The 46,344-nt window shown below is 42.8% G+C and carries 55 protein-coding genes and 4 tRNA genes; 52 read left to right on the forward strand and 7 right to left on the reverse strand.

The genetic code is table 11. The features are described 5' to 3' along the window. Positions 1–523: 523 nt before the first annotated feature. Complete coding sequence (gene murB, locus AAEY99_RS18575) at positions 524–1,540, forward strand: UDP-N-acetylmuramate dehydrogenase (protein ID WP_351011556.1); 1,017 nt, start codon at positions 524–526, stop codon at positions 1,538–1,540. Continuing rightward, on the forward strand, positions 1,537–2,499 hold the full coding sequence (gene birA, locus AAEY99_RS18580) for a bifunctional biotin--[acetyl-CoA-carboxylase] ligase/biotin operon repressor BirA (protein ID WP_182745435.1): 963 nt from the start codon (positions 1,537–1,539) through the stop codon (positions 2,497–2,499). Before murB ends, birA begins: the two co-directional genes overlap by 4 nt. A 37-nt stretch (positions 2,500–2,536) precedes the next feature. Here the strand turns inward: birA and coaA are convergent, their stop codons facing one another. Beyond that, the gene (gene coaA / locus AAEY99_RS18585) at positions 2,537–3,487 is read right to left on the reverse strand and encodes a type I pantothenate kinase (protein ID WP_101084798.1); all 951 of its coding nucleotides are present in this window, start codon (positions 3,485–3,487) and stop codon (positions 2,537–2,539) included. 223 nt (positions 3,488–3,710) lie between these two features. On the opposite strand from coaA, the gene AAEY99_RS18590 reads away from it, so the two are divergent. From AAEY99_RS18590 to rplQ, 45 genes are all read left to right on the forward strand, one after another. Then, positions 3,711–3,786: transfer RNA gene (locus AAEY99_RS18590), tRNA-Thr, on the forward strand. Between the two features lie 7 nt (positions 3,787–3,793). Then, positions 3,794–3,878: transfer RNA gene (locus AAEY99_RS18595), tRNA-Tyr, on the forward strand. Positions 3,879–3,913: 35 nt separating this feature from the next. Further along, a tRNA-Gly gene (locus tag AAEY99_RS18600) sits at positions 3,914–3,987 on the forward strand. 9 nt (positions 3,988–3,996) lie between these two features. Beyond that, positions 3,997–4,069: transfer RNA gene (locus AAEY99_RS18605), tRNA-Ile, on the forward strand. A 116-nt stretch (positions 4,070–4,185) separates the two neighbouring features. After that, positions 4,186–5,370, forward strand: a complete 1,185-nt coding sequence (gene tuf / locus AAEY99_RS18610) for an elongation factor Tu (protein ID WP_101084799.1) — start codon at positions 4,186–4,188, stop codon at positions 5,368–5,370. Between the two features lie 267 nt (positions 5,371–5,637). Beyond that, positions 5,638–6,009, forward strand: coding sequence for a preprotein translocase subunit SecE (gene secE, locus AAEY99_RS18615; RefSeq protein ID WP_011635627.1), 372 nt, complete (start codon positions 5,638–5,640; stop codon positions 6,007–6,009). 10 nt (positions 6,010–6,019) lie between these two features. Next, the gene (gene nusG, locus AAEY99_RS18620) at positions 6,020–6,571 is read left to right on the forward strand and encodes a transcription termination/antitermination protein NusG (protein ID WP_011635628.1); all 552 of its coding nucleotides are present in this window, start codon (positions 6,020–6,022) and stop codon (positions 6,569–6,571) included. Positions 6,572–6,700: 129 nt separating this feature from the next. Then, the gene (gene rplK / locus AAEY99_RS18625; protein ID WP_011635629.1) at positions 6,701–7,129 is read left to right on the forward strand and encodes a 50S ribosomal protein L11; all 429 of its coding nucleotides are present in this window, start codon (positions 6,701–6,703) and stop codon (positions 7,127–7,129) included. A 4-nt stretch (positions 7,130–7,133) separates the two neighbouring features. Continuing rightward, on the forward strand, positions 7,134–7,835 hold the full coding sequence (rplA, locus tag AAEY99_RS18630; protein ID WP_059746618.1) for a 50S ribosomal protein L1: 702 nt from the start codon (positions 7,134–7,136) through the stop codon (positions 7,833–7,835). Positions 7,836–8,111: 276 nt separating this feature from the next. Beyond that, complete coding sequence (rplJ, locus tag AAEY99_RS18635) at positions 8,112–8,612, forward strand: 50S ribosomal protein L10 (RefSeq protein ID WP_011635631.1); 501 nt, start codon at positions 8,112–8,114, stop codon at positions 8,610–8,612. A 54-nt stretch (positions 8,613–8,666) separates the two neighbouring features. After that, on the forward strand, positions 8,667–9,032 hold the full coding sequence (gene rplL, locus AAEY99_RS18640) for a 50S ribosomal protein L7/L12 (RefSeq protein ID WP_101084800.1): 366 nt from the start codon (positions 8,667–8,669) through the stop codon (positions 9,030–9,032). Positions 9,033–9,267: 235 nt separating this feature from the next. Further along, a complete protein-coding gene (rpoB, locus tag AAEY99_RS18645) occupies positions 9,268–13,299 on the forward strand; it encodes a DNA-directed RNA polymerase subunit beta (protein ID WP_101084801.1) in 4,032 nt (1,343 codons plus the stop codon). A gap of 82 nt (positions 13,300–13,381) precedes the next feature. After that, positions 13,382–17,608 (forward strand): DNA-directed RNA polymerase subunit beta', encoded by a 4,227-nt coding sequence (gene rpoC / locus AAEY99_RS18650; protein ID WP_101084802.1) that lies wholly within the window; start codon positions 13,382–13,384, stop codon positions 17,606–17,608. A 177-nt stretch (positions 17,609–17,785) separates the two neighbouring features. After that, positions 17,786–18,160 carry a 30S ribosomal protein S12 gene (rpsL, locus tag AAEY99_RS18655; RefSeq protein WP_059746616.1) on the forward strand — a complete coding sequence of 125 codons (375 nt, stop codon included), beginning with the start codon at positions 17,786–17,788 and terminating at the stop codon, positions 18,158–18,160. An 82-nt stretch (positions 18,161–18,242) separates the two neighbouring features. Further along, on the forward strand, positions 18,243–18,713 hold the full coding sequence (gene rpsG / locus AAEY99_RS18660) for a 30S ribosomal protein S7 (protein WP_011635636.1): 471 nt from the start codon (positions 18,243–18,245) through the stop codon (positions 18,711–18,713). Between the two features lie 79 nt (positions 18,714–18,792). Next, positions 18,793–20,889, forward strand: a complete 2,097-nt coding sequence (fusA, locus tag AAEY99_RS18665) for an elongation factor G (protein ID WP_101084803.1) — start codon at positions 18,793–18,795, stop codon at positions 20,887–20,889. A gap of 69 nt (positions 20,890–20,958) precedes the next feature. Further along, entirely contained in the window at positions 20,959–22,143 is a 1,185-nt protein-coding gene (gene tuf, locus AAEY99_RS18670; RefSeq protein WP_011635638.1) for an elongation factor Tu, read from the forward strand. 320 nt (positions 22,144–22,463) lie between these two features. Continuing rightward, on the forward strand, positions 22,464–22,775 hold the full coding sequence (gene rpsJ / locus AAEY99_RS18675; RefSeq protein WP_011635639.1) for a 30S ribosomal protein S10: 312 nt from the start codon (positions 22,464–22,466) through the stop codon (positions 22,773–22,775). A gap of 27 nt (positions 22,776–22,802) precedes the next feature. Then, complete coding sequence (gene rplC, locus AAEY99_RS18680) at positions 22,803–23,441, forward strand: 50S ribosomal protein L3 (protein WP_101033710.1); 639 nt, start codon at positions 22,803–22,805, stop codon at positions 23,439–23,441. A gap of 17 nt (positions 23,442–23,458) precedes the next feature. Next, positions 23,459–24,064: a 50S ribosomal protein L4 gene (rplD, locus tag AAEY99_RS18685; RefSeq protein ID WP_011635641.1), complete on the forward strand. Its 606-nt coding sequence runs from the start codon at positions 23,459–23,461 to the stop codon at positions 24,062–24,064. Beyond that, positions 24,061–24,363, forward strand: a complete 303-nt coding sequence (gene rplW / locus AAEY99_RS18690; RefSeq protein WP_011635642.1) for a 50S ribosomal protein L23 — start codon at positions 24,061–24,063, stop codon at positions 24,361–24,363. The genes rplD and rplW overlap by 4 nt, the downstream gene beginning before the upstream one ends. A gap of 16 nt (positions 24,364–24,379) precedes the next feature. Then, on the forward strand, positions 24,380–25,204 hold the full coding sequence (gene rplB / locus AAEY99_RS18695; RefSeq protein ID WP_011635643.1) for a 50S ribosomal protein L2: 825 nt from the start codon (positions 24,380–24,382) through the stop codon (positions 25,202–25,204). 14 nt (positions 25,205–25,218) lie between these two features. Further along, positions 25,219–25,497, forward strand: coding sequence for a 30S ribosomal protein S19 (gene rpsS / locus AAEY99_RS18700; RefSeq protein WP_006083596.1), 279 nt, complete (start codon positions 25,219–25,221; stop codon positions 25,495–25,497). Positions 25,498–25,512: 15 nt separating this feature from the next. Next, positions 25,513–25,845: a 50S ribosomal protein L22 gene (gene rplV / locus AAEY99_RS18705; RefSeq protein WP_011635644.1), complete on the forward strand. Its 333-nt coding sequence runs from the start codon at positions 25,513–25,515 to the stop codon at positions 25,843–25,845. A gap of 12 nt (positions 25,846–25,857) precedes the next feature. Further along, positions 25,858–26,547 (forward strand): 30S ribosomal protein S3, encoded by a 690-nt coding sequence (gene rpsC / locus AAEY99_RS18710; RefSeq protein WP_011635645.1) that lies wholly within the window; start codon positions 25,858–25,860, stop codon positions 26,545–26,547. 11 nt (positions 26,548–26,558) lie between these two features. Next, entirely contained in the window at positions 26,559–26,969 is a 411-nt protein-coding gene (gene rplP, locus AAEY99_RS18715) for a 50S ribosomal protein L16 (protein WP_011635646.1), read from the forward strand. Beyond that, positions 26,969–27,160 (forward strand): 50S ribosomal protein L29, encoded by a 192-nt coding sequence (gene rpmC / locus AAEY99_RS18720; RefSeq protein WP_011635647.1) that lies wholly within the window; start codon positions 26,969–26,971, stop codon positions 27,158–27,160. The genes rplP and rpmC overlap by 1 nt, the downstream gene beginning before the upstream one ends. Beyond that, entirely contained in the window at positions 27,160–27,408 is a 249-nt protein-coding gene (gene rpsQ, locus AAEY99_RS18725; RefSeq protein ID WP_011635648.1) for a 30S ribosomal protein S17, read from the forward strand. The genes rpmC and rpsQ overlap by 1 nt, the downstream gene beginning before the upstream one ends. A 176-nt stretch (positions 27,409–27,584) precedes the next feature. Then, positions 27,585–27,953: a 50S ribosomal protein L14 gene (gene rplN / locus AAEY99_RS18730; RefSeq protein ID WP_011635649.1), complete on the forward strand. Its 369-nt coding sequence runs from the start codon at positions 27,585–27,587 to the stop codon at positions 27,951–27,953. Between the two features lie 10 nt (positions 27,954–27,963). After that, positions 27,964–28,278, forward strand: coding sequence for a 50S ribosomal protein L24 (gene rplX / locus AAEY99_RS18735; RefSeq protein WP_101084804.1), 315 nt, complete (start codon positions 27,964–27,966; stop codon positions 28,276–28,278). 13 nt (positions 28,279–28,291) lie between these two features. Continuing rightward, entirely contained in the window at positions 28,292–28,831 is a 540-nt protein-coding gene (gene rplE, locus AAEY99_RS18740; protein WP_011635651.1) for a 50S ribosomal protein L5, read from the forward strand. Positions 28,832–28,841: 10 nt separating this feature from the next. Continuing rightward, entirely contained in the window at positions 28,842–29,147 is a 306-nt protein-coding gene (rpsN, locus tag AAEY99_RS18745) for a 30S ribosomal protein S14 (RefSeq protein WP_011635652.1), read from the forward strand. 24 nt (positions 29,148–29,171) lie between these two features. Further along, positions 29,172–29,564, forward strand: coding sequence for a 30S ribosomal protein S8 (gene rpsH / locus AAEY99_RS18750; RefSeq protein ID WP_011635653.1), 393 nt, complete (start codon positions 29,172–29,174; stop codon positions 29,562–29,564). A 10-nt stretch (positions 29,565–29,574) separates the two neighbouring features. Then, positions 29,575–30,108, forward strand: a complete 534-nt coding sequence (rplF, locus tag AAEY99_RS18755; protein WP_011635654.1) for a 50S ribosomal protein L6 — start codon at positions 29,575–29,577, stop codon at positions 30,106–30,108. Positions 30,109–30,118: 10 nt separating this feature from the next. Continuing rightward, complete coding sequence (rplR, locus tag AAEY99_RS18760; RefSeq protein ID WP_011635655.1) at positions 30,119–30,469, forward strand: 50S ribosomal protein L18; 351 nt, start codon at positions 30,119–30,121, stop codon at positions 30,467–30,469. A gap of 12 nt (positions 30,470–30,481) precedes the next feature. After that, positions 30,482–30,985 (forward strand): 30S ribosomal protein S5, encoded by a 504-nt coding sequence (gene rpsE / locus AAEY99_RS18765; RefSeq protein WP_011494651.1) that lies wholly within the window; start codon positions 30,482–30,484, stop codon positions 30,983–30,985. A 6-nt stretch (positions 30,986–30,991) separates the two neighbouring features. Further along, positions 30,992–31,180 carry a 50S ribosomal protein L30 gene (rpmD, locus tag AAEY99_RS18770; RefSeq protein WP_011635656.1) on the forward strand — a complete coding sequence of 63 codons (189 nt, stop codon included), beginning with the start codon at positions 30,992–30,994 and terminating at the stop codon, positions 31,178–31,180. Next, complete coding sequence (gene rplO, locus AAEY99_RS18775) at positions 31,180–31,614, forward strand: 50S ribosomal protein L15 (protein WP_011635657.1); 435 nt, start codon at positions 31,180–31,182, stop codon at positions 31,612–31,614. The genes rpmD and rplO overlap by 1 nt, the downstream gene beginning before the upstream one ends. A 7-nt stretch (positions 31,615–31,621) precedes the next feature. After that, on the forward strand, positions 31,622–32,962 hold the full coding sequence (gene secY, locus AAEY99_RS18780; RefSeq protein ID WP_101084805.1) for a preprotein translocase subunit SecY: 1,341 nt from the start codon (positions 31,622–31,624) through the stop codon (positions 32,960–32,962). Between the two features lie 23 nt (positions 32,963–32,985). Further along, the gene (rpmJ, locus tag AAEY99_RS18785) at positions 32,986–33,099 is read left to right on the forward strand and encodes a 50S ribosomal protein L36 (RefSeq protein ID WP_006083579.1); all 114 of its coding nucleotides are present in this window, start codon (positions 32,986–32,988) and stop codon (positions 33,097–33,099) included. A 117-nt stretch (positions 33,100–33,216) separates the two neighbouring features. Then, on the forward strand, positions 33,217–33,573 hold the full coding sequence (gene rpsM, locus AAEY99_RS18790; RefSeq protein WP_011635660.1) for a 30S ribosomal protein S13: 357 nt from the start codon (positions 33,217–33,219) through the stop codon (positions 33,571–33,573). A 17-nt stretch (positions 33,574–33,590) separates the two neighbouring features. Then, complete coding sequence (gene rpsK, locus AAEY99_RS18795; protein ID WP_011635661.1) at positions 33,591–33,983, forward strand: 30S ribosomal protein S11; 393 nt, start codon at positions 33,591–33,593, stop codon at positions 33,981–33,983. Between the two features lie 32 nt (positions 33,984–34,015). Next, the gene (rpsD, locus tag AAEY99_RS18800; protein ID WP_011635662.1) at positions 34,016–34,636 is read left to right on the forward strand and encodes a 30S ribosomal protein S4; all 621 of its coding nucleotides are present in this window, start codon (positions 34,016–34,018) and stop codon (positions 34,634–34,636) included. A 24-nt stretch (positions 34,637–34,660) separates the two neighbouring features. Then, the gene (locus AAEY99_RS18805; RefSeq protein WP_011635663.1) at positions 34,661–35,650 is read left to right on the forward strand and encodes a DNA-directed RNA polymerase subunit alpha; all 990 of its coding nucleotides are present in this window, start codon (positions 34,661–34,663) and stop codon (positions 35,648–35,650) included. Positions 35,651–35,690: 40 nt separating this feature from the next. After that, a complete protein-coding gene (rplQ, locus tag AAEY99_RS18810; protein WP_011635664.1) occupies positions 35,691–36,086 on the forward strand; it encodes a 50S ribosomal protein L17 in 396 nt (131 codons plus the stop codon). A gap of 1,325 nt (positions 36,087–37,411) precedes the next feature. Here rplQ and ccmE read toward each other — a convergent pair. From ccmE to ccmA, 5 genes are read right to left on the reverse strand one after another with little or no spacing between them, the layout of a single operon-like run. Further along, positions 37,412–37,897 carry a cytochrome c maturation protein CcmE gene (gene ccmE, locus AAEY99_RS18815; RefSeq protein WP_162022029.1) on the reverse strand — a complete coding sequence of 162 codons (486 nt, stop codon included), beginning with the start codon at positions 37,895–37,897 and terminating at the stop codon, positions 37,412–37,414. Then, complete coding sequence (gene ccmD / locus AAEY99_RS18820) at positions 37,881–38,093, reverse strand: heme exporter protein CcmD (RefSeq protein ID WP_011635666.1); 213 nt, start codon at positions 38,091–38,093, stop codon at positions 37,881–37,883. The genes ccmE and ccmD overlap by 17 nt, the downstream gene beginning before the upstream one ends. After that, entirely contained in the window at positions 38,093–38,839 is a 747-nt protein-coding gene (locus AAEY99_RS18825; protein ID WP_101084807.1) for a heme ABC transporter permease, read from the reverse strand. Before AAEY99_RS18825 ends, ccmD begins: the two co-directional genes overlap by 1 nt. Further along, positions 38,839–39,525, reverse strand: a complete 687-nt coding sequence (ccmB, locus tag AAEY99_RS18830) for a heme exporter protein CcmB (RefSeq protein WP_011635668.1) — start codon at positions 39,523–39,525, stop codon at positions 38,839–38,841. Before ccmB ends, AAEY99_RS18825 begins: the two co-directional genes overlap by 1 nt. 9 nt (positions 39,526–39,534) lie before the next feature. Next, positions 39,535–40,185: a cytochrome c biogenesis heme-transporting ATPase CcmA gene (ccmA, locus tag AAEY99_RS18835; protein ID WP_182745078.1), complete on the reverse strand. Its 651-nt coding sequence runs from the start codon at positions 40,183–40,185 to the stop codon at positions 39,535–39,537. 324 nt (positions 40,186–40,509) lie between these two features. On the opposite strand from ccmA, the gene AAEY99_RS18840 reads away from it, so the two are divergent. Continuing rightward, the gene (locus tag AAEY99_RS18840; protein ID WP_101084809.1) at positions 40,510–40,803 is read left to right on the forward strand and encodes a c-type cytochrome; all 294 of its coding nucleotides are present in this window, start codon (positions 40,510–40,512) and stop codon (positions 40,801–40,803) included. 95 nt (positions 40,804–40,898) lie between these two features. On the opposite strand, the gene ccmI is transcribed toward AAEY99_RS18840, so the two are convergent. Further along, on the reverse strand, positions 40,899–42,152 hold the full coding sequence (ccmI, locus tag AAEY99_RS18845) for a c-type cytochrome biogenesis protein CcmI (protein ID WP_101084810.1): 1,254 nt from the start codon (positions 42,150–42,152) through the stop codon (positions 40,899–40,901). A 418-nt stretch (positions 42,153–42,570) separates the two neighbouring features. On the opposite strand from ccmI, the gene AAEY99_RS18850 reads away from it, so the two are divergent. Genes AAEY99_RS18850 through AAEY99_RS18865 form a run of 4 tightly spaced genes read left to right on the forward strand, consistent with a single transcriptional unit; the run spans position 42,571 to position 46,194 of the window. Then, entirely contained in the window at positions 42,571–44,541 is a 1,971-nt protein-coding gene (locus AAEY99_RS18850) for a heme lyase CcmF/NrfE family subunit (RefSeq protein WP_351011560.1), read from the forward strand. 16 nt (positions 44,542–44,557) lie between these two features. Further along, entirely contained in the window at positions 44,558–45,112 is a 555-nt protein-coding gene (locus tag AAEY99_RS18855) for a DsbE family thiol:disulfide interchange protein (RefSeq protein WP_011635673.1), read from the forward strand. Further along, positions 45,112–45,594 (forward strand): heme lyase NrfEFG subunit NrfF, encoded by a 483-nt coding sequence (gene nrfF / locus AAEY99_RS18860; RefSeq protein WP_101084812.1) that lies wholly within the window; start codon positions 45,112–45,114, stop codon positions 45,592–45,594. Before AAEY99_RS18855 ends, nrfF begins: the two co-directional genes overlap by 1 nt. A gap of 60 nt (positions 45,595–45,654) precedes the next feature. Continuing rightward, positions 45,655–46,194, forward strand: a complete 540-nt coding sequence (locus AAEY99_RS18865; protein ID WP_182745079.1) for a TlpA family protein disulfide reductase — start codon at positions 45,655–45,657, stop codon at positions 46,192–46,194. The last annotated feature ends 150 nt before the right edge of the window (positions 46,195–46,344 follow it).

Consider the following 46,344-nt stretch of genomic DNA (forward strand, 5'->3'; position numbering starts at 1 on the left):
ATCGCCGATGGTAGTTTGGGGTCTCCCCATGCGAGAGTAGGTCATTTCCAGGCGCCTAATTGACTCGAAAGAGTAGTAAAAAAGCCCGTTACTAACGTAACGGGCTTTTTTGCGTCTGCAATTTATAGTGTAGAGTTTGTTATTGGCCAAAACATAACAGCAGTTTGTTGAATATGCCCATGCGTCCCCTTCGGGGATAAAAGAGTAGGTCATTTCCAGACGCCTAATTGACTCGAAAGAATAGTGATAAGCCCGTTACTAACGTAACGGTTTTTTTTACGTCTATAATTTGTGGCCAAATTGGTCGAATCAGTCGAGCGAGGCTTGATAAAATAAGCTGGATTTTTACGTAAGCAATTAGCACTGTATCAGTTAATTTCGACTGATGTATCTCAGAGTATGTAGCGCCATTAATCGATACAACGTTTTAGATTGTGATCTTTTTTAGCGGTAATCATGCTAATTTGTTAGCTATTCCCTGCTACAATAACAATATATTTCTGAATACGATACCTTTCTATCTATGCCTATTTTGCTTACTTCATTAAACACATTTGGCCTTAATCAGTATTGCGACTCTTTAGTTGAAGTGACTAGCAAAGAGGAGTTAATAAAGATAAGTTTTGAGTTGTATCAACAACAGAAGAACATGCTTATTCTCGGAGGAGGCAGTAACGTCGTATTTACTGACAATTTTCAGGGAACTGTGATTAAAGTGAGTACCAAGGGCATTACGATTAATGAAGATGATGATTTTTATTATCTCACGGTTCAAGCCGGTGAAAATTGGCATCAATTAGTTAAATATTGCTTAACTAAACATATTTATGGTTTAGAAAATATGGCTCTGATCCCTGGAACTGTCGGAGCAGCGCCAATACAAAATATCGGTGCTTATGGTGTTGAGTTTAATCGTTATTGTCACAAGATTGAATTTTTACAACTCGATACTGGTAACTTGGTACATTATAATAACGAACAATGTCACTTTGGTTATCGTGAATCCATTTTTAAACAACAACTTAAAAACTTAGTTGTTATTACTGAGGTGACCCTAAAATTGCCTAAAAAGTGGGTGCCGGTGATAAGTTATGGACCTCTTCAACACTTAGACGCTATAGATGTATCGGCGCAACAAATATTTGATTGTGTTTGTATGGTTCGTCAATCTAAGCTGCCTGATCCTAAAATATTGGGTAATGTAGGAAGTTTCTTTAAGAACCCAGTTGTATCAATAGATGACTATGACTCACTTAAAAGTCGTTATGGATCATTAGTGGGTTATCGACAGGTTGATAACCATTACAAACTTGCTGCAGGTTGGCTAATTGAACATGCTGGCTTGAAGGGCGTTAATATCGGTGGTGCAGCAGTCCATCAAGATCAAGCTTTGGTTTTAGTTAACCTAGGTTATGCAACTGGCAATGAAGTATGCCAATTAGCGAAACACATTATTCAGATGGTTTTTGATAAATTTGCGGTTACATTACAACCTGAGCCTAGGATTATTGGCTCTGTTGGGGAGATTGAAATAAAATGAATGAGCATTGGTCACGTAAACGCCAAATTTTAGCGTGTTTACATCATGAACGTTTTGTTTCTGGTGAGGTAATTGCGCAATCTTTATCGCTTACTCGCGCGGCAATTAATCAGCATATAGATGCACTAAAAGATTATGGTATCGAAATTTATAGTGTGAAAGGAAGAGGCTACAAATTAGCAAATCCAGTGTCGTTGGTAAATGAGTCTCATCTTGTTAATGGAATTGATGGCCGTTGTTTTTATTTTGATGAAACGACCAGCACTAATGCTTTTATGCTTGGGCATGCCTCTGAATTAAAATCAGGGGATATTTGCATTGCTGAATATCAATCCGCTGGTCGAGGTCGAAGAGGGCGTCAGTGGTTGTCTCCTTATGCTCATCATATTTATGCTTCAATGTTTTGGCGTTTAAATAATGATATTAGTCATGCCAGTGGTTTAAGTTTAGTTGTTGGTTGTTCCATTGTTAAATCTCTAGCTGACTTTGGGGTTGAGGGGTTAGGGCTTAAATGGCCAAATGATATCTACCTTGATCATAAAAAATTGGCTGGAATTTTAGTTGAGGTTTGTAATTCATCTGCTAATAAAACAGAATTAGTCATTGGTTTTGGTATCAATATGAGCATGTCTGTAGAGCAGGGGGAGCTAATAGACCAGCCATGGAACGATCTGTCTAGTTTGGTGAATATGCCTGATAAAACTGAGCTATTAATTAAATTACATCAAACCCTTAAGGCTGATTTACAGCTGTTTGAGCAAAAAGGGTTGGGTGCATTCTTAGAACGTTGGAATGAATTTGATTTATTTATTGGCCGTGAAGTATCACTACTAATGGCACCTAATTCAGTTAACGGTACTTGTCGAGGTATTGATGAACAAGGGGCTTTGTTGCTTGAAAACGAACAAGGGCTTACACGTTATCTTGGCGGTGAAATTAGCCTTAGAGCAGTAATGTAGATGCCAGAAATGAGCCTAGGAATAGGCTCATATGTTTTTATTTTCTAAGTAAAACTCGGTCCATTAAATGGTTGGGACCTTTTTGCAAAATGAGGTGGGCCCGCTCTCGTGTTGGTTGAATGTTTAATGATAAATTTGGGCCATTAATGGTATCCCAAATATTAGCAGCAATCACATTCGCCTCATCATCGGTTAAAGATGAATAGTGATGAAAAAATGAGTTTGGATCACTAAATGCACCAGTTCTAAATTGCAAAAACCGCTGTTTATACCAATCTTTTAACAACGACTCATCAGCATCGACGTAAATTGAAAAATCAACAAAATCTGATACAAATGGCCTTCTTGTGTCTATTGGGGTATCTAAACCCGTTTGCAGCACATTTAGCCCTTCTAAAATTAAAATATCAGGCTGACGGATGGCTTGATGCTCGTCGTGACATCTATCGTATGTAACATGTGAATAAAGCGGTGCAAGAATCTCTTTCTGTCCCGCTTTAACTGCCGAAATGAATTCTACCAACATTTTCATGTCGTAACTTTCAGGAAAACCTTTGCGTTGGAGTAACCCTTTACGTTTTAGGTCTGCCAAGGGATATAAAAAACCATCTGTGGTGACTAAATCAACTTTAGGATGCTCAGGCCAACGTTGCAATAACGTTTGTAATATACGCGCTGTGGTACTCTTACCAACGGCGACACTTCCTGCGATACTAATGATATAAGGACCAGGGGAAGCTTTTTGCTCCAGAAACTTATCAAGAACAAGTCCACGCTGTTGTTTTGAGCCGACAAATAAATTCAGTAAACGGCTGAGAGGAAGGTAAATGTCAGTGACTTCGTCTAAAGACAGCTTTTCATTCATACCACGCAGGTTTTCTAATTCAGCCTGACTCAATGTGAGCGGCACTGATTTACGTAATTCAGCCCAATGCTCGCGCTGAAAAGCAAAGTAGAGTGCATCTTGTATTGAGTTAATTGGATTCATAACCATTCCTCTAGGTTGGTCAGGCACATTACACTATCGAATAAATGGCGACAATAGTTTGCTCCTCATTTGTCTTCATCGCCCATTACATTTGCTTATAAATCACACTTTCTAAGTGAAACGAGTGTAAAAAAACGTCATTTGAAACTTTTTTTTGGTTTTTTATCATTTTCCTATTGCACTCCGAGGCACATTTACCTAATATCCGAACCCGAAATGACACGCCGGCATAGCTCAGTTGGTAGAGCAACTGACTTGTAATCAGTAGGTCCCGAGTTCGACTCTTGGTGCCGGCACCATTTTTCTGGAGGGGTTCCCGAGTGGCCAAAGGGATCAGACTGTAAATCTGACGGCTCAGCCTTCGAAGGTTCGAATCCTTCTCCCTCCACCACTTTCTAGGTAGTTAGGTAGCCTAAAATAGGTTGCGCGGATGTCGTATAATGGTATTACTCCAGCCTTCCAAGCTGATAACGCGGGTTCGATTCCCGCCATCCGCTCCAAATTTGTTCGCTGATATGGCTCAGTTGGTAGAGCGCACCCTTAATGAGGGTGAGGTCGGCAGTACGAATCTGCCTATCAACATCCCATGTCATGAATAAACTTCCTAACCCTAAATAATCGATTCGATGTCATTTTTATGCATCGGATTTTTACTATATGTGTTTTCATCACCAAGATAATTGGACTGAGGCAATACCATGGCAAAAGCTAAATTTGAACGTAAAAAGCCCCATGTAAACGTGGGCACCATCGGTCACGTTGACCATGGTAAAACAACTTTAACAGCAGCAATCTCTGCCGTTTTGTCTAAAACTTATGGTGGTGAAGTTAAAAACTTCGCTCAAATCGATAACGCTCCAGAAGAGCGTGAGCGCGGTATTACAATTAATACTTCTCACATCGAATATGACACACCAATTCGTCACTACGCACACGTAGATTGTCCAGGTCACGCGGATTATGTTAAAAACATGATTACCGGTGCTGCACAGATGGACGGCGCAATCTTAGTAGTTGCTGCTACAGACGGCCCAATGCCACAGACACGTGAGCACATCTTGCTTTCACGTCAAGTAGGCGTACCTTTCATCATCGTATTCATGAACAAATGTGACATGGTAGATGACGAAGAATTACTAGAATTAGTAGAAATGGAAGTGCGTGAGCTTCTTTCAGAATACGACTTCCCAGGTGATGATTTACCAGTAATTCAAGGTTCAGCTCTTAAGGCACTAGAAGGCCAGCCAGAGTGGGAAGCAAAAATTCTTGAGCTTGCAGAAGCCCTAGATACTTATATTCCAGAACCAGCTCGTGACATCGATAAGCCATTCCTACTACCAATCGAAGATGTATTCTCGATTTCAGGTCGTGGTACAGTGGTAACAGGTCGTGTTGAACGTGGTATCGTTCGCGTATCAGACGAAGTTGAAATTGTTGGTGTTCGTCCAACAACTAAAACAACGTGTACTGGTGTAGAAATGTTCCGCAAGCTACTTGACGAAGGTCGTGCTGGCGAAAACTGTGGTGTGTTATTACGTGGTACTAAGCGTGATGACGTAGAACGTGGTCAAGTACTAGCTAAGCCTGGTTCAATTAACCCACACACAACTTTCGAATCAGAAGTTTACGTGTTGTCAAAAGAAGAAGGCGGACGTCATACTCCATTCTTCAAAGGCTACCGTCCACAATTCTTCTTCCGTACAACAGACGTAACAGGCACAATTGAGTTACCAGAAGGCGTAGAAATGGTTATGCCTGGTGATAACATCAAGATGGTCGTTACTCTGATTTACCCAATCGCGATGGACGACGGTTTACGTTTCGCTATCCGTGAAGGTGGCCGTACAGTTGGTGCAGGTGTTGTAGCTAAAATTATCGCGTAATAGCGAGTTTAGTGAACACTTAAAAAGGAAGCTTAGGCTTCCTTTTTTATTTTTAGGGTGAGGTTAGTAACAAAAATCGATTTTTGATTGATTTATTGCTCTTACTTTGCCTGTATTGTTGCGAATAAAGCTGAATAAGAATACAATCTATGGCCGATTTTTGACCCTGTGCTTATGCATTTTCTGGGAAAGTTCGGAAATGCGGATTTGGTAAATATGTTGTTTACCAAGCTAAGCCCAGGTCGTAGTGAGTAACGGAATTAACCGATGACAACAAATACTGAAAACCAGAGTAATTCTTTGGATATCGTTAAGTGGGGCATAGCTGCATTGCTAATTGCTACTGCTGTTATAGGCAATCAATTTTATGCAGACGCTAATGTTGTAGCTCGTGTTGCTGGGGTAATTATTGCCTTCGCTATTGCAGGCATCATTGCACTGCAGACAAGCAAGGGTAAGCAGGCACAATCTTTTGCTAGAGAAGCCCATATTGAAGTGCGTAAAGTCGTTTGGCCAACTCGCCAAGAGGCGCTAAACACTACCTTTATAGTACTTGCAGCTACTGCAGTAATGGCATTAATCCTTTGGGGATTAGATGCTATATTGTTACGAGTAGTCAATTTAATTACTGGCGTATAGGCATCTGAAAATGACTGAAGTTACAGAAGCGAAAAAAAGATGGTATGTGATCCAAGCCTTTTCGGGCTATGAAGGCCGTGTACTTAAAACACTGCTTGAACATATCAAAATGCACAATATGGAAGAATACTTCGGTGAGATTTTAGTTCCTACCGAAGAAGTTGTTGAAATGCGTGCAGGTCAACGTCGTAAGAGTGAGCGTAAGTTTTTCCCTGGTTATGTATTAGTCCAGATGGAAATGAACGACGATAGCTGGCACTTAGTCAAAAGTATTCCACGTGTAATGGGCTTTATTGGTGGTACATCAGATCGCCCTGCACCGATTTCTGACAAGGAAGCTGACGCTATTCTTCAACGTCTTCAAGACACTGTTGAATCACCAACTCATCGTATTATGTACGAGCCAGGTGAAGTTGTCCGTGTTTGTGACGGTCCATTTGCTGACTTTAACGGTACTATTGAAGAAGTCGATTATGAAAAGAACCGTATTAAAGTTTCGGTGATGATTTTCGGTCGTTCAACACCAGTAGAATTAGATTTTAATCAAGTTGAAAAAAGCTGATTAAAATAACTACAAAATAAACATTGTTTGCGGGTGCGTATTTTTATATAATTCGCACCCGTTGTTTTCAGGGGAGCGTATTGGCATGTCGCCAACATGCGTTTGAACCCAAATTGAGGAAATGTCGACATGGCAAAGAAAATTGAAGCTTATATTAAGCTACAAGTAGCAGCTGGCGCTGCAAACCCGTCTCCACCAGTTGGACCTGCTTTAGGTCAAAAAGGTGTGAACATCATGGAATTCTGTAAAGCATTCAACGCTCGTACTGAAAAGTTCGAAAAAGGTATGCCAATTCCTGTTGTTATCACTGTATATAATGACCGTTCTTTCACTTTTGAAACTAAGACTCCACCTGCATCTTTCTTACTGCTTAAAGCAGTTGGTCTGAAATCAGGTTCTGGCCGTCCTAATACTCAAAAAGTAGGTACTATCAAGCGTAGCGCAGTTCAGGAAATTGCTGAAACTAAAGCTGCTGATATGACTGGTGCTGATATTGAAGCGATGACTCGCTCAATTGAAGGTACTGCACGTTCAATGGGTTTGGTAGTAGAGGATTAATATAATGGCAAAGCTAACTAAGCGTGCTCGCGTTATCCGCGAAAAAGTTGATGCAACAAAATTGTATGACATCAACGAAGCCGTAGTACTTTTACAAGAATTAGCGACTGCTAAATTTGTTGAGAGTGTTGACGTAGCTGTTAATCTAGGTATCGATCCTCGTAAATCAGATCAAAACGTGCGTGGTGCTACTGTACTTCCACATGGTACTGGTCGTGATGTTCGTGTTGCTGTATTCACACAAGGTGCAAACGCTGAAGCTGCTATCGCTGCTGGCGCTGAACTAGTGGGTATGGAAGATTTAGCTGAAAAAGTTAAAGCTGGCGAAATGAACTTTGACGTTGTTATCGCATCTCCAGATGCAATGCGCGTTGTTGGTATGTTAGGTCAAATCTTAGGCCCACGTGGTTTAATGCCTAACCCTAAAACTGGTACAGTAACGCCAAACGTTGCTGAAGCAGTTAAGAATGCCAAAGCGGGTCAAGTTCGTTACAGAAACGACAAAAACGGTATTATTCATACAACTATCGGTAAAGTAACTTTTACAACTGAGCAGTTGAGAGAAAACTTAGAATCGTTAGTGTCAGCACTGAAAAAGGCTAAGCCTGCAGTTGCTAAAGGCATTTACGTGAAAAAGATTAGCATCTCTACCACTATGGGTGCAGGTGTTGCTATCGACCAGAGTTCTCTGGAAGAAGCGAAGTAATATACAAAGCGCGCGTATTAGTCTATAATGCGCGCACTTTGTGGGTTGAAGCCGCTTTTATGCATTAGTTTTTAAATTTTTGCATATTAGAGTCGGTTTCCGTCCAAGACCGCAGGTGTTAATCGTAAGATTAACTTAATTTCCAGCGTAGACGGTGTCAGGCCCCAGCTAAATTTTTTTACTGGAAAATCTGCACCGTAAGTAATTAAACACATAAGTGTTTAATTTGGTAAATACTAGGGAAAATTCCCTAGGTAGAATCCAGGAGTAAAGCCAATGGCATTAAGACTCGAAGACAAACAGGCAATTGTTGCTGAAGTCAACGAAGCTGCCAAAGGTGCACTTTCTGCAGTTGTTGCCGATTCACGTGGCGTAACTGTAGGTGCTATGACCGGTCTGCGTAAAGCTGCTCGCGAAAATGGTGTGTTTGTACGTGTAGTACGTAACACCCTTGCTCGTCGTGCAGTTCAAGGTACAGCTTTTGAGTGCCTAGCAGAAACGTTCACTGGCCCAACTTTAATAGCTTTCTCTAACGAGCATCCAGGTGCTGCAGCGCGTCTTTTAAAAGACTTCGCTAAGGGTCAAGCAAAATTTGAAGTTAAAGGTGCAGCTTTCGAAGGGATGTTTATCCCTGCAGCTGATATTGATCGTTTAGCGAAACTACCAACATACGAAGAAGCACTAGCTCAGTTGATGATGACTATGAAAGAAGCATCTGCTGGCAAGTTCGTTCGTACATTGGCCGCCCTTCGCGATCAAAAACAAGACGCCGCTTAATTTTAGGCTGGCAGCTTAATAAAATTGAATTCAGAACAATAGGAAATATTTCTAATGTCTATCACTAAAGACCAAATGTTAGAAGCTTTTGCAGCAATGTCTGTAATGGAAGTAGTTGAACTAATCGAAGCTATGGAAGAGAAATTCGGCGTTTCTGCTGCTGCTGCAGTAGTTTCAGGCGGCGGCGATGCTGTTGTTGCTGAAGAGCAAACAGAATTTGACGTAGTACTTACTTCATTCGGCGAAAACAAAGTAGCTGTTATTAAAGCTCTTCGTAGCGCTACAGGTTTAGGCCTGAAAGAAGCTAAGACTATGGCTGAATCTTCTCCAATCGCAGTTAAAGAAGCTGTGTCTAAAGAAGAAGCTGCAACTCTTAAAGCTGATCTAGAAGCCGCTGGTGCTTCTGTTGAAGTTAAGTAAGCTATAATTTAGCTTGCATCACCCAAGTGATTGGGTGAAGGCTGACGGTTTTTTAACCGTTGGCCTTTTTTGCGCTTTATGCGCAGGCGATTTTTTTCACCTTTTGTCGCCAGTTTTAACAGTCCCTAGCAGAGATTACTGGTTAGGTTCTTGTCAACAAGGGTGATAGGCAAACGTGCTGATTTAATTAATATTAATTTCAGTCTTGGTCACATCTCGTAAGCAGAGGAAACCCATGGTTTACTCCTATTCTGAAAAGAAGCGTATTCGCAAAGACTTTGGTAAGCGTCCAAAAGTTTTGGACATCCCTTATTTATTGTCTATCCAGTTAGACTCTTTTAAGAAGTTCACCGATCATGACCCTACGGGTGAGCGTGGCTTAGAAGCCGCATTCCGTAGCGTTTTTCCTATCAAGAGCTTTTCTGGCTATTCTGAGCTGCAATATGTCAGCTACAAGCTAGGTGAGCCAGTTTTTGATGTGAAAGAATGTCAGATCCGCGGTGTAACTTATTCGGCACCACTACGCGTTAAATTACGCATGGTGTTGTTTGACCGTGAAGCTGCTGCTGGCACTGTTAAAGACATTAAAGAGCAAGAAGTCTACATGGGTGATATTCCTATGATGACGAATAACGGTACTTTCGTTATTAACGGTACTGAGCGTGTAATCGTGTCTCAGTTACACCGTTCTCCAGGTGTGTTCTTTGATCATGACCGTGGTAAAACCCACTCTTCTGGTAAGGTGCTGTATAACGCACGTATTATTCCTTACCGTGGTTCATGGCTTGACTTTGAATTTGATCCTAAAGATGCTCTATTCGTTCGTATCGACCGTCGTCGTAAATTACCGGCAACGATCATTTTACGTGCGCTTGAATATTCTACTCAAGATATCCTCGATTTATTCTTCGAGCGTATTGAGTTTAAGATTAAAAAAGAATCATTAGTCATGGCACTTGTGCCTGACCGCCTACGTGGTGAAACTGCTGGCTATGACATTAAAGATGCTGAAGGCGCTTTATTGGTTGAAGCTGGTCGTCGCATTACTGCACGTCACATTAAGCAACTTGAAAAAACCAACACTACTGAACTAGAAGTGCCAGTAGATTATATTGTTGGTAAGTATGCTGCTCAAGACTACATCGATGAAGATACCGGTGAAGTGTTAGTGACTGCAAACAGCGAGATTACCTTAGAAGATTTAGCTAAGCTATCACTTGCTGGTATTAAGAATATTGATACATTATTTATCAATGATCTTGATCACGGTGCTTACATTGCTGACACATTACGAATTGATTCAACAACTAACCGCTTAGAAGCGCTAGTTGAAATCTATCGTATGATGCGTCCTGGTGAGCCACCAACCAAAGATGCAGCTGAAGGTTTATTTCAAAACCTATTCTTTAGTGAAGAACGTTATGACTTATCTAAAGTAGGTCGTATGAAGTTCAACCGTCGTCTTGAGATTGCTGAAGACGAAGGTAACGGTGTGTTGTCTAAAGAAGACATCGTATCTGTTATGAAGAAAATCATCGAAATCCGTAACGGTTATGATGAAGTCGACGATATTGACCACTTAGGTAACCGTCGTATTCGTAGCGTTGGTGAAATGGCTGAAAACCAGTTCCGTGTTGGTTTAGTCCGTGTTGAGCGTGCTGTTCGTGAACGTCTATCTTTAGGCGATTTAAACGAGCTTATGCCACAAGACTTAATTAACGCTAAGCCAATTTCTGCGGCAGTGAAAGAATTCTTTGGTTCTTCACAGTTGTCACAGTTTATGGATCAAAACAACCCGCTATCAGAAGTAACGCATAAGCGTCGTATTTCTGCGCTTGGCCCAGGTGGTTTGACTCGTGAGCGTGCTGGTTTCGAAGTTCGTGACGTACATCCAACTCACTACGGTCGTTTATGTCCAATTGAGACCCCTGAAGGTCCAAACATTGGTCTAATCAACTCGTTAGCAAGTTTTGCGCGTACTAACTCTTACGGCTTCTTAGAAACACCTTACCGCAAAGTGGTTGATGGTGTGATTACTGATGATGTTGAATACTTATCAGCAATCGAAGAAGGTCGTTACGTTATTGCTCAGGCTAACATCGAAGTTGATGCTGATGGCCGTATGGCAGAAGAACAAATTGCTTGTCGTCACAAAGGTGAATCTACCTTTATGCGTGCAGCTGATGTTCAGTATATGGACGTATCTCCACAACAGATTATTTCTGTTGCAGCATCATTAATTCCGTTCTTAGAACACGATGATGCTAACCGCGCATTGATGGGTGCAAACATGCAACGTCAAGCAGTACCAACTTTACGTGCTGATAAGCCGTTAGTCGGAACGGGTATTGAACGTACTCTTGCTGTTGACTCTGGTGTGGTTGTAGCTGCTAAACGTGGCGGTGTGGTTGATTATGTTGATGCTAGCCGTATCGTAGTTAAAGTAAATGAAGATGAGCTACACGCAGGTGAAGCCGGTATCGACATTTATAACCTAACTAAATATACCCGTTCAAACCAAAACACTTGTATTAACCAACGTCCTTGTTGTTCTGTTGGTGAGCCAGTGGTTCGTGGTGACGTATTGGCAGATGGTCCATCTACCGATTTAGGTGATTTGGCTCTTGGTCAGAACATGCGTATCGCGTTCATGCCTTGGAACGGTTATAACTTCGAAGATTCGATCTTAATTTCTGAGCGCGTAGCGCAAGAAGATCGTTTCACTACTATCCATATCCAAGAGCTTTCTTGTATTGCTCGTGATACTAAATTGGGTAGCGAAGAAATCACTGCTGATATTCCAAACGTAGGTGAGTCTGCTTTATCAAAACTAGATGAATCAGGTATCGTTTATATTGGTGCAGAAGTGAAGGGTGGCGACATTCTAGTGGGTAAAGTGACACCTAAGGGTGAAACACAGTTAACCCCTGAAGAGAAACTACTCCGAGCTATTTTTGGTGAAAAAGCTTCTGACGTTAAGGACAGCTCATTACGTGTTCCTAACTCAGTTAAAGGCACCATCATCGACGTACAGGTATTTACCCGTGACGGCGTTGAGAAAGACAAACGTGCGCTTGAAATTGAAGACATGCATGTTCGCCAAGCTCGTAAAGACTTAGGCGAAGAGTTCAAGATCCTTGAAGAAGGCGTATTGGGCCGTGCACGTAACTTGTTACTGTCTGTGGGTTATTCTGAAGCTAAGTTAGCTGAGATACCACGTAAAGACGTATTGATTCAAGTTATCGACGATGAAACCAAACAAACTGAATTAGAGCAGTTAGCTGAACAGCACGAAGAGCTAAAAGCTGACTTTGATAAGACATTTGAAATCAAGCGTCGTAAGATCACCCAAGGTGATGACTTGGCTCCTGGTGTATTGAAGATTGTTAAGGTTTACCTTGCAGTTAAACGTACTATCCAGCCTGGTGACAAGATGGCAGGTCGTCATGGTAACAAAGGTGTTATCTCGAAGATTTGTCCTGTTGAAGACATGCCATACGATGAAGAAGGTAACCCTGTAGACATCGTACTTAACCCATTGGGCGTACCATCGCGTATGAACATTGGTCAGGTACTTGAAGTCCATATGGGCGCAGCAGCTAAGGGTATCGGTAATAAGATTACTGCTATGCTTGAAGAGCAGCGTGAAATTGCCGAACTTCGTGGTTACATCAAGCAAGTGTACGAATTAGGTGATGACGTGCTTCAGCGCGTTGATATCGATTCGTTTACTGATGATGAAGTTGTGCGCTTGGCTACCAACCTTAAAGGTGGTATTCCAATTGCTACACCAGCATTCGACGGTGCTAAAGAGAAAGAGATCAAGCAAATGCTTGCTCTTGCAGGCTTACCTGAGTCTGGTCAGTTGACATTATGTGACGGCCGTACCGGTAACGAATTTGAGCGTAAAGTAACCGTTGGTTACATGTATATGCTTAAATTGAACCACTTAGTTGATGACAAGATGCATGCTCGTTCTACGGGTTCATACAGCTTAGTGACTCAACAACCATTGGGCGGTAAAGCTCAATTCGGTGGTCAGCGTTTCGGTGAGATGGAAGTGTGGGCACTTGAAGCATATGGTGCTGCTTATACTCTACAAGAAATGCTAACAGTTAAGTCAGATGACGTTAACGGTCGTACTCAGATGTATAAAAACATCGTCGACGGTAACCATCAGATGCAACCAGGCATGCCTGAGTCTTTCAACGTATTGTTGAAGGAAATTCGTTCACTTGGTATTAATATCGAGTTGGACCAAGAGTAAGCATCGCACTTAAGCAATGTTTGGTAACCAAGGGTGCTTTGCAGCAGCAAAGCACCTGGTTTAACTCCTTCAGGAGAGAAACGTGAAAGACTTATTAAAGTTTCTTAAACAGCAAAGTAAGACTGAAGAATTTAACGGTATAAAAATTGGTTTGGCCTCGCCAGACCTAATCCGTTCTTGGTCTTTTGGTGAAGTAAAGAAGCCAGAAACCATTAACTACCGTACATTCAAGCCTGAACGTGAAGGTTTGTTCTGTGCGCGTATCTTTGGTCCAGTTAAAGATTACGAATGTTTGTGTGGTAAATACAAGCGTTTGAAGCATCGTGGTGTTATTTGTGAAAAGTGTGGCGTAGAAGTTACCCAGACTAAAGTGCGTCGTGAGCGCATGGGTCACATTGATCTGGCTAGCCCAGTTGCCCACATTTGGTTCTTAAAATCACTTCCGTCACGTATCGGCTTAATGCTAGATATGACGTTACGTGATATTGAACGCGTACTGTATTTCGAATCATTTGTTGTGATCGAGCCTGGCATGACCACGCTTGAACGCGGCCAAATGCTAACCGAAGAAACGTATCTTGATGCGTTAGAAGAATACGGTGACGAGTTTGAAGCTAAGATGGGTGCTGAAGCAGTTCTTGAATTGCTACGTGCTATCAACTTAGCTGAACAGATCGAGCAAATGCGTGAAGAGTTGCCTTCAATTAACTCTGAAACCCGTCGCAAGAAGGTCACTAAGCGCCTTAAGCTGATGGAAGCATTCTTCACATCTGGCAACAAGCCAGAGTGGATGATCTTAAAAGTATTACCGGTTCTTCCACCTGATCTACGTCCATTAGTGCCGTTAGATGGTGGTCGTTTCGCGACATCTGATCTTAACGATCTTTATCGTCGTGTGATTAACCGTAACAACCGCTTAAAGCGTCTGTTAGATTTAGCTGCGCCTGACATTATCGTACGTAACGAAAAACGTATGTTACAAGAATCAGTTGATGCGCTATTAGACAACGGTCGTCGCGGTCGTGCTATTACCGGTTCTAACAAGCGTCCGCTTAAATCTCTTGCTGATATGATCAAGGGTAAGCAAGGTCGTTTCCGTCAGAACTTACTTGGTAAGCGTGTTGACTATTCAGGCCGTTCGGTAATTACCGTAGGTCCTACTTTACGTCTGCATCAGTGTGGTCTTCCTAAGAAGATGGCGCTTGAGCTATTCAAACCATTCATTTACGGTAAATTAGAAGCGCGTGGTTTAGCGACTACTATTAAAGCTGCTAAGAAAATGGTTGAACGCGAACAGGCTGAAGTATGGGATGTGTTAGACGAAGTAATTCGTGAACATCCAGTAATGCTTAACCGTGCACCAACACTTCACAGACTGGGTATTCAAGCATTTGAACCTGTACTGATTGAAGGTAAAGCAATTCAATTGCATCCGTTAGTTTGTGCGGCATACAACGCCGACTTCGACGGTGACCAAATGGCGGTTCACGTACCATTAACGCTTGAAGCTCAGTTAGAAGCTCGTGCGCTAATGATGTCTACCAACAACATTTTGTCACCAGCTAACGGTGAGCCAGTAATTACTCCGTCTCAGGACGTTGTATTAGGCTTGTACTACACCAGCCGTGAATGTATTAACGGTCGCGGTGAAGGTATGGCATTCGCTGATGTGTCAGAAGTAGAAAAAGCTTACGCTACTGGTGTTGCTGAACTACATGCTCGCGTTAAAGTGCGTATTACTGAAACGAACATCGCAGAAGATGGCGAAAGAACGAAAGCAACTCGTATCATTGATACGACTGTGGGTCGTGCTCTTTTATCATTAATTTTGCCTGAAGGCTTATCGTATGATTTGGTTAACCAAAACATGGGTAAGAAACAGATCTCTAAGCTGTTGAACACTTGTTATCGTCAACTAGGTCTTAAAGATACCGTTATCTTTGCTGACCAATTGATGTATACAGGTTTCCGTTTTGCAACCATTTCTGGTGCCTCTGTTGGTATCGATGACATGGTTATTCCAGACGAGAAATACACCTTAGTAGCAGACGCTGAAGCTGAAGTACTTGAAATTCAAGAGCAGTTCCAGTCAGGTCTTGTTACTGCCGGTGAGCGTTACAACAAAGTCATCGATATCTGGGCAAGCGCGAACGAAAAAGTTTCAAAAGCGATGATGGAAAACCTGTCAACTGAGACAGTGATTAACCGTGATGGCGTACCTGAGCAACAAGCTTCGTTTAACAGCATCTATATGATGGCTGACTCGGGCGCTCGTGGTAGTGCTGCACAGATCCGTCAGTTAGCGGGTATGCGTGGTTTGATGGCTAAGCCAGATGGCTCAATCATCGAAACCCCAATTACGGCTAACTTCCGTGAAGGTCTAAACGTACTTCAGTACTTTATTTCTACTCACGGTGCGCGTAAAGGTCTTGCCGATACAGCATTGAAGACAGCTAACTCGGGTTACTTAACCCGTCGTTTAGTAGACGTTGCACAAGACTTAGTGGTTATCGAAGATGACTGTGGTGTTGAGCATGGTCTTACAATGAAACCGCTTATTGAAGGTGGTGATGTTGTTGAGCCATTGCGTGAACGTGTTCTAGGTCGTGTGGTTGCTCTTGACGTAATGAAGCCTGGTACTGATGAAGTGCTTGCTCCACGCAACACACTTCTTGATGAAGCATGGTGTAATACGTTAGAAGAACACAGTATTGATGAAGTGATTGTACGTTCTGTAATTACCTGTGACACAGACTTCGGTGTGTGTGCAGCGTGTTATGGTCGTGACTTGGCGCGTGGTCATATTATTAACCACGGTGAAGCTATTGGTGTTGTTGCAGCACAGTCTATCGGTGAGCCTGGAACACAGTTAACCATGCGTACCTTCCACATTGGTGGTGCGGCATCTCGAGCTTCTGCAGAAAACAACGTTCAAGTTAAGAACGCCGGTTCTCTGAAGTTACACAATGCTAAGCATGTTTCTAACATCGACGGTAAGCTCGTTATCGTATCGCGTTCTTCTGAGTTAGCCATCATCGATGAGCTAGGTCGTGAGAAAGAGCGTTATAAAGTGCCTTACGGTACAGTGTTAGAGAAATTGGAAGAGAGTGAAGTTGCAGCTGGCGAAATCATCGCTAACTGGGATCCACATACTCACCCAATTATTTCTGAAGTTGCTGGTAGTGTGAAGTTCGTTGACATGATTGACGGTGTCACTATGACGCGTCAAACAGATGAGTTAACGGGTCTATCTTCTGTCGTTGTGCTCGATGTCGGTGCGCGTACTTCAGCCGGTAAAGAATTGCGTCCAGCAATTCGCTTAGTTGATGCCGATGGTAATGACTTAATGATCCCTGGTACTGAAGTACCAGCTCAATACTTCTTACCGGGTAACGCGATTGTATCGAAAGATGATAACGCAAAAATCAACGTTGGTGACCCATTAGCACGTATTCCACAAGAATCGTCTAAAACTCGCGACATCACCGGTGGTCTACCACGTGTTGCTGACTTATTCGAAGCGCGTAAACCAAAAGAGCCTGCAATTCTTGCAGAAATCTCTGGTACTATCTCGTTCGGTAAGGAAACTAAGGGTAAACGTCGTCTAGTGATCACTCCTGCAGATGGTAGTGAACATTATGAAGAGATGATCCCTAAGTGGCGTAACTTGAACGTGTTCGAAGGTGAAAAAGTCGAACGTGGTGAAGTTATTGCAGACGGTCCAGAAGCGGCTCATGACATCTTGCGTCTTCGTGGTATCCACAACGTAGCAAACTACATTGTGAACGAAGTACAGGACGTTTACCGTCTTCAGGGCGTTAAGATCAACGATAAGCACATCGAAGTTATCATTCGTCAAATGTTACGTAAGTGTCTAATCACTTCAACAGGCGACACTGAGTTCTTAGAAGGTGAGCAAGCAGAAGTATCACGCGTGAAGATTGCTAACCGTGAGCTAATCGCTCAAGGTAAAACACCTGCAACGTTTGAACGTGAATTACTCGGTATTACCAAAGCTTCTTTGGCAACTGAATCATTCATCTCTGCTGCATCGTTCCAGGAAACCACTCGTGTGTTAACTGAAGCGGCCGTTGGCGGTAAGAGCGATCCATTACGTGGTTTGAAAGAAAACGTAATCGTAGGTCGTTTGATCCCAGCAGGTACAGGTTATGCTTATCACAAAACCCGTAACGAAGAACGTGCTAAAGTATTAAGCTCTCGTGGCAAAGTGGAAACTACTACAGTAACCGCAAGCGAAGCTGAAAAGAACCTAGCAGATCTACTAAATCTGGCCGGTAGCCAAGATTAAGTTAGTATTTTGTTAAAAAAAGGCGCCAATGGCGCCTTTTTTATTGGAATTTGCACGAAAAGTTGTCTATTTCTTGACAGGCAGCCATTACCTTTCTAAAATTCCGCGTCCCACCATTGTGGGATATAGATTTTTCACACCTAATTGTTGAGCTTAAATCAACTTTCGGAGCTATACATGGCAACTGTTAACCAGTTGGTACGTAAGCCACGCTCGCCAAAAGTCGAAAAGACTAATGTGCCTGCGTTGAATGCGTGTCCACAAAAACGTGGTGTTTGTACTCGTGTGTACACTACAACACCTAAAAAACCTAACTCTGCACTACGTAAAGTAGCTCGTGTGCGTCTAACTAACGGTTTCGAAGTAACTTCGTATATCGGTGGTGAAGGCCATAACTTGCAAGAGCACAGTGTAATCCTAATCCGTGGTGGTCGTGTTAAAGACTTACCTGGTGTGCGTTACCACACTGTTCGTGGCGCATTAGACTGTGCTGGCGTGACTTCACGTCGCCAAGGCCGTTCTAAGTACGGTGCTAAGCGTCCTAAGTCTTAACGTATCCCGTTTAAGTAAGGCCAAGCTAGTATTTATTTGACATTCCAGTTTTGGAAATACCTGAAGCATACGGAGAATTAATATGCCAAGACGTCGCGTTGTAGGACAACGTAAAATCCTACCAGATCCAAAGTTTCACAGTGAGTTGTTGGCTAAGTTCATCAACGTCATTATGCAGGACGGCAAAAAGTCGACTGCAGAAAAAATTATCTACAAGGCACTAGATGTTGTCGCTGAAAAGAAAAGCGAAAATCATTTAAGTATCCTTGAAGCAGCCCTTGATAACGTTCGCCCATCAGTCGAAGTTAAATCTCGTCGTGTTGGTGGTTCTACTTATCAAGTACCATGTGAAGTTCGTCCAGTGCGTCGTAACGCACTAGCGATGCGCTGGTTAGTTGAAGCTGCTCGCAAGCGTGGTGAAAAATCTATGGCTCTACGTCTAGCAGGTGAAATGCTAGATGCGTCTGAAAACAAAGGTACTGCGGTTAAGAAGCGTGAAGACGTGCATCGCATGGCTGAAGCTAACAAAGCCTTTGCCCATTACCGTTGGTAATATGATGGAGCGGACTTCGGTCCGCTCCATATTGTTGATATTGCTAAAGCCAAAAGCTTTAGTTGAGAGGGTATAAATAGTGGCTCGTACAACCCCAATTGAGCGTTATCGTAATATCGGTATTGTAGCTCATGTGGATGCAGGTAAAACTACCACAACAGAACGTGTTCTGTTCTATACCGGTATGTCTCATAAAATCGGTGAGGTGCATGACGGCGCCGCCACGACAGATTGGATGGTACAAGAGCAAGAGCGTGGTATTACTATCACCTCAGCTGCTGTAACCACATTTTGGCGCGGAATGGAGGCTCAATTCGCTGAACACCGAATTAATATCATCGATACCCCAGGTCACGTAGACTTCACTATTGAAGTCGAGCGTTCATTACGCGTACTCGATGGCGCTGTAGTAGTATTTTGCGGCTCGTCAGGCGTTGAACCACAATCTGAAACAGTATGGCGTCAAGCTGACAAATACCACGTTCCGCGTTTGGTGTTTGTTAATAAGATGGACCGTGCAGGTGCAGATTTTGACCGTGTAATAAATCAAATTCGTAACCGCCTTGGCGCGACTTGTGTGCCGATTCAATTGAACATTGGTACAGAAGAAAACTTCAAGGGTGTTATTGATTTAATTAAGATGAAAGCCATTAACTGGTCTGAAACAGATCAGGGTATGACCTTCACTTATGAAGACATTCCTGCAAATCTAGCGGCAAAAGCTGCAGAAATGCATGAGTATCTCGTGGAAGCAGCAGCTGAAGCCTCAGATGAACTGATGAACAAATACCTTGAAGAAGGTGAGTTGTCAGAAGTCGAGATCAAAACAGCGTTGCGTCAGCGCACAATTAACAATGAGATCGTGTTAGCCACTTGCGGTTCTGCATTTAAGAACAAAGGTGTGCAAGCGGTACTCGATGCGGTAGTTGACTTCTTACCCGCGCCTATTGATGTTCCTGCAATTACAGGTATCGATGAAAGCGAAAATGAAGTAAAACGCCCACCAGATGACAATGCCCCTTTTGCGGCTTTAGCATTTAAAATTGCGACTGATCCATTTGTTGGTACACTGACCTTTATCCGCGTGTATTCAGGTGTACTTGAATCAGGTGCTGGTGTTTATAATTCTGTTAAACAGAAACGTGAACGAGTAGGTCGAATTGTGCAAATGCACGCAAATGACCGAACAGAACTGAAAGAAGTACGTGCTGGCGATATTGCAGCTGCTATCGGTCTTAAAGATGTAACAACCGGTGATACTCTTTGCGATAATAATCACAGAGTGATTCTTGAGCGCATGGATTTCCCTGAACCCGTAATTACCATAGCCGTTGAGCCACGTTCAAAAGCAGACCAAGATAAAATGGGAATTGCGCTGCAAAAATTAGCAGCAGAAGATCCATCATTCAAAGTTGAGACTGATGAAGAGTCGGCACAAACACTAATATCTGGTATGGGCGAATTGCATCTAGACATTATCGTTGACCGTATGCGTCGCGAATTTGGTGTAGAGTGTAACGTAGGTAAACCTCAGGTTGCTTACCGTGAAACAATTCGTTCTAAAGTAGAAGTGGAAGGTAAATTCGTACGTCAATCTGGCGGACGTGGCCAATTTGGTCATGTTTGGTTAAGAATTGAACCACTCGAAGAGGGTGCGGGCTACGAATTTGTTAACGAGATTGTAGGTGGTGTAGTTCCTCGTGAATTCATTCCTGCCGTTGACAAAGGTATTCAAGAACAGATGAAGAATGGCGTATTAGCCGGCTATCCTGTACTTGATGTGAGAGTCAGTTTGTTTGATGGTTCATATCATGATGTGGACTCGAACGAAATGGCGTTCAAAATTGCAGGTTCTATGGGCTTCAAAAAGGGTGCGCTAGAAGCGACCCCTGTGTTGCTCGAACCTTGTATGAAAGTAGAAGTAACTACACCTGAAGATTATATGGGCGATGTTGTGGGTGATTTAAACCGCCGTCGTGGCATAATTGAAGGTATGGACGATGGCATCGCAGGTGTTAAACTTGTCCATGCAGTAGTGCCTCTATCTGAAATGTTTGGTTATGCGACTGATTTGCGCTCTGCATCTCAGGGTCGTGCCTCATACTCTATGGAGTTTTTGAAGTACGCAGATGCACCGCAAAACATTGCAAAAGCGATTATAGAATCTCGTAACTAATATTGGTTACGGCATCAATGTTATATTGCTCGAATTAATCGAGCACTTCTGAAAAGAAAGGAATATATCGTGGCAAAAGCTAAATTTGAACGTATTAAGCCTCACGTAAACGTGGGCACCATTGGTCACGTTGACCATGGTAAAACAACTTTAACAGCAGCAATCTCTGCCGTTTTGTCTAAAACTTATGGTGGTGAAGTTAAAAACTTCGCTCAAATCGATAACGCTCCAGAAGAGCGTGAGCGCGGTATTACAATTAATACTTCTCACATCGAATATGACACACCAATTCGTCACTACGCACACGTAGATTGTCCAGGTCACGCGGATTATGTTAAAAACATGATTACCGGTGCTGCACAGATGGACGGCGCAATCTTAGTAGTTGCTGCTACAGACGGCCCAATGCCACAGACACGTGAGCACATCTTGCTTTCACGTCAAGTAGGCGTACCTTTCATCATCGTATTCATGAACAAATGTGACATGGTAGATGACGAAGAATTACTAGAATTAGTAGAAATGGAAGTGCGTGAGCTTCTTTCAGAATACGACTTCCCAGGTGATGATTTACCAGTAATTCAAGGTTCAGCTCTTAAGGCACTAGAAGGCCAGCCAGAGTGGGAAGCAAAAATTCTTGAGCTTGCAGAAGCCCTAGATACTTATATTCCAGAACCAGCTCGTGACATCGATAAGCCATTCCTACTACCAATCGAAGATGTATTCTCGATTTCAGGTCGTGGTACAGTGGTAACAGGTCGTGTTGAACGTGGTATCGTTCGCGTATCAGACGAAGTTGAAATTGTTGGTGTTCGTCCAACAACTAAAACAACGTGTACTGGTGTAGAAATGTTCCGCAAGCTACTTGACGAAGGTCGTGCTGGCGAAAACTGTGGTGTGTTATTACGTGGTACTAAGCGTGATGACGTAGAACGTGGTCAAGTACTAGCTAAGCCTGGTTCAATTAACCCACACACAACTTTCGAATCAGAAGTTTACGTGTTGTCAAAAGAAGAAGGCGGACGTCATACTCCATTCTTCAAAGGCTACCGTCCACAATTCTTCTTCCGTACAACAGACGTAACAGGCACAATTGAGTTACCAGAAGGCGTAGAAATGGTTATGCCTGGTGATAACATCAAGATGGTCGTTACTCTGATTTACCCAATCGCGATGGACGACGGTTTACGTTTCGCTATCCGTGAAGGTGGCCGTACAGTTGGTGCAGGTGTTGTAGCTAAAATTATCGCGTAATAGCGAGTTTAGTGAACACTAAAAAAGTAACAATCATTAGTAGCATTAACACATAAAATGTGTAAAATGCGCGGCAGTTGATTGTAAGAAGACTTTTAGAAGACTATTTACACAATGGGCTTGATCTTAGAAAGAAGATCTGTATAATTGCCCACTCGCTGACTAGTGCAGCGTAAATTATAATGTTTAACCAAGTAGGTTACTCATTTTCACAGCGACTCCGATTGGGAGTCGAACGGTTAAATCATCTCGCTCTGCTTTTCCATTAGGAAGAAGCTAGAGGGTGATTTTTTATATGTCCATTTTAGGAGCTCTGGTCAATGCAGAACCAAAGAATCCGTATCCGCTTGAAAGGCTTTGATCATCGTTTAATTGATCAGTCTACAGCGGAAATCGTTGAAACTGCTAAGCGTACAGGCGCGCAGGTTCGTGGTCCAATTCCACTACCTACTCGCAAAGAGCGTTATACCGTTTTGATCTCTCCGCACGTTAATAAAGATGCTCGTGATCAGTACGAAATTCGTACCCACAAGCGTTTAGTTGACATCGTAGAGCCAACAGAAAAGACTGTAGACGCATTAATGCGTTTAGATCTTGCGGCTGGTGTCGACGTTCAGATTAGCTTAGGTTAATTGAGATCCTTAGAAGAGGTTTGAGAGATGGCTATCGGTCTTATTGGTCGTAAAGTGGGTATGACTCGCATCTTCACTGAAGATGGTACGTCAATCCCTGTAACAGTAATCGAGATTGCAGGCAACCGCGTTACTCAAGTGAAAACTTTAGAAACAGACGGTTATCGTGCACTTCAAGTGACTACTGGTACCAAAAAAGCCAATCGCATCACTAAAGCAGAAGCAGGTCACTTTGCCAAGGGCGGCGTAGAAGCTGGTCGTGGTTTGTGGGAAATGCGTTTAGCAGATGGTGAAGGCGAAGGCATTGAAGTTGGTGCTGAAATTAATGTTGATATTTTCGCTGAGACAGTGAAAGTAGATGTTACTGGTCAATCAAAGGGTAAAGGTTTCCAAGGCGGCGTTAAGCGTTGGAACTTCCGTACTCAAGATATGACACATGGTAACTCTTTGGCACACCGTTCGAATGGTTCTATCGGTCAGAACCAAACGCCTGGTCGTGTATTCAAAGGCAAGAAAATGTCAGGCCATATGGGTGCTGAGCAAGTAACAACTCAAAATCTACACGTAGTACGTGTTGATGCAGAGCGTAACTTGTTGTTAGTACGCGGCGCAGTTCCAGGCGCTACCAATGGTGACTTGATTATCAAGCCAGCAGTTAAAGCTTAAGGTCTGAGGAGATAGTAATGGAATTGGTATTGAAAGACGCCCAGAGCGCTCTTGAAGTTTCCGAAACTACCTTCGGCCGTGACTTTAACGAGGCATTGGTTCATCAGGTAGTTGTAGCATATGCTGCAAACGCGCGTCAGGGCACTCGTGCTCAAAAGACTCGTGCGGAAGTAACTGGCTCAGGCAAAAAGCCTTGGCGCCAGAAAGGCACAGGCCGCGCTCGTGCCGGTAGTGTTAAAGGCCCAATCTGGCGTGGCGGTGGCGTAACATTCGCTGCTAAAACACAAGATCACAGCCAAAAAGTTAACAAGAAGATGTACCGTGGTGCTCTAAAGAGCATATTCTCTGAATTGGTACGTCAAGAGCGTCTAGTTGTTGTTGAATCGTTTGGTGTTGAAGCTCCTAAAACTAAAGAGCTGAAAGCTAAATTAAAAGCAATGAACTTAGAAGATGTTCTAATTGTTACAGCTGAAGTTGATGAGAATTTATTCTTAGCAGCTCGCAACTTATACAAAGTTGACGTGCGTGACGTAGCGGGTCTTGACCCAGTGAGTCTAATTGCGTTCAACACTGTTCTTGTTACTGCTGATGCAGTGAAGCAAATCGAGGAGATGCTAGCATGATCCGCGAAGAACGTTTGCTAAAAGTTATTCTTGGTCCACATATCTCTGAAAAGAGTACTGTGCTTGCTGAGAAAAACAACACTGTAGTTTTCCGCGTAGCCATCGATGCAACTAAAGCAGAGATTAAAGCTGCAGTAGCGAAGCTATTTGAAGTTGAAGTTGATTCTGTTCGCACTTTAGTTAATAAAGGCAAAACCAAGCGTACCGGTGGCCGTGTAGGTCGTCGTATCGATTGGAAAAAAGCTTATGTTACTTTAGCTGCTGGTGCTGAAATCGATTTCGTCGGCGGCGCTGAATAAGCAAAGGAGAATTATCATGGCAGTTATTAAGTGTAAGCCAACCTCTCCAGGTCGTCGCCACGTAGTTAAAGTGGTGAATACGGACCTGCATAAGGGTAAACCTTTTGCTGGCCTGTTGGCGAAAAAAACTAAAAGTGGTGGCCGTAATAATACTGGCCGTATCACTGTACGCCACGTAGGTGGTGGACATAAGCAGCACTATCGTATTGTTGACTTTAAACGCAACAAAGATGGTATCCCTGCGAAAGTTGAACGTCTTGAATACGATCCAAACCGTACAGCGCACATCGCGCTAGTACTGTATGCAGATGGTGAGCGTCGTTATATTCTTGCTGCAAAAGGCATGAAAGCTGGCGACCCAATCCAATCTGGCTTGGATGCAGAAATCAAGACTGGTAACGCTAGACCGTTACGCAACATTCCAGTAGGTAGTGTTGTACACGCTGTCGAAATGAAGCCTGGTAAAGGCGCTCAAATCGCACGTTCAGCTGGTGCTTATGTACAAGTTGTTGCTCGTGATGGTGCTTATGCAACTCTACGTCTTCGCTCTGGCGAAATGCGTAAAGTTCCAGTAGATTGCCGCGCGACATTTGGTGAAGTTGGTAATGCCGAGCACATGCTACGCCAGTTAGGCAAAGCAGGTGCTAAGCGCTGGAGAGGCGTACGCCCTACAGTTCGAGGTGTTGCAATGAACCCAGTAGACCATCCACATGGTGGTGGTGAAGGCCGTACTTCTGGTGGACGTCATCCAGTGAGTCCATGGGGTGTGCCGACTAAGGGTTATAAAACTCGTAGCAACAAGCGCACTGATAAGTACATCGTACGTCGTCGTAATAAATAGTAAGAGGATTCGCCATGCCACGTTCTCTCAAGAAAGGTCCCTTCATTGACCTGCACTTGCTGAAGAAGGTAGAGAAAGCGATGGAAGCGGGAGACAAAAAGCCAATTAAGACTTGGTCTCGTCGCTCAATGATCATCCCTAATATGATTGGGTTGACCATCGCTGTCCATAATGGTCGTCAGCACGTACCTGTGTTCGTAACTGACGAAATGATCGGCCACAAGCTTGGTGAATTTTCACCAACTCGCACTTATCGCGGCCATGCTGCAGATAAGAAAGCGAAGAAGCGTTAATACGGGAGGAATAAGATGGAAGTTTTAGCTAAACATCGTTTTGCTCGTACGTCTGCGCAGAAGGCCCGTCTAGTTGCTGATCAAATTCGCGGATTGCCTGTTTCTAAGGCACTCGAGATTTTGACATTCAGCCCCAAGAAAGCCGCCGTACTAGTAAAAAAAGTACTTGACTCAGCTATCGCAAACGCCGAACACAACGAAGGTGCTGACATTGATGAGCTTAAAGTTGGAGCCGTCTTCGTAGATGAAGGCCCAACAATGAAGCGTATCATGCCACGTGCTAAAGGCCGCGCTGATCGTATCATGAAGCGTACCAGTCACATCACTGTGGTTGTAGCAGATCGCTAGGAGAAGAGAGCAATGGGACAGAAAGTACATCCTAATGGTATCCGTCTGGGTATCACTAAGCCTTGGATCTCTACCTGGTACGCAGATAAGTCAGACTATGCAAATAATCTGAACAGCGACTGGGAAGTGCGTCAATATTTAACTGAAAAGTTAAAAGCCGCATCAGTATCTAAGATTGTTATTGAACGCCCAGCGAAAAGCATCCGCGTTACTATTCACACTGCCCGTCCAGGTATTGTGATTGGTAAGAAAGGTGAAGACGTTGAAGTATTACGTGCCTATGTGTCTAAAATCACTGGTACTACTGCTCAAATCAACATCGCTGAGATCCGTAAGCCTGAATTAGACGCTAAGCTCGTTGCTGACTCTATTGCTCAGCAGTTAGAGCGTCGTGTTATGTTCCGTCGTGCTATGAAGCGCGCAGTACAAAACGCAATGCGCATTGGTGCTCAAGGTATCAAAGTTCAAGTGAGCGGCCGTTTAGGCGGCGCTGAAATTGCGCGTGCAGAATGGTATCGTGAAGGTCGTGTACCTTTGCATACTTTGCGTGCTGATATCGACTATTCAACCGCAGAAAGTCACACTCAATACGGTGTGATTGGTATTAAAGTTTGGATCTTCAAAGGCGAAGTTCTAGACGGTTTAGTACCTGCTATTGAAGAGCCTAAGCAGCAACCTAAGCGTAAGCCTCGTGGTAAATAGGAGAAACTTTTATGCTGCAACCTAAACGTATGAAGTTTCGCAAGATGTTCAAGGGCCGCAACCGTGGTCTAGCGAACGGTACTGAAGTTAGCTTTGGTACTTTCGGTTTGAAAGCAGTCGGCCGTGGCCGTTTAACTGCACGTCAAATTGAATCTGCACGTCGTGCCATGACACGTCATGTTAAACGTCAAGGACAAATTTGGATTCGAGTTTTCCCTGACAAGCCAATTACCTCTAAGCCTCTTGAAGTGCGTATGGGTAAAGGTAAAGGTAACGTTGAATACTGGGTATGTCAGATTCAACCTGGTAAGGTTCTTTACGAGATGGATGGTGTTCCTGAGTCGTTGGCTCGTGAAGCCTTCGCTTTGGCTTCTGCCAAACTTCCTCTGAAGACTACCTTCGTAACTAAGACGGTGATGTAATGAAAGCGAGCGAACTAAGAGAAAAGAGCGTTGAAGAACTTAACGCTGAATTACTTGGTCTGCTGCGTGAGCAGTTTAACCTGCGTATGCAACACGCTACTGGTCAGTTGACTCAAACGAATCAGTTGAAACTAGTGCGTCGTAACATTGCACGTGTTAAGACCATTATTACTTCTAAGGCAGGTGTGTAATGTCTGATAAAGCCCGTACTTTGCAAGGTAAAGTAATTAGCAACAAAATGGATAAGTCTATTACTGTTGCTATTGAGCGCCAAGTGAAACATCCTATTTATGGGAAGTACATTAAGCGTACAACTAAGATCCATGCACATGACGAAACTAATCAGTGTAATGAAGGGGATTTCGTGGCTATTAGCCAGTGTCGTCCTCTATCTAAGACTAAGTCTTGGACACTAGCTGAAGTAGTAACAAAAGCCTAATCTCGATTAGGTTAACGTAAACGGCCCCAGTATTTGGGGCCGTTTGTTTTTTTTGCTATGCATTCCAAAAATGTGTGTTATACTTGCGCGCCAATTTTGAGTAAATTATTACTTGAATTTGGTTCAAATATACTCCCATAGTGGGATTGTGTAGTAACGATAGCGGAGCACTTGAAATGATCCAAATGCAATCGACTCTAGACGTCGCATGTAACAGCGGCGCACGCAGAGTTCAGTGTATTAAGGTCTTGGGTGGCTCTCATCGTCGTTATGCCGGTATCGGCGACATTATCAAAGTTTCTGTTAAAGAAGCGATTCCTCGCGCTAAAGCGAAGAAAGGTGATGTATATAACGCGGTGGTAGTCCGTACTAAGAAAGGCGTACGTCGTCCAGACGGTTCTGTCATTCGCTTCGATCGGAATGCAGCGGTATTGCTTAACGCAAACCTTGCACCGATTGGTACTCGTATCTTTGGCCCAGTGACACGTGAATTGCGTAATGATAAATTCATGAAAATTGTCTCGCTGGCACCAGAAGTACTGTAAGGAGCTTCAAATGGCAGCTAAAATCCGTCGTGAAGACGAAGTAATTATATTAGCAGGTAAAGACAAGGGTAGCCGCGGTAAGGTTTCTCAAGTTCTACCTACTGGTAAGTTAATTGTTGAAGGCTTTAATCTTGTTAAAAAGCACCAGAAACCTAACCCTCAATTGGGTGTGACTGGCGGCGTTATCGAGAAAGAAGCACCGATGCAAGCATCAAACGTTGCGATCTTTAACCAAGCCACAGGCAAGGCAGATCGTGTTGGTTTCCGATTTGAAGACGGCAAAAAAGTCCGTTTCTTTAAATCGAACAGCGAACTCGTTAAGTAATTTGGAGTAAACGATGGCGAAACTGCATGATAAATATCAAGAGACTGTAGTTGCTGAACTAGCTAAAAAGTTCGGCTACAGCAGTGTCATGCAAGTCCCTCGGATTGAAAAAATCACCCTAAACATGGGTGTGGGCGAAGCTGTTGCAGATAAGAAAGTTATGGAGCATGCGCTCCGTGACATGACTGCAATCGCTGGCCAGAAGCCAATTGTAACTGTTGCTCGTAAATCAGTTGCTGGTTTTAAAATCCGTGAAGGCTACCCTATTGGCTGTAAAGTTACCCTACGCGGTGAGCGTATGTGGGAATTTTTAGAGCGTTTAGTTGACATTGCAATACCACGTATTCGTGATTTCCGAGGCTTAAGCGCTAAAGCGTTTGACGGCCGTGGTAATTATGCAATGGGCGTGCGTGAGCAGATCATCTTCCCAGAAATCGATTATGATAAAATCGATAAAATTCGTGGTATGGATATTGTTATCACTACTACTGCGAAGAATGATGAAGAAGGTCGTGCTTTGTTAGACGCTTTTAACTTCCCATTCAAGAAATAAGGGTAGCATAATGGCAAAAACATCTATGAAAGCACGTGAAGCAAAACGTGCGCAGCTCGTAGCTAAATATGCTGAAAAGCGTTTAGCACTTAAGGCTATAATCAGCAGCCCTGCAACTTCTGAAGAAGATCGCTGGGATGCCGTACTTAAGTTACAAGCTCTACCACGTGATTCTAGCGCTGCGCGTCAACGCAACCGCTGTAATCAAACTGGTCGCCCACATGGTTTTCTACGTAAATTCGGCTTAAGCCGTATTAAATTACGTGAAGCAACCATGCGTGGTGAAGTTCCTGGTCTGCGTAAGGCCAGCTGGTAAGCACTTGTCACGGAGTAAGCTAATATGAGCATGCAAGATCCTATTGCGGATATGTTAACCCGTATTCGTAACGGCCAAGCTGCTAACCACGTATCTGTTAAGATGCCTTCAGCTAAGTTAAAAGTAGCAATTGCGAAATTACTTAAAGATGAAGGTTTCATTACTGAATACGCCGTAGCAGATGAAGCTAAGCCTGAATTAGAAATTACGTTAAAGTACTTTCAAGGCAAACCAGTCGTTGAGACTATCCAGCGTGTAAGTCGCCCTGGTCTTCGTATTTACAAAGGTAAAGACGAGTTACCAAAGGTGATGGGCGGTCTGGGTATCGCAATTGTGTCCACTTCTCAAGGCTTGATGACTGATCGCGCCGCCCGCCAAAATGGCACGGGTGGCGAGGTTATCTGCTACGTAGCGTAAGGAGCTAGAAATGTCTCGTGTTGCAAAAGCACCAGTCACTGTTCCTGCTGGCGTAGAGGTGACTTTAAACGAACAGACCTTAACTGTTAAAGGCAGTAAAGGAAGTCTGACTCGAGTAATCAACAATGCGGTAAATGTTGTTATCGAAGATGCACAAGTAAAGTTTCTTCCTGTCGATGGCGTTTCTAACGCTTGGGCTCAGGCTGGTACTGCACGTGCACTAGTAAACAACATGGTTGTTGGTGTATCTCAAGGTTTTGTGAAAAAACTTAAATTAGTTGGTGTAGGTTACCGTGCAAAGATTGCTGGTAGTGACTTAGATTTAACATTAGGTTTCTCACATCCATTAGTACACAAACTGCCCGCAGGCGTTACTGCAGAGTGTCCTAGCCAAACTGAAATCGTGCTTTCGGGCGTTGATAAACAAGTTGTTGGTCAGGTTGCTGCTGAAATTCGCGGATATCGTCCACCAGAGCCTTATAAAGGCAAAGGTGTTCGTTATGATGACGAAATAGTACGCCGTAAAGAGGCTAAGAAGAAGTAGGTAACGCGATATGGATAAGAAAACATCTCGCTTACGTCGCGCGTTACGTGCACGTAAGAAGATCCAAGAGCTGGGCGTGAATCGTCTGGTTGTACATCGTACACCGCGTCACATTTATGCTCAGGTGATCAATCCTGAAGCTCAGGTGTTGGCAGTTGCTTCAACCGTTGAAAAAGCGGTTAAAGAGCTACTAAAGAGTACCGGTAACGTTGATGCGGCTAAAGCAGTAGGTAAAATTGTTGCTGAGCGTGCGATCGAGAAGGGCGTAGCAACAGTTGCGTTCGACCGTTCTGGTTTCAAGTATCATGGTCGTGTAGCTGCACTAGCAGATGCCGCTCGTGAAGCTGGCCTGAAGTTCTAAGGGGTTATAAAAATGGCTAAATTAGAAGCTCAGCAAAAAGACGATCTGCAAGAGAAATTGATTGCAGTTAATCGTGTTTCTAAAGTAGTTAAGGGCGGTCGTATCTTTAGCTTCACAGCACTAACAGTAGTGGGTGACGGTAACGGTAAGATTGGCTATGGCTATGGTAAAGCGCGTGAAGTTCCAGCTGCTATTCAAAAAGCAATGGAAAAAGCCCGTCGTAATATGGTAACAGTGGAGTTGAATGCAGGTACTTTGCATCACCCAGTTAAAGGTCGCCATACTGGTTCAAAAGTTTATATGCAACCAGCATCACAGGGTACCGGTATTATTGCCGGTGGCGCAATGCGTGCCGTATTGGAAGTAGCAGGCGTTCATAACGTTCTGTCAAAAGCATACGGTTCTACTAACCCGATCAACATCGTTCGCGCAACTGTCGATGCGTTGGTGCACATGAAGTCACCAGCTCAAATCGCAGCAAAACGTGGCCTGAATGTTGATGAGATTCGGGGGTAATGCACCATGGCTACTAAAACTTTAAAAGTCACACAGACTAAAAGCAGCATTGGTCGTTTACCAAAACACCGTGCAACCTTAACCGGTTTAGGCCTACGCCGTATTAATCACACTGTTGAAGTTGAAGATACACCTTCAGTTCGCGGTATGATTAACAAGGTGTACTACATGGTTTCGGTGGAGGAATTAGGATAATGCGTCTAAATACTCTATCTCCAGCAGCAGGTTCTAAATCTGCTCCTAAGCGTGTAGGCCGTGGTATCGGTTCAGGTTTAGGTAAAACAGCGGGACGTGGCCATAAAGGTCAGAAGTCTCGTTCAGGCGGCGGTGTTCGCGTCGGTTTCGAAGGTGGTCAAATGCCACTTAAGATTCGTTTACCTAAGTTTGGCTTTACTTCGCGTCGCGCTTTGGTAACAGCTGAAGTTCGTTTACTCGAACTAGCAAAAGTTAACGGTGATGTTGTCGATTTGAATGCACTGAAAGATGCGAACGTTATTACTCGCAACATCCAGTTTGCGAAAATCGTTCTTTCAGGTACCATTGACCGCCCAGTGACTGTAAAAGGTCTCAAGGTAACCAAAGGTGCTCGTGCAGCTATTGAAGCTGCCGGTGGCAAGATCGAGGAATAATACGTCGATGGCAAAACCAGGACTTGATTTAAAAAGCGCGAAAGGCGGTTTATCTGAACTGAAAACTCGTCTTCTGTTCGTGATTGGTGCGATTATCGTCTTTAGAGCCGGTTCGTTCGTGCCAATTCCTGGTATTGACGCAGCTGTATTGGCAGAGCTATTTGCTCAGCAAAAAGATACCATCCTTGGCATGTTTAACATGTTCTCGGGTGGTGCCTTAGAGCGTGCTTCTATCTTCGCATTGGGTATTATGCCGTATATTTCGGCATCTATCATTATGCAGTTATTGACTGTTGTGCATCCTGCACTCGCTGAATTGAAAAAGGAAGGCGAATCAGGACGTAAGAAAATTAGTCAATATACTAGATATGGCACACTCGTGTTGGGTACGCTGCAATCTGTCGGTATTGCAACGGGTTTACCAAATCTGATGCCTGGTCTTGTGGCCAATCCCGGATTTGGTTTCTACTTTGTTGCAGTTGTGAGCTTAGTAACAGGAACAATGTTCCTTATGTGGCTAGGTGAGCAAATTACCGAACGTGGTATTGGTAATGGTATCTCGATTTTAATTTTCGCAGGTATTGTTGCTGGTCTACCATCGGCCATCGGCTCAACGGCTGAGCAGGCGCGTCAAGGTGACATGAATGTATTAGTACTACTGTTGCTCGCAGTGATTGTATTTGCTGTAACTTATTTAGTGGTATTTGTGGAACGTGGTCAACGTCGTATCGTCGTTAACTACGCTAAACGTCAACAAGGCCGTAAGGTTTTTGCAGCGCAAAGCACACATTTACCATTAAAAATAAATATGGCAGGTGTGATTCCACCAATCTTTGCTTCCAGCATTATTTTGTTTCCAGGTACACTGGCTCAGTGGTTTGGACAAAATGAGTCTATGTCATGGTTAAGCGATTTCGCTTTAGCTGTGTCACCAGGACAACCGCTGTATTCATTATTGTATGCGACAGCAATCATCTTTTTCTGTTTCTTCTATACTGCGTTGGTTTTTAACCCTCGTGAAACAGCAGATAACTTGAAAAAGAGTGGTGCATTCATTCCTGGGATCCGTCCCGGAGAACAGACTTCGCGTTACATTGATAAAGTAATGACACGTTTAACCTTAGCGGGTGCGTTGTATATTACCTTTATCTGCTTAATTCCGGAGTTCATGTTAATTGCGTGGAAAGTACAGTTCTATTTTGGCGGTACTTCGCTACTAATTATAGTAGTCGTAATCATGGACTTCATGGCTCAGGTTCAGACCCATATGATGTCCCATCAATATGAGTCTGTGATGAAGAAAGCTAATCTTGTTAACAAAGCCAATTTAGACCGCTTTGGAAAATAAGATTGCTTTTACGGAGTGATGAAATGAAAGTTCGAGCTTCCGTGAAGAAGATCTGCCGTAATTGCAAGATCGTCAAGCGTAGTGGTGTTGTACGCGTTATATGTGTTGAACCAAAACACAAACAGCGTCAAGGCTAAGAAAGAAGTTTGGTCAGCTCAATAATGGGCTGACCAAAATATTGTTTGCAAATCTGTCGTCTGTCGAGTATCCTTTCGGGCTTTTCGCAGATGGCCTTTAACTTTAAGGAGTGCATAGTGGCCCGTATCGCTGGCATTAACATTCCTGATCAAAAGCATACAGTCATTGCGTTGACTGCTATTTTTGGTATTGGACGTACACGCGCTAGAGCAATCTGCGCATCTACTTCAATTGCTGAAGATGCTAAGATCAAGGAATTGAGCGAAGCTCAAATAGATATCCTACGCGAAGAAGTCGCCAAATACACTGTAGAAGGTGACTTGCGTCGTGAGATTTCAATGAACATCAAGCGTCTTATGGATCTTGGTTGTTATCGTGGTCTCCGCCATCGTCGTAGCCTGCCCCTTCGTGGGCAACGTACTAAGACCAATGCGCGTACGCGTAAAGGTCCACGTAAGCCAATAAGAAAGTAACGGGAAGGTAAACCAAAATGGCTAAAGTTCCGTCACGTTCTCCGCGTAAGCGCGTACGTAAACAGGTTGCAGATGGCATGGCTCATATCCATGCGTCTTTCAACAACACAATTGTCACCATTACGGATCGTCAAGGTAATGCGTTGTCATGGGCTACCTCAGGTGGTTCTGGTTTCCGTGGTTCACGTAAATCAACACCATTCGCTGCGCAGGTTGCTGCTGAGCGTGCAGGTATTGCTGCTCAAGACTACGGTGTTAAAAACCTTGAAGTTTTCGTGAAGGGTCCTGGTCCAGGTCGTGAATCAGCCATTCGTGCGCTGAACGCTGTTGGTTATAAAATTACCAACATTACCGATGTGACGCCTATCCCTCATAATGGCTGTCGTCCACCTAAAAAGCGTCGTGTATAACACTGCGTATATAGGATAGTTGGAGAAAGATCATGGCAAGATACTTGGGTCCCAAGCTCAAGCTCAGCCGCAGAGAAGGTACAGACCTTTTCCTAAAAAGCGGTGTGAGAGCAATCGATTCGAAGTGTAAGCTAGAAACTGCACCTGGACAACATGGCGCACGTAAGCCACGTTTGTCTGAGTATGGTATTCAGTTACGCGAGAAACAAAAAGTTCGTCGTATTTATGGTGTGCTAGAAAAGCAATTCCGTAACTACTACAAAGAAGCTGCACGTCTAAAAGGCAATACTGGTGAAAACCTTTTGCAACTTTTAGAAGTCCGCCTAGATAACGTCGTTTATCGTATGGGTTTCGGTTCTACTCGTGCAGAATCACGTCAGCTAGTAAGCCATAAATCTGTTATGGTTAACGGTCGTGTTGTTAACATTCCGTCATTCAAAGTGTCTGCGAATGATGTTGTAAGCATCCGTGAAAAGTCACGTACTCAAGCTCGTATTAAAGCGGCTTTAGAAGTGGCTGGTCAACGCGAAAAGCCTACATGGGTAGAAGTCGACAATGCGAAAATGGAAGGTGCTTTCAAGCGCGTTCCAGAACGTAGCGATTTGTCTGCGGATATTAACGAACAGCTGATCGTCGAGCTCTACTCTAAGTAAAGCTAACAAACAAGAGAGGACACAATGCAGGGTTCTGTTACAGAATTTCTTAAACCGCGTCTCGTTGATATTGAGCAGGTTAATTCAACTCGCGCCAAAGTTACACTAGAGCCACTAGAACGTGGTTTTGGCCATACCTTAGGTAACGCGTTGCGTCGCATCCTATTGTCGTCTATGCCTGGCTGTGCAGTTACTGAAGTCGAAATTGACGGCGTACTGCATGAATACAGCAGTAAGGAAGGCGTACAAGAAGATATCCTTGAGATATTGCTTAATCTTAAGGGATTAGCAGTGACCATCGAGGGTAAAGACGAGGCTTTGCTTACATTAAGCAAGTCCGGCACAGGCCCTGTTACAGCAGCAGATATCACACATGATGGTGATGTTACCATCGTGAATCCTGATCATGTTATCTGTCACTTGACTGGTAACAATGATATCAGCATGCGTATCCGCGTTGAGCGTGGTCGTGGTTATGTGCCAGCTTCGGCTCGTGCACAGACTGAAGACGATGATCGCCCAATCGGTCGTTTGCTGGTTGATGCTTCTTTTTCACCTGTTGCTCGCATTGCTTATAATGTTGAAGCCGCTCGTGTTGAACAGCGTACTGACTTAGACAAACTTGTGATAGATATGACCACAAACGGTACTATCGATCCTGAGGAAGCAATTCGTCGTTCTGCAACAATTTTAGCTGAACAGCTAGATGCGTTTGTTGAACTACGTGATGTTACTGAGCAGGCTGTTGTAGAAGAGAAACCGGAGTTCGATCCGATTTTGCTGCGTCCTGTCGACGATTTAGAGCTAACTGTACGTTCGGCTAACTGTTTAAAAGCCGAAGCGATTCATTACATCGGAGATCTGGTACAACGCACTGAAGTTGAGTTGCTTAAGACCCCTAACTTAGGTAAGAAATCTCTTACTGAAATTAAGGATGTTTTAGCGTCTCGCGGACTGTCGTTAGGTATGCGTCTAGAAAACTGGCCTCCGGCTAGTTTAGCTGACGACCTATAAGTCTCAGGTTAGTACAGATTTAGGTTATAAGGATTAGGTCATGCGCCATCGTAAGAGTGGTCGTCAACTAAACCGCAACAGCAGTCATCGCCAAGCTATGTTCCGTAACATGGCTTGTTCAATAGTTCGTCATGAGATTATCAAGACAACTGTAGCTAAAGCGAAAGAACTGCGTCGCGTTGTTGAACCTCTAATAACACTTGCTAAAGTTGACAGCGTTGCAAATCGCCGTTTAGCTTTCGCTCGTACCCGCGACGCTGAAGTTGTAGGTAAGTTATTTACTGAATTGGGTCCACGCTTCCAGGAACGTCCTGGTGGTTACACTCGTATTCTTAAGTGCGGTCTACGTACCGGTGATAAAGCCCCAATGGCTTACATCGAGTTAGTAGGTCGTCCTGAAGCTGCTGAAGCTGTTGAAGTTGAAGCTGCTGAGTAATTAATTACTCACCGAAAAACCGAGCCTAGGCTCGGTTTTTTTTTATCTTTTTTTAACTTCGACTTTGTTTCAAACATCATATCTTTTTAGCTGCAATCCATATCCATTTATTGTACAACTTGGTAAATGTCTACTATTTATGCGTAATCTTGTATCTGATTATTTTCACAATCGCTCTCAGCTCGGTCAACGAGATGAACCCAATACTCATTTTCTTGATTCTCTGATCCGATATGTGTCGTGCAACTCTGTTTAGTAAAATCGTATTATTGTGTTTGTATTAAGGACATAATAGCAACGTTAACCATGTCTAAGCTTAAGTCGATAATACCAAGTACAAGACGCTAAAGTTGTTCTTATGTTTGCAACAATGGCTATTCCATTTAAGCCAATACTCACAGGTTTTGAGTTGCAAACGAACCTTCAACAGAGTTGGTCGAATCAATTACTGTATGTGTAATATTTTACTGATGTAGGAATATGGCTGACGGCGGGAATGCAATACTGGATCTGTTACTTAACATCACGTTAAGGCTGCGTATTCGACTTGATTAACGTACTTTGAAGTTATACTGAATGACTAGCTTATATGATGCCATTATTGTTAACCGTGGCGTGTAGACATGCTACATAGGTCTTACCATAACTAACTATTATCTATTTGGCATCAGCTTGGAATCATAAATGGTCATCAAATTCTCCTTTGTATTGCCAACTGTATTGCATTACTTGCAATAGGCTAGTAATGACGCACCTCTGCGCCTAGTTAAAAAAATCACAAGTTTGATATGAAATAGGCCGAATATTGTCATTTTGCCTTATCTATCTCACTTTTTAACCTGAATTGAGATTATTTGGCATTATTGAGCTGATGCCAAAAATAGAAAATATGGATTAGTCTATAGGTTAAAGCCGTTGTGCTGTGGTTCAAAATCATTGAATCAAAACTGGAAACACAATAAATAGAAGGGTTTTATTGAAACCAGAGTTGTTCATAATTCGATAGGCTTTCATTATAGGTATGACCTACTGTGACTGGCATTGTTCAGTACGCGGAAAATAAGCAGACTTTTAATAGAGACACAACATTTTCAGTTAAGCAGTATTTTACCTTAAATGGATATAATGGTTTTTTGCACCGTCACACCATTGTTTTTTATCCTTGCTGAAAATCTTAATGTAAAACCCACAATAGGTTATAAACCTATGTTCAAAGTATCCTCTCCGTAATGAGTAGCTAAAATAATAGCAATTATCTGTCTATAACAATTGAAATTTTATTCATAAAAAAAGCCTCCGAAGAGGCTTTTTATTACAAATAGACTTTATTTATCTTCAAGAGCTTTTTGATTATAGGTCGGTTTTTCATGCGTTTGACCCATAGCTTCAGCAACTTCAGGTGGCATGTAATTTTCATCATGCTTAGCGAGTACTTCAGTGGCCTCTAGTTTTCCTGACTCAACCAGTACACCCTGGGCAACGATACCTTGACCTTCTCTAAATAAGTCTGGTAATAAATCGTCGTATGTAACGGATACAGTCCCACCCGCTGAATCATGTACAGCAAATTCAACGTGTAAGCTGTCTGGATCGCGTTTCATCGATCCCATTGTTACCATGCCACCGATTCGGATACGTTGTCCAAGCTCTGGCTTTACACCCGTATCGTTTTTACCGTGGGTAATTTCATACGGTGTATAGAATAAATTCAAATTTGAATTTAGTGCGTACAATAGTAATGATGCAACAGCAGCAACGCCCGCAATCAATGCAACGGCAAGGGTTAATCTCTTTTTACGTCTTGGATTCACGGTTATTACCTCTTGTTTCTTTCAGGCGTTGTTCACGCGTTATCTTTTTAGCAATTTCGATCAGGACTTTACGTTTTTGTCTGATACTCAGGGTTATTAATGTGGCTAGACAGCCGAACGTTACACCATAGGATAGCCAAACATAAAATGCGTAACCGCCCATATCAAGAAAATCTTTAAATGAATCAAATTGCATTATTTTGCCTCCTCTGCGGTTGCTAAGTCTCTCACCCAAGGGCGCATGCCATTGCGAGCAAGGATCTCTGTTCTATAGCGGATCAAGGTTATCGCTCCAATCATCATCCCAAACCCGAAAATATTAATTAACAGTGGGTATAACATATCGGTCGACATCGTCGATTTTTCTGTGATTCTAATGGTTGATGGCTGATGTAAACTACTCCACCAATCAACGGAATATTTAATAATGGGTATATTAATTACGCCGACAATCGCCAGAATTCCAGAAGCTCTAGCCGCGAGGACTTTATCTTCAAATGATGCATACAGTGATATAACCCCAAGGTAGAGAAACAGTAATACCAGTTCAGAGGTTAAGCGTGCATCCCATACCCACCAAGTTCCCCACATAGGTTTACCCCATGCAGCACCTGTTAGTAAGGCAATAAAGGTAATGACTGCACCAATAGGTGCGATAGCTGCCGCGGCCCAGTCTGCCGATTTTATTTGCCAAACTAAGCCAATAAATGAAGCTACTGCCATACCCATATATGCAGCCATTGACATCGATGCAGCAGGTACATGGATAAAGATGATTCGGTAACTGTCACCTTGTTGGTAATCTGTCGGGGCAAATAATAAACCCCAAATACTGCCTGTTCCAACGAGTAATATTGCTAGAATACTAAACCAAGGCAACAAAGTGCCTGACAGTTTATATGCCCGTTCAGGGTCTGCGTAAGAATGTAACCATTTCCACATTAGTTTGTGCTCACACGTAAAGAGGCGCCAATTGCGAAAGGTGCCAAGATTAAAGAACCGACCAACATTGCGGCAAGAATCGCAAGTTGACCATCATAAGCCATATTCAGTCCTGCAGCATCAATCGCACTAGTGGCAAAAATAAGTACAGGTATATATAAAGGTAGAATAAGTAAACTTAGCAGGACTCCTCCTTTGCGAAGTCCTACAGTCAGTGCAACACCTATCGCACCAAGTAACGACAATATCGGTGTACCTAATGCTAAAGTCGACATCAATGCACCGTAACTATTGTCTTCTAAATGCAACAGTACAGCGAGTAATGGTGCGACTAGAATTAAAGGCACACCAGTAAGTATCCAATGTGCTAGAACTTTGGCCAGAACCATTAATGCTAACGGTTGTGGGCTCAGTAGCATTTGTTCTAAGCTGCCATCGTTGTAATCTGCTTTAAATAAACGTTCTAATGACAGCATAGATGCAAGTAAGGCTGCTACCCAGATAATACCAGGTGCTACTCTAGTCAACACTTGAGGTTCCGGTCCAATTCCTAAAGGAAAAAGAGTGACCACTAAAATAAAGAATAACAGCGGGTTAAAAATATCACCTCGATGTCTAATGGCAATTCTTAAATCACGTTGCAAAAGCGTCATGAATGCTGTGGTGTAACTGATTCCTCGTTTCATTCAAATACCTTATACAAAGCGATAGTCGAGAGTGATTTTACGTAGTATGGCATCACTAATAATGCTCATATCCTGATGTGTGGTTAATATTACACATCCACCCGATTCAGCATGTTGAATAAAAAGTTGCTCTAATTCTTCTACACCTTTTTTATCAATTGCGGTAAAAGGTTCGTCGAGGATCCATATTTTACAATTACTGTGTTGTAATCTGGCTAATGCAGTACGTCGATGTTGTCCCGCAGATAAATGACCTGCTAGTGCTTCTTCAAAACCGGTTAAATTGACTTTCGCCAAAATTTCAGTGGTATCGAAATTATCATAGCCACTAATTCTTAAATTGAAGTTAAGATTTTCTTCTGCTGTTAGCTCGCTTTTCACACCCGCTAAATGCCCTAGATAGAGTAAGTCGTGATTAAATTCGTCTCTACAGCGATTGATGTTTTCACCATTATATTCAACTTCACCGGCATAGGGACGTGACAAACCAGCAATAATACGTAAAAGACTGGTTTTACCGGCACCATTAGGACCTTCAATCTGGACAATATCCCCTGCATTGATATTAAAACTCAGTCCATCAAATAGAATGCGCTCTTCCCTAATACAGGTTAATTCGTTGGCACTTAATAGCACTTGTGATTGGTTTGATATGGTCACTTATCCCTCTTATTTTACTTGAGGATGAATTCGAAAAGATATTAACACAAACACTTTTATCGGTTTAGCTTTGTCACTGATTAAGTGCTAGCAATTTGATATGGTTCCAAAATTATGAATTTAGTTTGAACTTTTTCATCGATTACTAATATATTACCTGAACTACACAGATTGTCTCGATTTAGAGGCTAAGCTGAGATTGTTATCACAAAAAGATGAGTTTTTTTGCTAATTGTAGTAATCTATCGTTGCTAAAAATGAGTCTGCCTTCTAAATCAAAGGGCAGCGTTAAGCTTTGTATATTTGCAATTAGGAACGATGAATATGAAAAAATTGTTAGCAATGACTGCAGTAGCTGCCTTAACTTTGTCTGCAAATGTATTTGCTCAAGAAGGTGAAGCTATTTACAATAAAGCGTGTCAAGTATGTCACAGCATGGGTGTGGCCGGAGCGCCTAAAGTTCATGACGCTGCGGCATGGGAACCACGTCTAGCAAAAGGTTTAGATGCCTTAGTTGGTTCGGTTAAGTCTGGTTTAAACGCAATGCCACCAGGTGGTATGTGTACTGACTGTACCGATGAAGATTACAAAAACGCAATTCAGTTTATGTCTAAGTAGTTTTCAACTAAATCAAAAAACCGGCTTTTATAGCCGGTTTTTTATGGGTTAATTTCAGTGATGCTAACTGAGAACATCACTAATATTACACAATACTATTGCACTAAGGTATCCAGAGTTAGTGCAGCATTATCACCCACTTTAATGGCTTTAATGGTACCCTTTAGGTCTCCAGGTTGCGGTTTCACGCTGCCATTTTTTGACAGTACCGCAATTATTTCGACTTCTTGTACTGAGCTCAGTGTGACATCGCCACCCATTGAAGTACTATCATCTAATGTGATTGTTGCAGGTAAACTGCTAGCACTGATTTTAGTTGCAGCTAACGGTACTTTTGGACCTTGCGTTGCTCGTGCGAAAATAAACACAGTATCGCTATCGGCCACTTTGTCTGCTAATTCTGGAGCAATAGAAACTTCAATTGCGACTGTCTTCGCATTGCTCGTAACTACTGGCTTTTGAGTTGAATCACCATTAGGCATTGCCGAACCTTCATTAAGGCGCATATTTGCAGATTCAATTGCATTCATTAATGCTGTTCTATCAACATCATCTCGATCGCTGTCTAAGATCATCTGCCAAGCATTGATAGCTTTGTTGTAGTCAGCGGTAAAGAATGCATCCATGCCAACAAGAAGTAGTGTAGAGGGGTCTTGTGGGTCTAACGCTAAAGATTGATCAATCACAGCTTGAATCGCCGGCGACATCTGCTGATTTGCTTTATAGTATAGCGCAGTCGCTTTAGGCCCAAGGAGTTCAGCTTGCGTGCCGACGAGTTCCATTACCTTATCAAATGCGCCAATGGCTTTATCATATTGGTTGGCAGATATATAAGCATGACCAAGGCTAAACCAAGCTTGGCTATCGTCTGGCTGTGCCTGCACTTTTGCTTCCATCATTTGTACCCGTTGCGACATTATTTGCGCCGGATCCATGCCTTGATGAGGATTGCTTGCTTGAGGAGGATTGGCTAATTCGTTATAAGCACCTAAGTGTTGATATAGGTAACCGGAAACAGCCAATAAGCACAAGGTCATAAAAGCAGGCCATAATGCGTTTTTTGATTTAATTTCTACATCAAGGGAGTCATCACCTTTTTGTTGCATGTCCTGAAGTAGATTTATCTCTAATTCTTTCTTTAATGCTTCGAATTCGACTTGATCCAAAAGCTCGTCATGTAATTCTTTTTCAAGAATTGTTAACCGCTCAGCAAAAAGTTCAAGGTTAGTTTGTCTACGAACGCCAGACTCTTCGGCTTGTAACAGTTTTGTTTGGCGAAAGTGTGGAACCCAAATCATGATTAGGCCGATGAGTACGACAAGCGCAATAAAAATCCAAAATGTGGTCATTATGTCAATATTCACTTTTAGGTTAACAGAGAAAGCGGCATTTACCGCAGTGCTTGGAACTTCGATTATACGTAAAGATTATTAATTGAATAGTAATATAAGGAAGATATGAATCCAAATCCTGATAGTTGCGTACTGGTTCACAGATTGAATGGTTTGACTAACTAATAGCGAAACTTTATATCAGTAATACTGTCAGACAAGTTGCCAAAAAAATTCGTTTTGGTTGAATCGGTGTTCATAATGAGACTGGTGACCCAATTTTGTACGAAAATGGCAGACATATGTCATAGCAAGTTCTAAAATGCGTTAAAATTCGTTTAAGCTAATGTGCGTATATTAGTTTCATCGCATTAATTAGTACTGTCGTGATTTGTTTGTTTCAGATCCGCTAATTTTTTTAGACTAAGGAATACCCATGATTCCAGAACTTGGACATTTCTCGCTAATTCTCGGTTTGGCTTTTGCCTTACTGCTAGCTAGCGTGCCGTTATATGGTTCCGCACGTAAAGACCAGTATCTTGTTCGATATGCCTGGCCACTGACATACGGAATGTTTTTTTTCATCAGTATCTCCGTTATAGCACTAGGGTACAGCTTTGCTGTTGATGATTTCTCTGTGGCTTATGTCGCCCATCACTCTAATTCTCAACTACCAATATTCTTTAAAATTGCGGCGGTATGGGGTGGTCATGAAGGTTCATTATTATTCTGGGTATTCGCGTTGTCTGTATGGACTGCATCAGTAGCACTATTTAGTAAGGGCTTAGAAGAAGTCTTTACCGCAAGGGTGTTATCTGTTTTAGCGATGATTGTTGTTGGCTTCAGTTTATTTATGATCCTTACATCAAGTCCATTTGAACGGATATTTCCTATTCCTCTAGAAGGGCGAGATTTAAATCCAATGTTGCAAGATGTTGGCTTAATCTTCCACCCACCAATGTTGTATCTAGGGTATGTGGGTTTTTCAGTCTGTTTTGCCTTTGCTATTGCAGCCCTCATGAGTGGCAGACTTGATTCTGCTTGGGCACGCTGGAGTCGTCCATGGACATTAGCGGCATGGATATTTCTAACTGGCGGTATTTCACTTGGTTCTTGGTGGGCTTACTACGAATTAGGTTGGGGCGGCTGGTGGTTCTGGGACCCAGTTGAAAATGCATCATTTATGCCTTGGTTAGTCGGTACTGCTTTAGTGCACTCATTAATTGTGACGGAAAAGCGTGGGGCATTCCGTAACTGGACTGTATTGCTGTCTATCTTTGCCTTCTCATTAAGTTTACTCGGCACCTTTATTGTACGTTCTGGTGTGCTTACGTCAGTGCATTCATTTGCAGCAGATCCAAGTCGTGGTTTGTTTATCTTGCTGTTGTTAGGTATTGCCATTGGTGGTTCGTTAACTCTGTTTGCTTTCCGAGCCAGTGAAATGAGCAGTCCAGCACGATTTGAGCTTAAATCGAAAGAAACCATGTTGCTAATCTGTAATGTGTTACTCACTGTTGCTGCAGGTACTGTGTTGCTGGGTACGCTTTATCCTTTATTGATAGATGCATTAGGCATGGGCAAGATTTCCGTCGGACCTCCATATTTTAATGCTGTATTTGTACCTATCGTATTAGTGCTATTTGGCTTTATGGGTATTGGTCCAATTATTCGCTGGAAGAAATCTAAAGCAGGCGAAATTAAAAAACAGTTACTTATTCCAGCTATTATTGCATTAGTTACCGGTGTCGCTGCTCCATTTATTGCTGGTGGCCAATTTAATGCTTGGGTGATGTGTGGTGTGGCTGCTACAGCATGGATCATGCTATCCACTTTTCGCGCTGCTTATAATATGGTGAGCGATAAAGAAGGTGGTATTAGTCTTAATCGAATTGGCCGTAGTCAATTGGGAATGCTCTTCGCTCACTTTGGTATTGCTGTGTCGGTAATGGGGGCTACTATTGTCTCTAACTATTCGATTGAAAAAAGCGTACGTATGGGTCCTGGTATCAGCCAAGAACTAGCAGGTTACACATTTAAGTATTTAGAAACTAAAAATGTTGTCGGTCCTAACTATACCGCTCAACAAGGTCAGATTGAGATTTACAAAGATGATGAATTTATCACCTTACTAAAACCTGACCGTCGTCAATATAATGTACGAACTATGGATATGACTGAAGCGGGTATTGATTGGGGATTATTCCGCGATTTATATGTCACTATGGGTGATCCCATTAGTTTAACCGAGTTTGCGGTGCGTCTTAATTATAAACCGTTTGTACGTTGGTTGTGGTTTGGATCAATCTTTATGATGATTGGTGGCTTCCTGGCAGCATCCGATAAGCGTTATCGTGTAAAGCAAGCTGCGACAGATGAAGCAGTAAAAGCAAAATTAGCGACTGCTTAATATACTCGGAGACATTATGAAGAAGTTTGTACTGTTTATACCTTTGGTTATATTTTTAGGTATGGGCGTGTTTTTATACAAAGGATTATTTCTCAATCCTAAGGTGCTTGATTCTGCATTAGAAGGAAAGCCAGTTCCGGCTTTCCAACTTGAGCGCTTAGAAGTGCCTAGTGAAGTGTTAACTGAGAAAGATCTTCCAGCAAAAGTGTCTATGTTGAACTTTTGGGCAACTTGGTGTCCAGCATGTAAGTATGAGCATCCTTATTTGATGATGCTGTCTAAACGTAACTTGTTACCTATATATGGTATCAACTATCGTGACGAGAGAGCATTAGCTGTTAAGGAGTTAACTACTCAAGGTGATCCATACACAGTTAACATCTTTGACAAAGATGGTCGCTTAGGTCTTGATCTTGGAGTTTATGGAGCACCGGAAACTTTTATAGTCGACCACAACGGTATTATTCGTTATCGCTATGCAGGTCCTATAGATCAAACAGTATGGACACAAACCTTGTATCCAATGATCCAGCAATTACAAGCTGAAGCTAAAGTCGATGGAGCATCGTAATGAAATTCATATTTAAAATGATGGTGGCTTGTACGAGTTTACTTTTTACTCTGACGGTAATGGCGACACCTGTTGATACTTATGAATTTCAATCGGTAGATAATCAACAAAGAGCATTGTCACTAGCACACCAATTGCGTTGCCCACAGTGTCAGAATCAAAACTTAGTCGATTCAAACTCTCCGGTTGCGCAAGATTTACGTCTTGAAGTGTATACGATGGTCGATAGTGGTAAGTCAGATTCAGAGATTATTGAATTTATGACCAGCCGCTATGGCGATTTTGTCTTATACAATCCAAAGTTAGACTCGAAAACTTATATTCTATGGCTTGGTCCATTTGGGTTACTTGTTTTAGGTCTCTTTATTGGTTTTATCTTTGTGCGTAAGCAACGTATACAGGCATCTGAATCGACAACCTTGTCAACAGAGCAACAAGCTGAGTTAGATGCGTTATTAAATCGTAGTAAGACAACTAAGTAACCGATTGGAGTATTAACTTTGAAACAGTGGTTTGCGTTTATTTTCACTTGTCTCATTCTTATGGGGACAGCAGGTCCGGTAAATGCATACCCAGGCATGCAAGCAGCGGCCAAGCAAACCACTGAATCAACACTCGATCGCATAAACATATTGCCGCAACCATTCCCAATTGCGCTAGTCGATTTTACTGATCTTGTTGGTCAGTCGGTTAACTTTGAACAATATAAGGGTAAAGTGGTTGTTGTGAATCTTTGGGCTACTTGGTGTCCACCTTGTGTTAGAGAACTTCCAGCACTCGATCGATTAAATCAAACTCTAAATGCACAACATTTTGCTCTACTGCCTATTTCTATTGATGCTGAAGCTGTGACTATTGTGCAACCATTTTTAGAGTCTCTTGGATTAGGCCGGTTTAATTCGTATTTCGATCCGCAACAACAATTACGTGATGTCTTCCCGCTTGATACGATACCTGCAACATTTATCTTAAATGAACAAGGTGAGCTGGTGGCTTATGTTCGTTCGTATGTCGATTGGGACGATTCAAATGTGGTGACTTTCCTTGAACAGTTCCGCCAGAACGCTAAAGAAGTACAATAAACCGTCATAAAGTCGCTTAAAATACGAAAAAGGATCGCTTTTGGTGAAAAGATCGCCAAGCGATCCTTTTTTATTAAAAAAGGCCTTGCGCAAAAACGTGAGCTGCCTATAATGCGCATCCACTGACACGGCAGACAGCGCAAGCGGTTA

This window comes from Shewanella sp. S1-58-MNA-CIBAN-0166 (assembly GCF_040310085.1).
Classification (GTDB): Bacteria; Pseudomonadota; Gammaproteobacteria; order Enterobacterales; family Shewanellaceae; genus Shewanella.

Coding starts and splice junctions, on each gene's coding strand:
- murB (WP_351011556.1), top strand. CDS start 524: ATGCCTATTTTGCTTACTTCATTAAACACATTTGGCCTTAATCAGTAT.
- birA (WP_182745435.1), top strand. CDS start 1,537: ATGAATGAGCATTGGTCACGTAAACGCCAAATTTTAGCGTGTTTACAT.
- coaA (WP_101084798.1), bottom strand. CDS start 3,487: ATGAATCCAATTAACTCAATACAAGATGCACTCTACTTTGCTTTTCAG.
- tuf (WP_101084799.1), top strand. CDS start 4,186: ATGGCAAAAGCTAAATTTGAACGTAAAAAGCCCCATGTAAACGTGGGC.
- secE (WP_011635627.1), top strand. CDS start 5,638: ATGACAACAAATACTGAAAACCAGAGTAATTCTTTGGATATCGTTAAG.
- nusG (WP_011635628.1), top strand. CDS start 6,020: ATGACTGAAGTTACAGAAGCGAAAAAAAGATGGTATGTGATCCAAGCC.
- rplK (WP_011635629.1), top strand. CDS start 6,701: ATGGCAAAGAAAATTGAAGCTTATATTAAGCTACAAGTAGCAGCTGGC.
- rplA (WP_059746618.1), top strand. CDS start 7,134: ATGGCAAAGCTAACTAAGCGTGCTCGCGTTATCCGCGAAAAAGTTGAT.
- rplJ (WP_011635631.1), top strand. CDS start 8,112: ATGGCATTAAGACTCGAAGACAAACAGGCAATTGTTGCTGAAGTCAAC.
- rplL (WP_101084800.1), top strand. CDS start 8,667: ATGTCTATCACTAAAGACCAAATGTTAGAAGCTTTTGCAGCAATGTCT.
- rpoB (WP_101084801.1), top strand. CDS start 9,268: ATGGTTTACTCCTATTCTGAAAAGAAGCGTATTCGCAAAGACTTTGGT.
- rpsL (WP_059746616.1), top strand. CDS start 17,786: ATGGCAACTGTTAACCAGTTGGTACGTAAGCCACGCTCGCCAAAAGTC.
- rpsG (WP_011635636.1), top strand. CDS start 18,243: ATGCCAAGACGTCGCGTTGTAGGACAACGTAAAATCCTACCAGATCCA.
- rpsJ (WP_011635639.1), top strand. CDS start 22,464: ATGCAGAACCAAAGAATCCGTATCCGCTTGAAAGGCTTTGATCATCGT.
- rplC (WP_101033710.1), top strand. CDS start 22,803: ATGGCTATCGGTCTTATTGGTCGTAAAGTGGGTATGACTCGCATCTTC.
- rplD (WP_011635641.1), top strand. CDS start 23,459: ATGGAATTGGTATTGAAAGACGCCCAGAGCGCTCTTGAAGTTTCCGAA.
- rplW (WP_011635642.1), top strand. CDS start 24,061: ATGATCCGCGAAGAACGTTTGCTAAAAGTTATTCTTGGTCCACATATC.
- rplB (WP_011635643.1), top strand. CDS start 24,380: ATGGCAGTTATTAAGTGTAAGCCAACCTCTCCAGGTCGTCGCCACGTA.
- rpsS (WP_006083596.1), top strand. CDS start 25,219: ATGCCACGTTCTCTCAAGAAAGGTCCCTTCATTGACCTGCACTTGCTG.
- rplV (WP_011635644.1), top strand. CDS start 25,513: ATGGAAGTTTTAGCTAAACATCGTTTTGCTCGTACGTCTGCGCAGAAG.
- rpsC (WP_011635645.1), top strand. CDS start 25,858: ATGGGACAGAAAGTACATCCTAATGGTATCCGTCTGGGTATCACTAAG.
- rplP (WP_011635646.1), top strand. CDS start 26,559: ATGCTGCAACCTAAACGTATGAAGTTTCGCAAGATGTTCAAGGGCCGC.
- rpmC (WP_011635647.1), top strand. CDS start 26,969: ATGAAAGCGAGCGAACTAAGAGAAAAGAGCGTTGAAGAACTTAACGCT.
- rpsQ (WP_011635648.1), top strand. CDS start 27,160: ATGTCTGATAAAGCCCGTACTTTGCAAGGTAAAGTAATTAGCAACAAA.
- rplN (WP_011635649.1), top strand. CDS start 27,585: ATGATCCAAATGCAATCGACTCTAGACGTCGCATGTAACAGCGGCGCA.
- rplX (WP_101084804.1), top strand. CDS start 27,964: ATGGCAGCTAAAATCCGTCGTGAAGACGAAGTAATTATATTAGCAGGT.
- rplE (WP_011635651.1), top strand. CDS start 28,292: ATGGCGAAACTGCATGATAAATATCAAGAGACTGTAGTTGCTGAACTA.
- rpsN (WP_011635652.1), top strand. CDS start 28,842: ATGGCAAAAACATCTATGAAAGCACGTGAAGCAAAACGTGCGCAGCTC.
- rpsH (WP_011635653.1), top strand. CDS start 29,172: ATGAGCATGCAAGATCCTATTGCGGATATGTTAACCCGTATTCGTAAC.
- rplF (WP_011635654.1), top strand. CDS start 29,575: ATGTCTCGTGTTGCAAAAGCACCAGTCACTGTTCCTGCTGGCGTAGAG.
- rplR (WP_011635655.1), top strand. CDS start 30,119: ATGGATAAGAAAACATCTCGCTTACGTCGCGCGTTACGTGCACGTAAG.
- rpsE (WP_011494651.1), top strand. CDS start 30,482: ATGGCTAAATTAGAAGCTCAGCAAAAAGACGATCTGCAAGAGAAATTG.
- rpmD (WP_011635656.1), top strand. CDS start 30,992: ATGGCTACTAAAACTTTAAAAGTCACACAGACTAAAAGCAGCATTGGT.
- rplO (WP_011635657.1), top strand. CDS start 31,180: ATGCGTCTAAATACTCTATCTCCAGCAGCAGGTTCTAAATCTGCTCCT.
- secY (WP_101084805.1), top strand. CDS start 31,622: ATGGCAAAACCAGGACTTGATTTAAAAAGCGCGAAAGGCGGTTTATCT.
- rpmJ (WP_006083579.1), top strand. CDS start 32,986: ATGAAAGTTCGAGCTTCCGTGAAGAAGATCTGCCGTAATTGCAAGATC.
- rpsK (WP_011635661.1), top strand. CDS start 33,591: ATGGCTAAAGTTCCGTCACGTTCTCCGCGTAAGCGCGTACGTAAACAG.
- rpsD (WP_011635662.1), top strand. CDS start 34,016: ATGGCAAGATACTTGGGTCCCAAGCTCAAGCTCAGCCGCAGAGAAGGT.
- AAEY99_RS18805 (WP_011635663.1), top strand. CDS start 34,661: ATGCAGGGTTCTGTTACAGAATTTCTTAAACCGCGTCTCGTTGATATT.
- rplQ (WP_011635664.1), top strand. CDS start 35,691: ATGCGCCATCGTAAGAGTGGTCGTCAACTAAACCGCAACAGCAGTCAT.
- ccmD (WP_011635666.1), bottom strand. CDS start 38,093: ATGCAATTTGATTCATTTAAAGATTTTCTTGATATGGGCGGTTACGCA.
- AAEY99_RS18825 (WP_101084807.1), bottom strand. CDS start 38,839: ATGTGGAAATGGTTACATTCTTACGCAGACCCTGAACGGGCATATAAA.
- ccmB (WP_011635668.1), bottom strand. CDS start 39,525: ATGAAACGAGGAATCAGTTACACCACAGCATTCATGACGCTTTTGCAA.
- AAEY99_RS18840 (WP_101084809.1), top strand. CDS start 40,510: ATGAAAAAATTGTTAGCAATGACTGCAGTAGCTGCCTTAACTTTGTCT.
- ccmI (WP_101084810.1), bottom strand. CDS start 42,152: ATGACCACATTTTGGATTTTTATTGCGCTTGTCGTACTCATCGGCCTA.
- AAEY99_RS18850 (WP_351011560.1), top strand. CDS start 42,571: ATGATTCCAGAACTTGGACATTTCTCGCTAATTCTCGGTTTGGCTTTT.
- AAEY99_RS18855 (WP_011635673.1), top strand. CDS start 44,558: ATGAAGAAGTTTGTACTGTTTATACCTTTGGTTATATTTTTAGGTATG.
- nrfF (WP_101084812.1), top strand. CDS start 45,112: ATGAAATTCATATTTAAAATGATGGTGGCTTGTACGAGTTTACTTTTT.
- AAEY99_RS18865 (WP_182745079.1), top strand. CDS start 45,655: ATGGGGACAGCAGGTCCGGTAAATGCATACCCAGGCATGCAAGCAGCG.